Below are 55,829 nucleotides of genomic sequence, written 5' to 3'. Positions count from 1 at the left end.
CTCAACCGAGCTTGGCGGGAATTGCGCGGCTTCTGCCTTGGCGGCGTGGCTTTTTGGGATCCAATAGCCGCCAAATTCATGCCAGCGCACGCGGGTGATGTCCTTGGGATTGCATTCCAAAACGTCCAAGAACGCCTGATCGCAACGCACCAGAATGTTGTCCTCTGGCACGGTTTCGTTCACCAGCGGCACGCCGTCCAGCAGCACCTGGAACAGGCGGTCCATCTTGGCGTTGTCGCGGATGATGTCGACTTTGGGCGGCGCAAAAGACAGCGCGCGCGAATGATCATACCGCTCAAGCAGTTTGGCCAGGGTGCTGTCGATCAGCGTCAGGTCCAGCTCATCCGCCAGCGATCCGCCGATCTGGATGCTGATCCGGTCAGAGCGTTTTGTGGAATCCAGGGGCAGAACGCCGCCCTCAGATTGCTCAACCACGGGTTCTTCGACAGAAGCCTCTCGGGCGGCTTCCTCAGCGTCCAAGGCGGCCTGTTCTTCCTCGCGCTTCGTGGTCAATAGAAGTTTACGCATTGAGTAGGACACGACCAGCAAGACACCGGCGGCAATCACAAAGTTCAGAAGCGGAAAGCCGGGGATCAAGCCAATAAGCACAACGATGCCTGCAGCGGCGGCTGGCACCCGTGGGTCAGACACCAGGTCACGCCAGATGTCGGTGCCCAGATCCACGTTGTCTTTGCCGTCGATCCGCGTGGTTACGATACCGGCGCAAAGCGCCATCAACAGGGCAGGGACCTGAGCCACCAGACCGTCACCCAGCGTCAGCAGAGTGAAGGTGGCCACGGCATCTTCAAACGAGAAGCCAAGATAGAGCATGCCAACTGAGACACCGCCCACCAGGTTGATGAAGATGATGATCAGGCCTGCAATCGCATCGCCCTTCACAAACTTCATCGCACCGTCCATGGAGCCGAAGAACTGGCTTTCACGCTCCAGCTTTTCGCGGCGGTTGGCGGCTTCGGTTTTGTCGATGTTCTCGGCGCGCAAATCAGCGTCGATTGACATTTGCTTGCCCGGCATCGCGTCCAGGGCAAAACGCGCGCTGACCTCAGCGACGCGTTCAGCACCTTTGGTCACAACCAGGAACTGGAACACGGTGATGATCAAAAACACGATCAGACCAATGGCGATGTTGCCGCTGATCACAAAACTACCGAAGGTTTCGATGATTTGACCGGCATCCGCTTCGCTTAGGATTTGGCGGGTGGTCGCAATCGATAGGGCCAGCCGCAAAGCGGTGCCCAAAAGAATAACGGTGGGGAAGGTCGGAAAGTCAGCAGGGTGTTTGAGATACACCGCGACAATCAACAACAGCACAGCAAACGTCAGGTTCAAAGACAGCAAAACATCGAGCATCGTTGGCCCAAGTGGCACGATGATCAAAGCCAGGATCGCGAGGATCAACAGGATTAGGGCTATGTCTTTGCGCACAAGGCCTCACTCTAACGTTCGTTACAACTCTAAACGGGTACAAGGGGCCGGAGAATCCGGCCCCCCGTTTCTTGTTTTCCCGGGGCGATTAGCCGCGAGAAGAGTTCTCATTATCAGTTTTGAAAGGCTCAACCGCCTCTTTGAACTGAACTTTCTTTTCCATCATGGAAACGTAGAGGTCCTGAAAACGCTGCTCGAGAGCGGCTTGGTTGTTGTCGGAACCGCGAACGTCGCCTGCGGGATCGGTATTTGCTACAGTTGGCATAGTGTTAGTCTCCAAGTTTATTGTGTTATTTTTAAGGCTGAGCCCGGTGATTTTTGGGGCTCAGCCAGTTGGGGATGCTTACCAGGCTTCCTGGTTCGCAGTGGCCTTTTGAGCCATATCTGCACCAAGACGGTCCAGAATTCGGGTTGCATCTTCCTGCATGCGGTTCTCAGAATACTTTGTCTGAGGGCCTTCTGCATAAGCTGCCATCAAGCCGCGGATCTGGGACATTGCCATGTCCATTGGATCGGCGCCGCGGCGTGCGTAGACAACAGTCGGTGCGGGCTCATAGCCTTCCATCGCAGGATGGGAGTCCATTGCATTGAGACCCTGTGCCGTCAGTGCTTTGACCTCTGCGACGAACTCTTGCAGAGCGTTCATCACAGTTGATTTCAGGTTGCTGATCAATGTGTTGATCTGTGCCTGAATGTCAGCACCAGCTGTTTCAGCCTTTGGTGCAGGTGCTGCAACATAACCGCCACGGTTGATGATCACATCAACATCGACGTCCACATCGATATCAACATCGACGTCTACGTTTTTGTCACCGCCGCCCACATGGCCGCCGTCACCGTTGCCGCCACCGTTGGCAGGCTTGCCGGCTTCAAACTGGTTGAAGTTTGCAAAGTCAGTGTCGAACAGACCAGAGACTTCGTATTCCTTCACAGTTTCCTTATCACCTTTCTGGGTGATGTTGCCGTGCAGGTCCTCGATGGCACCGCCACCCTGAGTTCCTTTGCCTCTATCGCCGTTCCGTGCTTGGCCGTCACCGTCTACTGTGGTGCCCCACAGACCGTCAGGCAGAACCTTGTCGGATACAGCGTTTTCGGAGGTGATCTTGATGTTGTTGATCCACTCGCCTGATTTACTGTTCTTGGCAAAGTTATCGAAGGTGATGGTATATTCACCAGCCTGGACTGTGATGTGACCTTTGTCGTTCACGGTGACCGCGCCATCCAGATAGGACCCTTCTGCACCTTTGGCGATATGCTCACCATTGATGTCCATGGAGCCATCTTTGTTGATGGTGATCTGGTCGTGTCCGATGGTCAGGCCAACCTGCTCAACAACTGTTGTGCCAGGGTTGTTCCACGCTTTGAAAGAGGCGTTCATCTGCACGCCCTGATCAGACAGGATGTTGTAGACTTTGCCAGCTTCGCCCTGAACGTCGTACTTGCCGCCGTCAGCGCCTACAAAGTGGGGGTCGCCCCAGATGCGGCCATGCTCAACCTTGATTGGGTCCATGTGCTCTGGTGGGCAATCGTGGCCATCATCGCCATCTTTGCCGTCCTTACCATCAACGCCATCACGACCGTCTTTGCCGTCCTTACCATCAACGCCATCACGACCGTCTTTGCCGTCCTTACCGTCAACGCCATCACGACCGTCTTTGCCGTCCTTACCGTCAACGCCATCACGACCGTCTTTGCCGTCCTTACCGTCAACGCCGTCACGACCGTCTTTGCCGTCCTTACCATCGATGCCGTCACGACCGTCTTTGCCGTCCTTACCATCGATGCCGTCACGACCGTCTTTGCCGTCCTTACCGTCGATGCCATCGCGGCCGTCTTTGCCGTCCTTACCATCGATGCCATCGCGGCCGTTCTTGCCGTCTTTGCCGTCGATGCCGTCACGACCGTCTTTGCCGTCCTTGCCATCAACGCCGTTGCGGCCATCTTTGCCGTCACGGCCATTCATGCCATCGACACCGTCTTTGCCGTCAGCGCCATCTTTGCCGTCTTTACCATCGGTGCCGCGCAGGAAGTGTGCCAGCTCTTGCTCAGTGACTTTCCAGTCGCCGTTCTTGTCAGCGCTTGGGAACAGGGCAGTGCGCAGCTCAGTGTTGCTGACAACGCCGTCGCCGTTCTTGTCGGCTTCTGCGAATGTACCGTCTTTGCCATCCTTGCCGTCGACGCCATCACGGCCGTTGGTGCCGTCCTTGCCATCAACGCCGTCACGACCTGCAGCACCACGTTCACCGCGGTCGCCCTTGTCGCCTTTTTCACCCTGGATGCCCTGGTGCCCACGCTCACCGCGATCACCTTTTTCGCCTTTTTCACCCTGGATGCCCTGGTGCCCACGTTCGCCGCGATCACCTTTTTCGCCTTTTTCACCTTGGATGCCCTGGTGTCCACGCTCACCGCGTTCACCTTGCTCACCCTTCATGCCGCGTTCGCCGCGATCACCCTTTTCGCCTTTTTCACCCTGGAGGCCCTGGTGTCCGCGTTCACCGCGATCGCCCTTTTCGCCCTGGATGCCCTGATGACCGCGATCACCTTTGTCGCCTTTTTCGCCCTTTTCACCCTGAGGGCCCTGAGGACCAGGCTTTACCGGGAAGATGATGTGGCCGTAGTCCTTTTGGAACTGTTCAAAGCCTTTCGTCATCATCTCATGTGGGTTGGACCCACCTTTGTTCCATGCTTTGTCAAACGCACGGTGATCGTTACCGTTCTGATTGACTGGTGCACCACCACCAAACTTATCAATTCTAGTCACAGTTTTCCCCTTCAGAGTGTTTACTGGTTGCTGTCATTCTCAACAGCGGAGACTTCAGCGTTCTCCGCTTCCAATTTGCCGCCCCGCCGCACACGCACTTGAGGTTCGACAAATATTTCTTCCGGCTGCAGCGTGGCGATGATGCTTTCGCTGATGGCCAGGTATTTAACGGGTCCGGAAATAACCAAGGCATTGCCGTCGGCCACTTCGGAGATATCGAATTCAGGAACAACAAGTCCGGCTTCATCGAGCGCGCTCAATGCGGCGGTAGATGATACATCGCCCAGACGGATCAACCGAACAGTACGGTCCTGAATGGGCGATAGGTGAACCTGTCCATTGAATTGAAAGGCATCGAGGTTCATGGACTGAGACAGCTGAGAGACAATGTCATCCCGTGTTCCCGTCAAATACAAATTTTCCAATCGTTGCCGCGATGAACGGTGACCAGAAAATTCGACATCAATTTCAGAACCGATAGTGTCGAGCGCTTCAGCCATTGGCATATTGAATACAACGAATTCAAAATTACTCGCCAAGACCGGAGCCGGCGCGCACAAAACCACTGCGGACACGAGGTTCCGAATGGTCTTTCCTTTCGTCATCGTTTGCATACCAAACATACTAGTTACTGAACTCCTAACGCCGCGCTTGGCGTTCCTTCTTCTCGACAATTTTCTTAGCATTTGTCGTCAAGTTCCCCAAAGGATTTCCATTTTAAGCCATATATTTCAGTTAATTAACTTCACTCAGGAAACAGTCTCCGATGGCGTTTACAAACTGTCACTTGCGGGGAAATTCACGCGCCTCATTCTCGCCGAATCAACTTGCTGAAAAATTGAGGAAATAAATGCAAAAAGGGCCCCAATTTTGGGGCCCCAGAAAACGATATTTAGGATAGTTTATTTTCTAAAAAGAATAGCGCGGGCGTTCTTAATTTGACCTGCACGAATAAAGGCCACACCAACTGCTTTCCAATCGGAAAGGGTGACGTTTCCACTGCGAGATTTACGCAAACGCAGCAGCAATTCGGCGGCTTTGCCAGGACGGCCCAACAGCGCCAGCGCGCGGGCCTTCAGGCGCAACGCTTCGGCGTCATTTGGGTTCAGCCAAACCACAATACGCAGCAGTTTCTCTGCTGTCGCTGCGCGGCCATAGCTGAGATAGAATGCAGACATCTGGCGCAGTGTATCAACTTCGGTCAGTGATACGTTCTGCGGAATGGCGTCTGCGAAGTCTCTGTTGTGGACAGTTGCGGTCATCCAAGCTCTCCTGTCCGTAAAATGCGCAGGTGTTCATAATCGCGAGCCAACTCGCCCAACTCAGCGAAAGCATCGCTCAGATCGGGGTTGTTCAATGCGCCTGCGGCTTCCACATGCGTCAGAAAAATATGTGCCAAGTCACCTGCGATTTCGGAATCGCTCCGGCTGTAGAAGCTTTTGAGATCATGGGCAAAAAGCACGCTGGGCGAATCCGCCTCAGGCTCCGACATCTCGCCCAGTGGCAGACGTGGGGGCTGGCGATTGGCCACAACAGATGTGATGAAGTTCTCATGCCGCGCTTCGGGCTTTTCCTCAACGTCACGCTGGAACAGCTTTGACTTGCCAAGCTCATCGGCCTTTTGGCGCAAATCAGCAAGTGACGTGCCGCGGCCTGGGGTTGCAATTCCGACCATTAGGAAAGCTCTCCCGTAACAAGATCCACACGAATGCTTTCGCCGTCGCGCTCAAGTGTGATTTCGTTTTGCGTCACGTCCGTGAGGGTCCAGCCATCAATGACGTTCTGGCCCAGGCGTACTTCCGCACCGTTTTCCAAATAGACACCTGCAGGTTCGGACAGGCGCACCATTGAAACGGTCGGCACCATATCCAGCTTTGGGCTGCGCTTTAATTTCCAAAGCGTCGTTGGCATATCCGCTTGTGCATCAATCCAGGTCTGCATGGCGCGCACGGAGGTGACATCTTCGTCAGAAATACGCCCGGTCAAACGCAAAAGACCACTTGATAACTCATCAATGCGGATGTGATCCGCCAATTCGAATTCAACCAGACGTTCCTGAACCTGAACCGTCCAATCCGTTTCTACCTTTTCAATAACTGCCGTCGGCTGCGCCGTAGGGTTATTTAGCGTCACGTAGTGGTTGTCGGAAAAATTCGATGGCCCGCTCATAACAAAGGCAGCAAAAAGTGCCACGAAGAATCCAGCAAATGACGTGACCAATACCGGGTCATGACGGAAAAAACGGCCAGCGCTGCTGTACGTGGCGGCCTTCACCTTGCTGGTTTTGCCTGCAACTTTTTCGTCAGCGCGGCGCAGCACGATGCGGGTCTCACCTACATTGACGGTCAAGGGCAATGTCTGGTCCGTCAGCGTCTCACCGGCGGCCAATGTGGCGTCTGCCACGGTAAGCGCGCCGTCTGCCGCGTGAACGTCGGCCAGCGTGCCAAAGGCGGAGCGGAAGAAGTTGATCTTAACGTTCTTTGGGGTCGCCGCGTCATCAAGCAGCACCACATCATTGGCACCGTCAGCGCCAAAGCTCAGCTCGCTCACGCGGAGCTTTCTTGAAAGCCCGGCCTGAAAGCCTGACGTGATATCTACCTGAATATCCGTATCTTTCGCCGCGTCAGTCACGACGCGACGGGCTTTGCCCACCATCCCAGCGACAATGCGCTGGTGAGAAGAAACACCTGCAAAGGCCATTCAATACTATCCGATCAGCTGCCGCGCAGAACTTGGCTGACATCGCGCTGTACGTTCTGCGCGATCTTCCAAGCGATCTGGTAATGGGTCAGCTCAAAATACAAAGACTGAATGCGGGTTTCGAGGGTCTGACCCTCGGCTGCAGACGCGGCTTCCGTGTCTGGCTGCGCACCGCCATTCATGTCGATTTTTGCTTGTCCAACGCTGCCACCGTATTCAGCGGAAAAACCTTCGCCAGCGGTTTCAGAGGTGGACTGTGGGGATGGGCGGTTCGCGATCTGAGAAATGCCGCGGTCCAAGACATCCAAAAACTCATTTTGGTTCACCTCACCTGCGCCATTGGCGTGGGCAGGCTTCATCGGTTCCAAAGCGGTTGGAGACCCAATTGCGGAAACAGCATCTGTCATCGTTACTTCACTCTTCAATACATCTGCACCGTGTGGTGCGGGATTAGTCCTCGTTGACGTCTTCGAGAACGTCGTCGATCAATTCGGACTCGAACCAAAATTGAGCGAATTCTTCGACCAGCATTTCTTCTTGTTCTGCCGTCATGCCCTGGTTGGCTACTGCGCCGTTGGCATTTCCGCCTTCGTTAATTGGATCCATCTCTCAACCCCTTGTTTGACACCTTTTCCCCCGCCTGTTTGGGTAATTGGTAATGCCCTTGGCGGCAAGAAATGTTCGAAAATGTGGCGTTATTGTCGGATGCGGCGAAACAATGCTGGGGTTCTGAATTCCGCTGTTTCGGATTAACCATTTAATATTCGTTAAGACCTCCGGCGATTCGATCAAACGTGCCGAAAATGTGCCGGCGCTGATTTGGACAGTCTCCGTGATTTGTTTGTAAATTCGGTGACGCAAATCGGGGCATTTCAAGGCATGTCAGGGGGGCAGGGGCTCGGTATCGATCCGTGCTTTTTCGGGGGGGGCCGGAAAGCTTGCCCGGCGGGGCAGCGCCACATCCGGGCGGCAGCATCGGCCAAAGAAAAAGGCTGCGTGATTGCTCACACAGCCTTTGAAATCTTTGGCTCCGGCGGTAGGGATCGAACCTACGACCAATTGATTAACAGAATTTGGGTACATCAATGAGATCAGCTGCTTACGCGACCAGTTGAGCGCCAATCAACTGCTACCGCCACAGAACCCACTGTAAGAACATAAGAAATAATGACCGGGCAAGCGAAGCCGGTTTGGTGACCAAGAAGTGACCAAACTTGCTGAGTTATCCACAGGGTGAGCTGGACAGAGTTCTGATCTCTGGAATGATGTTTGCATATGAAAAGAGAAATCAAATTTCGAGCTTGGGATAGTTACAAGAAGGAGATGCGACCGCCATCGAAACTTCGACAGCAATACGTTCACTTTCCGAAGTGTTTCAAACCACTCCAGTTCACAGGCCTCACCGATAAAAATGGTGTCGAGATCTACGAAGGCGACATTCTGTTACTCACTGACAACCGCCATACCAACTACATTGACAGCCAGGGACGTGTTCTTAACCTGACTGACACCGGAACGGGTGAGGTGAGTTTCCGATACGGTTGTTTCTATGTCGGTGGGTCTGTCCAAAACAGCGTGTACGAATTAGTGACAATTTCTGACCGTCAAGCTGAAGTCATAGATAACATCTACGAGAACCCCGAAATGATGAAACTGGATACTTGAACAAACCTCGAACATAGCCTATTTGGTGAGTGGAAGACGTATGTCAAGTCAAAGCCCTGCCCAGTGCAGGGCTTTTGTCGTTCTGCGGGCCTTCACTCATTACATCTCATACAGGATATCTGATGTCAGAAGACGAACGTCTTCTGGTCGAGTTTCTGCTGAAGGCGATCCTCATCGTTCTTCAGTGGTGGCTCAACCGGAAAGACTAACTCTACCCATGCGCTGATCCCACACGGCGCGTGACGTATTGGCAACGAATTTGAGTGGGTGGGAGAGGTGTGTTCAACGCTCAGCGAGGGTGACCAAAAAGTGACCAGCCACATACTTCGGCATCGGCCTAGAAACAAAAAAGCCCTCTAAGGCGTCCACCTTAAAGGGCTTTTTATGGCTCCGGCGGTAGGGATCGAACCTACGACCAATTGATTAACAGTCAACTGCTCTACCGCTGAGCTACGCCGGAACGGTTTGGGCGATATAGCAGTGAGATTTTGGCAGGTCCAGAGGGTTTTGCTGTGAAAATTCAGAAATTTTCAGCCACCCTCCGTTACGCGTTCAAAGATGGCATCTGATCGCAAGTCCCCTTGCGGAGCTACCTGTGATTTTCCCATTAAATCAACGAGATGGGCCAGCACGTTGCGCGCCGCTGCCCCCAGCAGGGCGGGCGGTGTGTCTGCATAGATCTGGCGCGCAAGCGCTTGGGCCGTTGCTGGCTTTATCGCCAAAGCCTCCAGAATGGCGGCTTCGCGGGCGCGTCGATGCGCCACCAGCCAGGCCAGCCGCGCGCCGGGATCATCGACCGGTGCGCCGTGTCCGGGGTAGAACACCCGCCACGCGCGCGCCTCCAGCTTGGCGCATGAGGTCATGAAGTCCGTCAGATCACCGTCCGGCGGAGAGACAAGCGAGGATGCCCACCCCATCACGTGATCGGCCGTGAAACAGGCGCTGCCCCAGGCAAAAGACAGGTGATTGCCGATATGCCCCGGCGTATGCAGCGCCTCCAGCGTCCAGCCATCGCCGTCGATCGTTTCCCCATCGGCGAGCGACCGGTCGGGGATAAAATCCTTATCAATGCCTTCGCCACCGCCCATCAGGCCGGATTGCGCCAGTTGTTGCATAACCACAGATCGCCCGGCCTCGGCACTTCCAAAGGCCAACACCGGCGCGCCTGTCTTCTCTGAGAGGGGGCGCGCCAAGGGCGAATGATCCAGATGCGTGTGGGTTACCAGGATATGACTGATGTGCTGACCCGGTTCGACATTGTCCAATATTGCCGCGAGATGCGCCTCGCTTGCGGGGCCGGGATCAATCACCGCCAGCCCCTTGGTGCCCAAGACATAGGTGTTGGTGCCGCGATAGGTCATGGGCGACGGGTTCGGGGCCACGATCCGGCGCAGACCCGGCTCAAGCACTTCGGCCACCCCAATCGCGGGGTCAAAGTCATCTGGTGGCAACATTCATTGACCCTTTCATAGGCGCAGGCAGCGCTCTATGACTTAGCGCATCATGTTTGTCTGGCTCAAACGATATCTGCCACGGGGCATCTATGGCCGTGCCGCGCTGATCCTGCTGCTGCCTGTGGTGATTATCCAGTTGGTGGTCATGGTGGTCTTTGCCCAGCGACATTTTCAGGGCGTGACCTATCAGATGACCGACACGATCCTGCGAGAGATTGAGCTGATCATGCCGGTGGTGGAAGACGCGTCAGATCAGGGTGCCGTCACCGAAGACGTGGCCACAAGGTTTGCGCCGCTGAACATTCAGGTTGTCCCCGTGCCAGGGGACGCGGTGCCGCAAACCAGCCTGATGGTGTGGTATGACTATTCAGGCCGGGTGATTGTTGAACGGTTGACCGAGAGATTGCCGGGATTTCTGGCAGTTGATTTAGAAACCAACAGGTTGGTGCGCATCTTTGTGCAGACCGGTTTGGGACCGTTGGAGTTTCAGGTGGACCGCCGCCGCATGTCGGCCAGCAATCCCCATCAACTCTTTGTCTATACGATCTTTTTCGGCGTGGTGATGACCTTCATTGCGTCTATCTATCTGCGCAACCAGCTCAGACCCATCAAACGCCTGGCGCGCGCGGCTGAGGCCTTTGGCCGAGGGCGGCATTTGCCCTATTCACCTGCAGGGGCGGTGGAGGTGCGCAGCGCTGGCAACGCCTTTGTCGACATGCGTGCGCGTATTGAGCGCCAGATTGAACAGCGCACCCTGATGTTGTCGGGTGTCAGCCACGATCTGCGGACCCCGCTCACCCGGATGCGGTTGCGCCTGTCGATGCTGGATGGCGAAGACATCGACCCGTTGCTGGATGACGTCGCCGACATGCAAGGGATGCTGGATGAGTTCCTCGATTTCTCAAAAGGTGCGACAGAAGGCACGCCAGAGGCTGTGGACCCGCATGAATTTGTGGCCCAAACCGTGGCCGATGCGCAGAACGCTGGCCGCGATGTGACCTTGCTGCCGGATGAGGGGCAGGGGACAGGTGTGGTGATGCTGCGGCGGACGGCGATGCGGCGGGCGGTGGATAACCTGCTGTCGAATGCCGTACGCTATGGCGCGCGCGCCGAGGTGTCCGTGATGCTGAGTGACAAGACCTTGCGCATCCGCGTTGAAGACGATGGCCCCGGCATTCCCGAAGACCGCCGCGAGGAAGCTGCACGCCCCTTTACCCGTCTGGATCCTGCCCGCAACCAGGACAAGGGCGGCGGCGTGGGGCTGGGGCTGGCCATCGCCACGGACATTGCCCGCGCACATGGGGGCGTGCTGCGACTAGGCGAATCCCAGCGGTTGGGTGGGTTGCGTGCGGACATCGTCATCGCGCGCTAAGGCCCGCAGCGCCTCTGTTTCTCAGACTGAGGTTGCGCTGTGACAGCTCAAAGCACCCGAGGACACGCATAACTGACCCAGCGGCACAATTGCCAGACCGCGCCCGGTTTGCCAAACCTAGGTCCAGCAACGAAGGAGCCTGCCGTGTCCCCCTATGAAATGATCAAAGATCACCTTGATAAAGCGATCCCCTTTGCCAACCATGTTGGCGTCAGACTGCTTGAAATCGGGGACGGCTCTGCCAGCGCGGAGCTGGATCAACGCGGTGAGGTGGGAAACCACATCGGGTCCATGCACGCAGGGGCCATGTTCACCCTGGGCGAGGCTGCCTCAGGCGCGGCTCTGGCCGGTGCTTTTGGCCCTGCCATCCTGCAAATGCGCCCCGTGGCGGCCACAGCAGGCATCACCTACAAGAAGGTCGCCAAGGGGCTGCTGACAGCGCATGCCAAGGCGTCACTGCCCGCCGCTGAATTGATGCAGGCCATCGAAGACACCGGGAAAGTGGCCTTTGACATCCATGTCGATATCCAGGACGCAGAAGGCGACACCGTGGTGGAGATGGTGGTGAACTGGTATGTCAGCAAACAGCGGTGAAATGGTAGGCCCGGCAGGACTTGAACCCGCAACCAAAGCGTTATGAGCGCTCTGCTCTAACCAATTGAGCTACAGGCCCGCCATGCCGCTTGGGTATGCCCGCAGCGGCGGTTCGTCAAGCCTTGGGCGTGCGGTCTTTTTCTTTGCTCGAAATTGCTTTGCCGGTCCCGCGCCGCTGCGCCGCGCATGTTTGCGGCCCATTCAGATGTTCCCGTCAGGGTAGCAGTGCCTGCCCCGATTTGAGGGCGCCCTGTGAGTTTCCTGTGGATAACTCCCGTTTCAGCGGCTCAATCCCATACATTATGTTGACGTCAGCCCTTCGTTCTTAACAATATAGACCAGCGCAGGCGAAAAGCTGCTGAATTGGCTGCGCAGATAACAAGACTTAGTTGGGGGACTTGAGTATGAACTTTCTGAAAAACAACATCTCGTGGATGGCACCGACCGCTGCCTTACTGCTTGTGGCAACAGGCTTTGTCGGTGGGGGAGACGGTCTGCCGTTCTTTCAGAAACAGACGGCGGAAGCCCCACAACAAGAGCCGGTGGTCGCGCCGGCGGTTCAGGCGCAACCCAAGGTTGACAGGTTGACAGCCTCTGTTGAGGCCGCTTTGGACCCGCAGGCGACCACCGCTTTGCCCCAGACCGATACCGAGATTGTCGCCGCCCTTCAGGCCGCGCGCACGCAGCAGGCCGAGGATGAAGTCACACGCAGCGCCCCCGTTGATCTGTTGCAGGTGGCCCCGGTGCCCCAGCCGGCTGCGGTTGAGCGCACGCCAACCCCGCAGGTTGATACCGAAAGCGCTGCGGCGTTCTTTAACTCCGCGCAAAGCAACCTCGCGGTTGCAGACGCCTGTGGTGAGGATCTGCGGGCGCTGGCCGGTCAGGCACGCATCTATTTCCCCGCCGGTGCCGCTGCTGGAGAAGAGGCAGGCTTTAACGCAGCCCGCTTGATCGGCATCGTGGCGCGCGACTGCCCGGGCTATTCGGTTCAGGTCGAAGGGCATTCTGACCCTTCCGGTGATCCGCGCACCAATCAGGTGCTGAGCGAAAAGCGTGCCCAGGCTGTGATCAGCCGCTTGGCCGCCTCCGGGATCGATACCACGAACTTCTTTGCCGTAGGCTTTGGCGATACGCGTCCTTCGCGGGTACAGGGGCCAAACGGTGCCGCCTATTACGACCGCCGGGTTGAATTCTCCATCGTGGAAAGCGCGCAGCGGGTCAGCTTCTCTGCCCAGCCCAGCCCGTGGCAGCCGAACGTGTCGGCCTGTGCGGCAGAGCTGGATCAAAAGGCCCAGCAGATGCGCCAGTTCTATGCACCAGGCTCCATCACCGTGCCGACAAACGATCTGGAAGCCGTGTTCCAACTCGCGGCAGAAGTGACGCGCTGTGATGGCGCGCGGCTGCGGCTTGTGGGCCAGCACTCAGATGAGCCTGGCACACGCGAAGACATCAGAACCGGTCGTCTGCGGGCGCTTGCGATGATGAGCTCTCTTGTCGCGGCAGGGCTGCCAAGCGATCAGATCCTGATCGGCGCGCCGTCCTATTCGGTCAACGTGCCGGGCCAGCCGGGTTTGCCCAACAGCCGGATTGATTTTCAGGTCATCTCTGATTGATCTCTTACGCTGCTGCGTTTCACCGCTCGGCCTCATGCCGGCTCGGACGGTGATACGCAACAAACCCTAGGGTCAGGACTCATTCATTTCGCGCCACTGGTTTGACAGATTTTTCTTGTGACAAGGCACATCTGCGCAGGAACTCTTGTTGAATTTCAAGCAGATGTAACGCAGCTCATGGGGAAAATCCGTCAAATCCGAAGGACGACAAAACCGCTTCCTTTCAGCGGCATGAGCCATTTGCAATGAACCCGTTCTGCGCGGACATGTCTCAAACCACTGAAACTTCGCGGTTTTGACGCCAGCGGCACGAAATGAATGGGTCCTGACCCTAGACCGGATATCAAAACAAAGAGGTGCCTCTCGCGCCTCTTTTTTGCAATGCAGCACGCGGTTGCCTGACCTCGGGCAATGGGGTATCGCACCGCAAAGCGACACAGCGGGGATCACACATGACCAAGAACGGGCTAACCTATGCCGATGCGGGTGTGGACATTGACGCAGGCAACGCCCTGGTGGAGCGGATCAAACCCGCCGCCAAGCGTACCATGCGGCCTGGCACAATGTCGGGGCTGGGCGGGTTTGGCGCGCTCTTTGATCTGAAAGGGGCCGGGTTTGAAGATCCGGTGCTTGTGGCGGCAACTGACGGCGTGGGCACCAAACTGCGCATCGCGATTGATACGGGCAATGTGGATGGCATTGGCATTGATCTGGTTGCGATGTGCGTGAATGATCTGGTGTGTCAGGGTGCTGAGCCGCTGTTTTTCCTGGATTATTTCGCCACCGGCAAGTTGGAGCTGGATCAGGCCGCACGGATCATCGAAGGCATTGCAGAAGGCTGCGTGCAGTCAGGCTGCGCGCTGATCGGCGGCGAGACGGCAGAGATGCCTGGCATGTACGGGGCAGGGGATTTCGATCTTGCGGGCTTTGCCGTTGGTGCGATGGAGCGGGGCGCGGAATTGCCCCGCGACGTGCAGGCGGGCGATGTGCTTTTGGGGCTGCCCAGCAATGGGGTGCATTCCAACGGGTATTCTTTGGTGCGCAAAGTTGTGGAACTGAGCGGCTTGGGGTGGGCGGATACCTGTCCCTGGGCTGAGGGTACTTTGGGGGAGGCGTTGCTGACCCCAACAAAGCTCTATGTCAAAGGCGCTGTTGCGGCCCTGCGGGCCGACGCTGTCAGCGCATTGGCCCATATCACCGGCGGTGGCCTGACTGAGAACCTGCCGCGCGTCTTGCCCGAGGGGTTGGGCGCTGAGATTGATTTGGATGCATGGGATTTGCCGCCCGTCTTCGGCTGGCTGTCTGCGCAGGCGGGGCTGGAACCTGCTGAGCTCTTGAAAACCTTCAACGCCGGCATCGGCATGATCGCTGTGGTGGCGCAAGACAAGGTTGACGCCGCCGCCGCGGCCTTTGCCACGGACGGACATGAGGCGGTGCGCATCGGCCAGATCGTTGACGGGGCTGAGGTGACCTATCGGGGTCGCATCCTTTGACAAAGAAGGTCGCGATTTTTCTGTCAGGCGGCGGGTCAAACATGCGCGCGCTGGTCGAGGATATGGGGGCCGATCACCCGGCGCGTCCGGCTGTGATCTTTTCAAACGATGCAGCGGCCGGTGGCATCGCCTGGGCCAAGGCGCAAGGCATCCCTACAGAAACGGTGGATCACCGGCCTTTCAAAGGCGACCGCGCCGCGTTTGAGACGGCAGTGTCACAGGCCCTGGCCAAACACAGCCCCGATATGATCTGTCTTGCCGGTTTCATGCGGATCCTGACGGCGGGGTTTATTGACGCCTGGTCTGGCCGGATGATCAACATCCACCCTTCGCTATTGCCTAAATACAAGGGGCTTCACACCCACGCCCGCGCGCTTGAAGCTGGCGATACTGAGCATGGCTGCACCGTGCATGAAGTCACGGCCGCGCTGGATGATGGCCCGCTTCTGGGGCAGGCGCGCCTTGCGGTGGAGCCGAGCGAAAGCGCGGAGGCTTTGGCCGCGCGGGTGCTGAAGCTCGAACACCAGCTCTATCCAGCGGTGCTGCGGCGGTTTGCTGCGGGGGACCGGACGCCGGTAATGATCACGGGCTGACTGGCCAAGCCCGCCAGCTTGCTATAGCTGTGAAGAAACCCCAGGCGTTTTCGCCCTTCCACAAAGCAAGCTGATGAAAACAATCACCACAACCGACGCGCTGGCAGCGTTCTGCACTGAGGCCGCGGCCCATCCTTTTGTCACCGTAGACACCGAATTTCTGCGGGAACGCACCTATTATTCCAAGCTGTGTCTTGTGCAGTTGGCCATGCCCGGCAGTGGCGATGACAACGCGGTTCTTGTTGATCCATTGGCCTCAGGCATATCGCTTGAGCCGCTTTATGAGCTTTTCCGCAACACAGATGTGGTCAAGGTCTTTCATGCGGCACGTCAGGATCTGGAAATCTTCTTTGTCGAGGCTGGCGTGTTTCCAGAACCGCTTTTTGACACGCAGGTCGCCGCCATGGTCTGCGGCTTTGGCGAACAGGTGGGCTATGAAACTCTGGTGCGCAAGATCTGCCATACCGGCGTCGATAAAACCTCAAGGTTCACTGATTGGTCCCGCCGTCCTTTGACGGATGCGCAAAAGAAATACGCGCTGGCGGATGTGACCCACCTGCGCCAGATTTATATGCATTTGGCAGATACGCTGGAAGAAAACGGGCGCGAGCGTTGGGTGGCCGAAGAGCTGACCACGCTGACCTCACCGGCGACCTATATCACATTGCCGCGCGATGCGTGGAAGCGGGTCAAAACCCGGACGAATTCGCCCAAGTTTCTTGGCATGGTGCGCGAACTGGCCGCTTTCAGAGAAGAGTTCGCCCAAACCCGGAACGTGCCGCGCAACCGGGTGTTCAAGGATGATGCGTTGGTGGAATTGGCCAGCCTGAAACCCAAGAACAGCGAAGAGCTGGGGCGCGCGCGTTTGCTGTTGCGCGAAGCGCGGCGCGGTGACATTGCCGAAGGCATCCTGAAAGCCATCGCTGCGGGCATCGCCTGCAGCCCCGACGACCTGCCCAAGCCGGACCGCAGCCGTGACAAACTCCAGGTGAACCCAGCGCTGGCAGATTTGCTGCGGGTCTTGTTGAAGGCAAAGACCGAGCAGGCAGGCGTGGCCGCCAAGCTGATCGCACCTGCCGCAGATCTGGATGAGATTGCCGCCGGGCAACGCGATGTGCCTGCGCTCAAAGGGTGGCGGCGCGAGGTCTTTGGCAATGACGCGCTGCGGCTTTGTGAGGGTGAGATTGCCCTCACCGCGCGAGGCTCTGACGTTGTGGTTGTTGAGGTCTAGGCTGGCACGTCTCTGGCCAGGTAGGTCCAGAGCGCATCCTATAACCCGTTGATATGGATCGTTTCAGGCAGGGTGATACGCTGTTGTTTTGCGCGTTCCTGCGCAAGCCACCATTTCTATTGTCATGATGGACGGGTCATAGTTTTCGGCGGAGCAGGGCCACCGACCATCCGCAAAGCGTGCCATCCTTAGGCCTGATAACGCGATCTGCCGTCTAAGGCATCACGGTCTGCCAATCGGGACATGCGTGTCAAAATCAGCACCCGCCGTGTGACGCGCTCAAACGAAACTCTGCGTTTACCGCCGCACGCTGCGCACATTACGCGCGCCTTCAACACGAATGGTGCGCACGCCGCGCAGATCACCGTCTGTCAGCTGAAAGCCAGCGGTGACTTCCCGCGTGGGCACCGCCCCAATGCGCGTGGCGCGATCTGGCAGCACACCTTCCAGACGGAAGGTCAGCACGCCCTCCACGGGCTCTAGATCTTCGTTCTCGGGGGTGAGCTGGACTGCATAGATGCCTTGGCGTTCCGCCAGACCCGTGGCGCGCACGATTGCACCGCCGGGCACGCGTTCGACCCGCAAATCGCTAACCTGATCAAAAGGGCGGCCCTGATAGGCGGCCGCGCGTTCGCGATCACGGGCAAAAAGCCCGCCGCGTTTGGGGATCAAAGGGTTCGTGTTTTCAACCACTTCCACAGGTTCAGACCGGCTTTGACCAAACCAGTTGAGGGGGTTTACGCGGCTGTCGCGCACAGTGGCACAGGCGCTCAGCACAAGGGTTGCGACCAAGAGTGTAGAAATCGACTTGCGCATGGGGCCTGCCTTGCAAATTCTGCTCAGGATTTGACTACCTCATTGGTGCAGGCTTGGGAAGGGGCTGGACCTTTGGGATGTGCCCGCCTACCTGAGGGCAACAGATCAGGAAAGGACGCGCCCATGGCCAGTGCGGCATTCGAAGAGCTTGTTGAGGATTTTGAGTTTCTCGACGACTGGGAAGATCGCTATCGCCATGTGATTGACCAGGGCAAGGCGATGGAGCCGCTCGAAGAGGCGCTGCGTGTTGGGGCCACCAAGGTGGACGGCTGTGCGTCACAGGTTTGGTTGCATGCGCAATTCGAGGGCGGGCGGCTGCATTTTGACGGCGCCAGTGATGCGATGATCGTATCGGGGCTGATCGCGGTCTTGCGCGCCCTTTATAATGGTCTGACCCCAGCGGAGGTCATCGCGGTAGACGCGCGCGCCGAGATGGGGCGTTTGGGGTTGAACGATCATCTGTCGGCACAACGCTCCAACGGGCTGCGGGCCATGATAGAACGCATCCGTGAGACGGCGGTGGCTGAGGCGGGGTGAGCCTTGGGGAGTGCTTGGGTGGCCATCATACGCGGTGTGTTTGGTCGTTCTGGGGTGCAGGAGTTGTAGTGGGAAAGATGAAGCTGGGGGCGGCGTTTGACCCGGTGCGGGGGCGCGTGTGGCTAGGGTTGTTTGGAGTTCGCCTTGGCCGGTGTGGCGGTATGTGCGTGGTGCTTAGAGGCGGAGTCGCGTTTGGGTGGCCATCGCGGGCGGTGCATCTGATGGTTTTGGGGTGCAGAAGTTGTAGGGGAAAGATGAAGCTGGGGGCAGCGCCTTGCCCCTGGGCCGGGTTAGAGGGTGGCCAGTGTTGTTGAGAGATCGCCGTAGCCGGTGTAGCGGCGTTCAAATGCCAGGCCGAGCCGTTGGGCGCAGTCTTGTGCTTTGGCGGTAAGGGCGGGATCATCGGTCTGGGCCTGATAGACCAGCTTTTCGTAATTGCCAAAGTACATGTCGCGCAGGTCGGGGTGGCGGTCTAGACCCATGGGTTTCCACACAAAGGCGTCGAATTGGCGGACAAGAAAGTCGGTGAGGTAGAAGGCGGTGAATTCTTCTTCTGCTTTTTCGGCGAAGGCGGCGTTGCCTTCAAAGAAGCTGTAGCAATGCGGACCTGCGACCATTTCAACGCCCATCTCAGCGCAGGCGGCTTGCAGTTGGCCGCCGGTGCCACAATCGGCGTAGACCACAAAGATGCTGTGATAGGCATCACGGTATTTGGCAACGGCATCGCGCACCGCTTGGGTGATCTTTTCGGGGTAGAGGTGGAAGCTTGCGGGCAGGCAGGTCAGATCCAGATGTGTCCAGCCGTTGGCAGCTTTGAGTTCCAGGATCTCGCGCGCCAAGGCACCGCAGGCAATGAGCAGGACCTGGCCGGAGGTGCCATCAGGCGCCATGCCATCGGCTGTCAGAGTGTGATCGGACGGGATCATCGCCGAAACCACCAAAGAGCAACGCCTGCGATCATAAAGGCGGGCAGGGCGGCGACCAGCAGGCCTGGGCTGCCATAGCTTAGCAACCAGACGGTGACGGCGGCGGCAAAGATCACGGTGGCGAGGATCAGGATCAGACGGCTAAGTGGCATGTGAACTCCTTTCCTGAGGAGATAATCATGTCTTGCGCACAAAAAAGGCCCCGCTGAAAGCTGGGGCCTTTCACGATCTGCATGCAAGGGATCAGGCCGTTTTGGGCTGATTGTGCTTGCGTGCCATCCATTCCTTGGCCGTTTCAACCGCAACGGCGGCATCGCGGCAGTAGGCGTCAGCGCCGATGGCTTTTCCGAACTCTTCGTTCAGGGGCGCACCGCCGACCAGCACGATGTAATCATCGCGGATGCCTTGTTCGACCATCGTGTCGATCACGACCTTCATGTATGGCATGGTGGTGGTCAGCAGGGCGGACATGCCCAGGATATCAGGGCCTTCTTTTTCCATCGCGTCGATGTAGTTCTCAACCGGGTTGTTGATGCCCAGATCGACCACTTCGAACCCAGCGCCTTCCATCATCATGCCGACGAGGTTTTTGCCGATGTCGTGAATGTCGCCTTTGACGGTGCCGATCACCATTTTGCCGACCCGTGGCGCGCCGGTTTCAGCCAGCAGCGGTTTCAAAATGGCCATGCCACCTTTCATCGCGTTGGCCGCCAGCAGCACCTCTGGCACAAACAAAATGCCATCGCGGAAGTCAGCGCCGACAATGGTCATGCCGCCGACCAATGCCTTGGTCAGAATGTCATAGGGTTCCCACTTGCGTTCCAGCAGGATTTCAACACCTTCTTCGATCTCTTCTTTGAGACCGTCGTAGAGGTCGTCAAACATCTGTTGGACAAGCTCTTCGTCATCAAGTTCGGACAGGATGATATCGTCTTCGTCGGACATTGCTCTTACCTTCTGCTGGGTGCGGGCACCTTAACTCTGTCCCTTTTGTCACGGAAAACCGCAGTCTGACAGACAAATTGCGACACGGGTTGCATTCAGAACGACGCATTTTTTTCATTATTATCATGAACTTTTTCTGCATCTGCACAAAGGGATAGGGGGTTTTGGTTGTATTCGTTCTCTATTTGTTCTATTTGGGTGTATGGATGATGCGCGCAAACAGTTTCAACTCAAAGGCCGTGCGGCACTAAGCAATCATGTGGGCCGGTATGAGGCGCTGCGCCGGGAGGCTGCGGATGACGGCTGGCCGCAGGATGAGGTGTTGCCGGTGTTGCGGACCCAAACGCGTATTGAGGTGCCGCGTAAGATGATCACCTACAACAGCTCGCCTGATCTGCCGTTTGATCGGTCGATCAACCCTTACCGGGGGTGTGAGCACGGCTGCGTTTATTGCTTTGCGCGGCCAAGCCATGCCTATCTGGGGCTGTCGCCGGGGCTTGATTTTGAAACGCAGCTGATTGCGCGCCCGGATGCACCTGAGGTGTTGCGCGCTGAGCTGGCGGCCAAGCGCTACCGTGTGGCACCCATTGCCATTGGGACCAATACCGATCCTTATCAACCCATTGAGAAAGAGCATCAGATCATGCGGGCCTGCCTGGAGGTGTTGGCGGAGGTCGGGCATCCCGTGGCCATTGTGACCAAGGGCAGCCTGATTGAACGCGACATTGATATCCTGGGGCCGATGGCGCGGCGGGGGCTGGTGCGCGTGGGCATTTCTGTCACAACGCTAGACGGAAAGCTCAGCCGCTTGATGGAGCCGCGCGCGCCTGCGCCCAAGCGGCGTTTGCAGATGATCCGTCGGTTGGCAGAGGCGGGGATCCCGGTGCGGGTGATGGCCTCTCCTATGATCCCGGCGCTCAGCGATCCTGAGTTGGAGGCGATCCTGGCCGCAGGCCGTGACGCAGGGGCGCGCCATGCCAGCTGGATCATGCTGCGCCTGCCGCAAGAGGTATCGCCGTTGGTACAAGAGTGGTTGGGTGCGCATTTCCCGGACCGTGCCGGGCGGATCATGAGCCGCCTGCGTGAGATGCATGGCGGGAAGGAATACGATGCAACCTGGCACAAACGCATGCGCGGCGAGGGGCCCTATGCCCAGATCATCGCACAGCGTTTTGAGGTGGCGATCAAACGACTGGGCTTATCGACCCAAGCGCCGCCGATGCGCTGCGATCTTTTTCGCCCGCCGGTGTTGCCGGGCCAGCAATTGAGCCTGCTTTGACATGTCAGGCGCGGCGACGCCCGCGCCGTTCGCGGCGTTTGGGAGCCGCGTCTGCGCCCGTGCCATCGCTTTCAGAGGAAAAGTCACCCAAGGCCGCAACAATCTCAGCCAGTTCAGGTGCGCTGCCCTTTGGAGTGCTGTCCAGGCGGTCGCGCATCACTTGTAAATGCGCAGGCATGGTGCCGCAGCACCCGCCGATGATGCTGGCCCCGCAATTGCGCGCCATCACGGCGTAATCGCCCATCAACTCAGGCGTGCCATCATAGTGGATATGGCCATCCACGTATTTTGGGATGCCTGCGTTGCCTTTGGCGATGATCGGGCGCGGGCTGGCTTTGTTGGCAAAGCCAAGCACGGTGCGCAACAGATCAGACGCGCCCGTGCCGCAATTGGCACCATATGCCAGGGGCGCATTGTCCAGCCCGTCGACCAGATCGACCATCCCTTCTGAGGTCAGGCCCATCATCGTCCGCCCGGCGGTGTCAAAACTCATGGTGCCACACCAGGGCAGGCCCGCCAAAGCCAAAGCCTTCGGCGGCAGCGGTATATTCCTCAGGGGCGCTGATCGTCTCCAGCCAGCCGATATCAGCGCCACCCGCCTTCAGCCCGTCAGCGGTTTCGTGAAACATCTCGACAGCAAGGCTGTGGCTGAGCGCACCAACAGGCTCCATGATCTCACCTGTTGGGCCCACGGAGCCGGCCACAATCACGGTGCGCCCAGCGGTATCGGCAACCTCACGCCCCAGCTCAGCCGCGACGCGGCTCAGCTCATGGGCGCGTTTGGCCGCATCATGCAGTTTCAGACGCGAGGCATTGGCCCCAAAGCTGTTGGTGAGAAAAAGGTCGCTGCCAGCCTCAACCGCGCCGCGATAGAGGGCGGTGATTTTTTGTGGCTCAGCAGTGTTCCAAAGTTCAGGCGCGTCGCCCGACATCAGCCCCATGTTGAAAAGGTTGGTGCCTGTGGCTCCATCGGCCAGCAAAGCGCCTTTCTCGGCGAGCATTTCAGTAAGGATGTGGGACATAAGGGTGCCTGTATTGATCTACAGGCACCCGTGTCATGCGGCGCTATTCAAAGCAAATTCATAATTTTCATTTTGATTATGAGTGCGCCTTGGGGTTTAGGTGGCCTCATCGGCCAGTTGCGCCTTGGCTTGCGACATCAGACCCGCCATTTGCGCGCGGATCGTTGCCTCATCCGCCTTGTCACCCAGATCGCCTGCGACCTTGCGGTAGACGTCTTCGTCTCCGGCTTCTTCAAAGTCTGCCTTGACCACTTCTTTGGCATAGGCCGCGGCGTCCTCACCCGACTTGCCCAGCAATTCAGCCGCCCAAAGGCCCAGCAATTTGTTGCGGCGGGCTTCGGCCTTGAATTGCATTTCGGCGTCATGGGCGAACTTGTTCTCAAAGGCGTTTTCGCGGTCTTTCATCGTGCTCATGGGGATCCTCCGGGTTGGCACTTCCTGTGAGGTGTAGATGTGTGCTGACTGGGGGGCAGACAAGATGCGGCTGCTGCTTGCAGGGCGCATTTGCATGGCTTAAGAGAGCCACAACAGGGCTGGGGCGCTCCCCGGCCTGCGTTCCGGTGAAAGGACGCCCATGGCTCGGCGCAAGAAGATCTACGAAGGCAAAGCGAAAATCCTCTACGAAGGTCCTGAGCCCGGCACGATTGTGCAGTACTTCAAAGATGATGCGACCGCCTTTAACGCCCAGAAAAAGGACGTGATCGAAGGCAAGGGCGTGCTAAACAACCGCCTGAGCGAATTTTTCATGACCGGGCTTGGGCAGATCGGCGTGCCCACGCATTTCATCAAACGCATCAACATGCGTGAGCAATTGGTGCGGCAGTGCGAAATCGTCCCGCTGGAAGTGATCGTGCGCAATTATGCGGCCGGGACCATGTCCAAGCGGCTTGGCATTGAGGAAGGCACGCAATTGCCCCGTCCCATCGTGGAATACTGCTACAAGGACGATGCTTTGGGCGATCCGCTGGTCACCGAAGAGCATATCGCGGCCTTTGGGTGGGCCGGACAGCAAGACATGGAAGACATCCTGAGCCTGGCGTTGCGGGTGAATGACTTTCTATCAGGCGTCATGATGGCCGTGGGCATCCGCCTTGTGGATTTCAAGATTGAGATTGGCCGCGTTTATGACGGCGATTTTCAGCGTCTTGTGGTGGCCGATGAGATCAGCCCGGACAGCTGCCGTTTGTGGGACATTGAGACCGGTCAGAAGCTGGATAAGGACGTGTTCCGGCGCGATCTGGGGTCCTTGACCGATGCCTACACCGAAGTGGCGCGCCGGTTGGGGGTGATGCCCAAGACCTCTACGCCGATCACCAAACCAACGTTGATCAACTGAGGCGGGCCTTGGAAGTGAGTTATAGTGGAAAGATGAAGCGAGGGGATGCGCGATGAAGGCACGGGTGCATGTGATGCTGAAGAATGGCGTGTTGGACCCTCAGGGTGAGGCCGTGCGCCATGCGCTTGGCGCGCTGGGGTTTGACGGCGTCAGCGGTGTGCGGCAGGGCAAGGTGATTGAGCTGGATCTGGCCGCAGGCACGACAGAGGCCGATGTGAACGACATGTGCGAAAAGCTTTTGGCCAATACGGTCATTGAAAGCTATTCGGTGGAGCTTTTGGGATGAAGGCCGCTGTTGTCGTCTTTCCCGGCTCCAACTGTGACCGCGACCTTGCTGTTGCCTTTGAACAGGCGGGGGCTGCTGTTGACATGGTGTGGCACAAGGATGATGCGCTGCCTGAGGGGGTGGATATCGTCGGTGTGCCGGGCGGGTTTTCCTATGGGGATTATCTGCGCTGCGGGGCGATTGCGGCGCAAAGCCCGATTGTGCAATCGGTGAAGGATCATGCCGCGCGTGGTGGTTATGTGTTGGGCATCTGCAATGGCTTTCAGGTGCTGACGGAAACCGGGCTGCTGCCCGGTGCGCTTTTGCGCAATGCGGGATTGAAGTACATTTGCAAGACCGTCGGCTTGAAGGTCGAAACCTCGCAAAGTGCCTTTACCGAAGGGTATAACGCAGGCGATGTGATCAACGTCCCGATCGCCCATCACGACGGCAACTATTTTGCTGACCCCGAGACCATCGCGCGTTTGCAGGGTGATGACCGGGTTGCGTTTTCCTACACTGACAATCCCAATGGCTCTCTGAGCGACATTGCGGGTGTGTTGTCTGAGAACCGGCGCGTCCTTGGCATGATGCCGCACCCCGAGCGGGCGGCGGATGTTGGCCATGGCGGCACGGATGGGACGGCGCTCTTCCGCGCATTGGCAGGGGCGCTGAGCATCGCGTGACTTGAGTGCGGCTTGGGCTCTGCGTAGAGTTGTGGGGTGAGTACAGCTGCTGAACCCAGATCAACCTTGAACATCTCCTGGCGGGTGCGTCTGGCGATTGCGGTGTTGTTGATCCTGGCGGTGACGGTGATTTCGGTTACCAACAAGCTGCTGACCGACCGATTTACCGAAACCACACGCAACCGCGCCGAACAGCGGATGTTGCTTTACACGGGCAATCTGCAGGCTGAATTGCGTCAAGCGGCGATTGTGCCACAGCTTTTGGCCCGCGACCCTGCCCTTATTCAGGCGCTTGATAGTGCTGAATATACGCTGTCGACGCAGCGCTTGATCTCATTTGTCGAAGAAATCGGGGCGGCGTCTTTGCTGCTTTATGACATCGACGGGCGCATAGTGGCCGCCACTGACCGCAACCGGTTGGGATCCTCGCATCGCTCAGAGGCGCATTTCGTGGATGCCATTCGCGCCACGGCCACGATCTTTACCACCAGCAGGCTGGAAAGCGGCGGGTATCAGTTTGTTTATTCGCGGCGTATCCAGAACGGGGCTGACACGCTTGGTGTGATCGCGGTGGAAGTCGATTTGCAGCAATTTGAGCGTGCCTGGGCGGGGATCTCAGATGCGGTGATCGTGATGGACAGCGCCGGGGAGATTATTCTGGCAACGGCGCCGCGGTGGCGCGGATTGACCGAAGAGGCGGCACTGGCCAGCCAGACACCGCAAACGGCCATTGAGCGGGCCATTCAGGCCACCGCCGATTGGACGGCACTGCCCCCCGATGCCTATCTCCAGGGCGAGGCGGTCATGCGGCTTGAGGACCGCATTCCGTTCCGGGGCTGGCGGATGGTCAGCTATACGACCTATGCCTCTGTGCGTGAGAAAGTGAACGCGGTTCTGGCGCTTGAGGTGATGGGATTTGCGATTCTTCTGGCGATGACCTTCTACTTTTTGAGCCGTCGCACAGCGGGGCGGTTGGCAATTTTCCAGCGAGAATCGGCCAAACTTCGCGCATTGAACGCAGCCCTCCAGCGGGAAATCGCTGAGCGTAAGCGCGTGCAAGAGACGCTTGCGGTGGCCGAACAGACGCTGGAGCAATCGTCAAAACTGGCCGCATTGGGCGAGATGTCGGCGGCGGTCAGTCATGAGCTGAACCAGCCTTTGGCGGCGATGAAGACCTATCTGGCGGGCGCGCGGCTTTTGCTGCGCCGCAACCGGCCCGAGGAGGCGCTTTCTTCCTTTGGGCGCATCGACGATCTGATTGAGCGGATGGGGGCTATCACACGCCAGCTCAAGTCCTATGCGCGAAAGGGCCAAGAAGCGCTTTCACCTGTAGATATTGGGGCGGCACTGGCCTCAGCCATGTCGATGATGGAGCCACAACTGAAGCAGCGGAAGGTGCAGATCAGCCGGATTTTGCCAGATGATCCAGTGGTGGTGATGGGCGACCGGATGCGGATCGAACAAGTGATCGTCAACCTCTTGCGCAATGCGCTTGATGCGACCAAATCCGTCCGGGACCCGCACGTCGAGGTGATGCTGTCGGCAGGCGAAACGGCAACGCTGACGGTGCGGGACAACGGCCCCGGTGTTGAGGACCTCGATGCGCTTTTTGAGCCCTTTTATACCACCAAGCAGGCCGGGGACGGTGTGGGCTTGGGGCTTGCTATCTCGTCGGGCATCGTGAACGACCTTGGAGGACGGCTGACCGCCCGCAACGGACAACACGGTGGCGCGGTCTTTGAAATGCAACTGCCCATTCTGGGCGAGAACAGCGCGATTGAAGCGGCGGAGTAGAGACGATGGCACAGGCGATGAAGATTGCGATTGTGGATGATGAACAGGACATGCGTCAGTCCATCAGCCAGTGGTTGGCCCTGTCGGGCTATGACACGGAGACCTTTGGATCGGCTGAGGATGCGCTGAAAAAGCTGGGGCCGGATTATCCGGGCATCGTCATTTCGGACATCAAGATGCCGGGCATGGACGGGATGCAGTTCCTCAAAAAGCTGATGGGCAACGATTCCGCGCTGCCGGTGATCATGATCACCGGGCATGGCGATGTGCCTATGGCGGTGGAAGCCATGCGGGTCGGGGCCTTTGATTTTCTGGAAAAGCCCTTCAACCCCGACCGGATGAGCGAGCTGGCCAAAAAAGCCACCAACGCGCGGCGTCTGGTGATGGATAACCGCGCGCTGCGGCGTGAATTGTCTGATGGCGGTCAGCTGATGAAAAAGCTGATTGGCCAGTCGCCGGTGATGGAGCGGCTGCGTGAAGACATCCTCGATCTGGGGCAGGCCGATGGCCATGTGCTGATTGATGGGGAAACCGGGACGGGCAAGACCTTGGTGGCGCATGCGCTGCATGCGGTCGGGTCCCGCGCGGGCAAGAAGTTTGTGCTGGTGTCCTGCGGGGCGCTGGAGGAAGAGATGTTGGCCAAACGGCTCTTTGGGCCGATGTTGCCTGAGGACGCGCAATTGCCCGCGATCGAAGAGGCGCGCGGCGGCACGTTGCTGCTGGAAGATATTGAGGCCTTGTCAGAGACGTTGCAGGCGCGCTTGCTCAGCGTGATCAACGAACAAGGCACCCCAGCTGAGACGCGGATCATCGCGATCTCTAATCTGCAAGAGGCCGGGCGCACGTCAGAGGATGCTTTGCGCTCTGATCTGTTCTACCGGTTGGCGGCCCTGCGCATCACTGTGCCGCCGCTGCGCCAGCGGGGCGAGGATATTCTGACGCTCTTTACCCGGCTCAGCGATCAATTTGCCGAGGAATACGGCTGTGACGCGCCGCAGGTCAGTGCGCAGGAGGCTGCGCAGTTGTTGCAAGCACCTTGGCCCGGCAATGTGCGCCAACTGATCAACGTGGCGGAACGCGCGGTGCTGCAATCGCGGCGCGGGTCTGGGACGATTGCGTCTTTGTTAATGTCGGATCACGAAGAGATGCAGCCGGTGATGACGACCGAGGGCAAGCCGCTGAAGGAATATGTGGAAGCTTTCGAGCGGATGTTGATCGACAACACCATGCGGCGCCACAAGGGATCTATTGCAAGTGTGATGGAAGAGCTGTGCCTGCCGCGCCGGACGTTGAATGAGAAGATGGCCAAATACGGATTGCAGCGGTCTGACTATTTGTGATGTCAGGCGCTTATCGGGCGGGGCCCTCTGCGCGGGATCTGCAGCATCTGTTGTGCGGGGTGGCTCGGGGCAGTGGGCTGCGGGCTCACCAAAACCAAATGGTTTCAGTTCCCCCTTGCATGGTCCCTGTCTGACAAAAGGCCATCCGTTTCTCAAGGAAAATCAACGTCTCCCCTAAAGGGGCCCCGCGTGGATTTGCCTTGGCAATCGGCTGTCCTTCTGTCCGCCTGTGCCCAAGCAAGGGCGGCTCCGAAACCAAAGGCTGAGGTTAGCCGGTCTGGCGTTTGACGATTTCTGTGGCGCGGCCATTGGCGTCGGTCACGCAGGTCCACATGCCGCCGCCGGGCACATCGATGATGAAGCGGTTCAGCTCAACCACGGGCAGGGCGGTGTTGACGGCCACGCCGCTGGCCCCGGTTTCCTTGGCGACGGCGGAGACGCAGCTTTTGGAGCCGCGCAGGTCCGCCAGGGCTTCTGGATCATCGGCCACGGCCAATTCATCACATGCGGCCAGGCCAAGCAGGGTCAGGGCAAGAGCGGGGCGCAGGGTGCGGTGCATGAGACATCCTTTATTTCTGATTTCTGCGCTCAGATGAGCCTTAGGCACGATATTTTGTCAAGCTGCCGCAGGCTTGGGCCGGTTTTACGCAAGGCAGGTCGCTTTGACCTTGTAATTTAATCAGCAAAGCCCTTAGGTAGGGGGATGGGAAAGTGCGAAGGGGGTCCCCCTTTCAACTCCCACGAGAGAGATTCACTGTTTTTCGCCGGCGAAATGGCGGCGCTAACAGATTGATTAGGCCGGAGATGGCCAAAGAACCGCTGGCCGCCAGATGGGGCGAACCCCTTCGTGGCGACACAGTTAAAAATGGATGGGCGGGGCAAGGCCCCGATCCCGTCGGAGAAGAACCGCGATGACGCGCGCAGTTGCGAAGAGCAGGAACGGAACGGCCCTTTCGGGCCCCGTCTTTGCGCCGTCCCCAATCGCCCTGACAAGACACACCGCAAGGCCGCTCGCCCCCCAGGGAGGCGCGTGGCCCATGTGCTGTGCAACGTGAAAACATGCCTAAGAAAATGCTTATCGATGCCACCCACGCGGAAGAGACCCGCGTTGTGGTGGTGGACGGAAACAAGGTTGAGGAATTTGACTTTGAATCCGAAAATCGCCGCCAACTGGCCGGCAACATATATCTCGCAAAAGTAACCCGGGTTGAGCCGTCTTTGCAGGCGGCCTTTGTAGACTATGGTGGTAATCGCCATGGTTTCCTGGCTTTTTCCGAGATCCACCCGGATTATTACCAGATCCCCGTTGCCGACCGGCAGGCGCTTTTGGAAGAAGAACGCGCCTATGCCGAAGCGCAGGCCGCGCGCGATGAGGATGAGGACAAGCCCAAGAAACGCCGCTCTCGCTCGCGCAGCCGCTCGAAGGCGAAAGCCGAAGAGGCTAATGCCCAGGACGCCAAGACCTCAGCCGAGATTGAGGGCATGGAAACCGTCGATCTAACCGATGAAGACGAAGTTGAGGTGGATGAGAGCGAAGCCTCCTCTCCGATGGAGCGGGTGCCTGAGGCCCCTGTGGATTCGCCAGATGCCGCTGAGTTGGACGCCGCAGAGGCAGACACTGCTGACGACAGCGATGCTGATACAGATGCAGACGACGAAGGTGAGGCCAAGGCCACCGATGCGACTGCAAAGGACGAAAGCATCGAATCCGTCGCCGATGAAGATGACAGTGAAGATATTCGCCCCGCGCGCAAGCCACGTCCGCGGCGCTACAAAATTCAGGAAGTGATAAAAGTCCGCCAGATTCTGCTGGTGCAGGTCGTCAAAGAAGAGCGCGGCAACAAGGGTGCTGCGCTGACCACCTACCTCAGCCTGGCGGGTCGGTATTGTGTTTTGATGCCCAACACCGCGCGTGGTGGCGGGATCAGTCGCAAGATCACCAATGCGGCCGACCGCAAGAAGCTGAAAGAAATCGCGGGCGAGATTTCCGTGCCGCAAGGGGCGGGCCTGATCGTGCGCACAGCGGGGGCCAAGCGCACCCGTGCGGAGATCAAACGCGATTATGAGTATCTCCAACGTTTGTGGGAACAGATCCGCGAATTGACGTTGAAGTCGATTGCGCCTGCCAAGATCTATGAGGAAGGCGATCTGATCAAACGGTCGATCCGCGATTTGTACAACCGCGAGATTGATGAGGTTTTTGTGGAAGGTGAGCGGGGCTATCGCATCGCCAAGGACTTCATGAAGATGATCATGCCGTCCCATGCCAAAAACGTGAAACGCTATGAAGACGGCCTGCCGCTTTTTGCGCGGTATCAGGTGGAAGGCTATCTTGCTGGCATGTTCAACCCAACGGTGCAACTGCCGTCGGGTGGCTATATCGTCATCGGCGTGACCGAGGCTTTGGTGGCCATCGACGTGAACTCGGGCCGGGCGACCAAAGAAGGCTCAATTGAGCAGACCGCGACCAAGACTAACTTGGAAGCTGCCGATGAGGTGGCGCGCCAGTTGCGCCTGCGCGATCTGGCCGGTCTGATCGTGATTGACTTCATCGACATGGATGAGCGCAAAAACAACACCGCCGTTGAAAAGCGCATGAAAGACAAGCTTAAGACGGACCGCGCGCGCATCCAGGTGGGCCGTATCTCGGGCTTTGGTCTGATGGAAATGTCGCGCCAACGTCTGCGGCCAGGTATGATTGAGGCGACAACGCAGCCTTGTCCGGCGTGCCATGGCACGGGTCTGATCCGCTCAGATGACAGTCTGGCGCTATCTATTATTCGCCAGATGGAAGAAGAAGGCACGCGCCGCCGCACCCGTGAGGTGCTGGTCAAAGCGCCGGTCAGCATTGCCAATTTCCTGATGAACGCCAAGCGCGAGCATGTGGCGCAGATTGAGGCGCGGTATGGCATGGCCGTTAGGATCGAAGGCGATCCAATGTTGGTCAGCCCTGATTTCTCAATGGAGAAGTTCAAAACAGCGACCCGCAATGTGCCCCAAGCGGGTGAGGCGGTGGTATCTGTTGATACCTCGCTGATGGACCAGGTGGATGAGGATGAGGCCGAAGCGGCTGAGGCCTCTGAGGCCGCAGAGGTCGAAAACCAAGAGGGTACTGCCGATACCGAAGGCAAGCCCAAGCGGCGCAGACGGCGGCGGCGGAGCCGGGGCCGGGGCAAGTCTGGCGGCGGTGACGCTCATCAGGCGGATGGCGCAAACGGGGATGAGGGGGCTGAGGCTCCGTCAGAGGCCAAGGATGCGGGTGAGGCATCAGAGACCTCGGATGACGCGGCGGCTGAGGCTCCAGCGGCTGAGACATCAGATGCGGCAGAGCAAGAGGCTCCGAAGAAAAAAACCACCCGCAGCCGGTCGCGCTCCACCAAGGCGAAGGCCGAGGCGGCGGATGCCCCGCAAGCTGACGACGCTGTTGCCAGCGAAGAGGTGCCAGCGGCAGAGGAGAAACCCAAGCCCAAGCGCAGCCGGTCGTCCTCTAAAAAGAAAGCGGAAGAAGCTGCGGCTGAGGCTGCTGCACCGAGGCAGAGACATCTGACGCGCCGGAAGCTGAGGCAGAGGAAAAGCCCAAGCCCAAGCGCACCCGCAAACCTGCGGCGAAAAAGGCGGCGGCACCAGAAGCTGATGCAGCAGCAGAAGCTGTGCCCGGTGATGAGGCGGCTGAGGCCCTGAAGCCCAAGAAGACCCGCAGCCGGGCCAAGCCCAAAAGGAAGAGGCCGCTGACGCCCCTGCGCCAGAGCCGACACCTGCACCAGAGCCGACGCCCGCGCCAGAACCGACGCCGGAACCGGCCCCAGCTGCCCCCGTGGCAGAGGCCAAGCCAGAGGAGCCAGCCAAACCCAAGCGTAAAGGTTGGTGGTCTTTGGGCCGATAAACCAAAAAACGCCACCGTTCTTCGGTGGCGTTTTCATTTGCGGCAGAGCTTGGCGTCATCGGTGCGCGCGGCATTCGTTTTGCAGACACACGTAAACCTGGGTCACACCGCCGCGCCTGAAATCCAGCGTTTTAACCGGGTGTGCGATGCGCGGCCATGCAGTTTGGGTGTATTCCGCCTTAGGGCGCGGTTTTCTCCACCAGATAGATTTGCACGCCGCCCTGGTCTTCGGTTGAAACCAACCGGTGCCTGCTTTCGGCGCAGAAATGCGGCACATCCACGATTGCGGCAGGGTCATCCGCCATCAGCCGCATCTGATCACCCACGGCCAGCCCCGCCAGCCTTTTGCGCAGTTTCAGCACGGGCAGGGGGCAAAGCAGCCCGGTCGCATCAAGGTCATGTATCGCCATGGCGCGGCGATAGCGAAGAAACGCGCGCAAGGAAAGACCGTAACGTGCAACACAAGCATGTGACCAATCACCGCGTGACGCTCGGGCTGATCGGGGTTAGGTGTAGCGCATGTTCGGCTTTGACCTCATAGACGCCAGCCTTCTGCCTGCGATGATGATCGCCTTGGTGGCAGGCACGCTCAGCTTTCTGAGCCCTTGCGTCTTGCCCATCGTGCCGCCCTATCTGGCCTACATGAGCGGCGTGTCGTTAAATGACATGTCGTCCGAGCGGGAAGCGCGGCGCAAGGCGGTGATTTCGGCGCTGTTCTTTGTATTGGGGCTTAGCACGGTTTTCCTGATCCTGGGCTTTACGGCATCGGCCTTTGGCGCGTTTTTCCTGCAAAATCAGGTGCTTTTCGCGCAGATCTCAGGTGTTGTGATCATTATCTTCGGGCTGCACTTTCTGGGTGTCTTTCGCATCCCGCTTCTGGACCAAGAGGCGCGGTTGGATGCGGGTGACAAGGGCGGCAGCAGTCTGGGGGCCTATGTGCTGGGCCTGGCCTTTGCGTTCGGCTGGACGCCCTGCATTGGGCCGCAGCTGGGGGCGATCCTGACCTTGGCAGCCTCTGAGGCGTCGGTGTCCAAGGGCACGCTATTGCTGGGGGTTTACGCAGCTGGGCTGGGCATTCCGTTCCTGTTGGCTGCGATGTTCATCACCAATGCCACCCGTGTGATGAACCGGCTCAAGCGGCATATGAAAATGATTGAACGGGTGATGGGCGGCCTGCTGGTTCTTGTGGGCTTTGCCATGGTCACAGGGGCTTTCACCAGTTTCGCCTTTTGGCTGCTTGAGACATTTCCCGCGCTGGCCACGCTGGGCTAGCCGGCGCGTAACCTCTTATCAACCTTTCAAAAACCACTATGCTGCACGCAAGAGGGCAGTATGGATCATCAAGCAAAACAACAGGTGCGATCCCGCCAGGTTTTCTACATTCCTGGCTACGATCCGATTCATCCCCGCCGCTACCGCGAGCTGTACCGAAAAGAAGGGGCCGCACAGGCGGCGATTTCTGGCTATGACCTCACGCTTAGCCCCAAACCCACCACCGACACCTATGGCTGGCGGGTGGCCGCGCGCATTGGCGGGCAGCAGGTTCAGACGGAGGTGGATGTGCTGGTCTGGTCCGACATCGTGCGGGACAGCATGGACAGCTCCATTGCGGCCACGTACCTGCAACTGCTGCGCACGGCGTGGATTTATGTCTCAACCGGTGCACTCTGGCGGTTGATGCGCCTGCGCAAAGGCCCTGTGATCGCAGCGCTGTACCCAATTGGCATGTTGATCGCTCAGCTTATCCTGTCGGTGCTGGTTGGGCTGGCCTTGGGGACTTTTGCGGGCTGGGCCGTCCGCACTGTCATGGGGATGGTGATCACGGCAGAAACAGCAACCCTCGCGGGACAAGCGGCAACGGCATCTGTTGCACTTTTGATGGCGGTTGCCACGCTGCGCTGGTGGAAACGCAAAGATGGTAAGCTCTTTGCCCATTATTTGATGCTGGATTACGCGCATTCAGCCTCCCTTAGGGGGCGTATCCGCAAGAACTGGAAGACCGCTTGGCCGCATTTCGCACCACCATCCTTGCAGCCCTGCGTTCAGACGTGGATGAGGTGTTGATCGTGGGCCATTCGTCAGGCGCACATCTGGCGATATCCATCCTGGCAGATCTGATCCGCGACAAGGCCGTCCCCAGCGATGGCCCCGCGTTGTCATTTTTGAGCCTGGGGCAGGTGGTGCCAATGGTCTCTTTCCTGCCTGAGGCGCAGCGGCTGCGCGCCGATCTGCAAACGCTTTCGACGCAAGATACCTTGCCCTGGGTCGATGTCACCGCGCCTGGGGACGGATGCGCCTTTGCGCTCTGTGATCCGGTGGCGGTGTCGGGCGTGGCAACGGACGGAAAAACATGGCCGCTGGTGTTTTCTGCAGCCTTTACCCAAACGCTCAGCCCCGCGCGTTGGAAAGCGCTGCGCTGGCGGTTCTTTCGGCTGCATTTCCAGTACCTTTGCGCCTTTGACCGGCCAAAGGACTATGATTATTTCCAGATCACTGCTGGGCCGCAGACATTGCGTGCGCGCTATGCGGGGCGGCCGCCGTCAAAGTCGCGCATTGACCATGCGGTCAGCAAATACACGTCGGTTGCCGCATGACCTTGCCGCCGAAACCGCCCAGCCGTGCCGATAAGGTATCGCTTTGGCGGTATTTGCGGCTGTTTCGGCAAGACATCCTGTCCGCACAGCCAGCGCGGCTTTACCGGGCCTGGATGGCGGAGTTTAAGACGCCGTTTTTTCGCAGCTACATGATCAACCAGCCCGAGCTTGTGCGCACGGTTCTGCAGGAACGGCCCGCCGATTTCCCCAAATCCGACCGGATCGGTGAGGGGCTGCGCCCCCTTCTGGGGCGTTCGGTGTTTCTGACCAACGGTGCTACCTGGGAACGCCAGCGGCGCATCATCGACCCGGCCTTTGAAGGCGGGCGGTTGCGGGAAAGCTTTCCCGCCATGTGGGCCGCCTCAGAAGCCTTTGCAGTAAGGCTGGACGGGCAGGCGGGACAGGCGCTTGAGATTGAGGCCGCAACCAGCCACGCCGCAGCCGATGTGATTTTTCGCACCTTGTTTTCGTTGCACATTGATCATCACCTGGCCCGAGCTGTCTTTGCCGCTTTTGGCACCTACCAACGTTCACAACCGCTGTTAAACCTGGCCGCATTCGTGCCGTTGCCGCGGTGGATGCCCCGGTTTTTCCGCGGTGGGACCCGGCAAAGCGCGCAAGAGATCCGCCGTCTGATCACCGATCTAACCCAGCGCCGGATGGCAGAGGTGGCCGCCGGAACCGCGCCGGATGATCTGGCCACCAAGATCATCACCACCATTGACCCACAGACCGGGGAACGCTTTGAGGCCGAAGAAATGGTGGATCAGGTCGCCATCTTCTTTTTGGCAGGCCATGAAACCAGTGCGTCTGCCCTGGCGTGGACGCTCTATCTGTTGGCCACGCATCCTGAGTGGCAAGACCGCGTGGCAGCTGAGGCACAGGCCCTGCAGGGGCCGGATTTTGCGGTGATGTCCCAGTTAAAGATCAGCCGGGATGTGTTTCGCGAAGCGCTGCGGCTTTATCCGCCGGTGCCAATGATGGTGCGTGAGACCCAAGGGCGTGAGCGCTTTCGCGACAGGGCCGTGCCCAAGGGTGCGCAGGTGGTCATCAGCCCCTGGCATCTGCACCGTCAGGAACGGCTTTGGGAAAACCCTGATGGGTTTGATCCGAGCCGCTGGCAGACGGAGAACGGCCAATCCTGCGCCCGGCAGGCCTTTATCCCGTTCTCTGCCGGGCCGCGCGTCTGTCCGGGGGCAGGGTTTGCGATGATTGAGGGGCCGCTGTTGTTGTCGCGGCTTTTGCGCGACTACCGCGTGTTGCCGGACCCCGCGCAGGTGCCACGCCCGGTCGCGCATCTGACAGTGCGGTCACAAAATGGCATCTGGCTGCGGCTGGAACGGCGCTAGGTTCTACCATCTTGGGCCGCTATCCCGTAAAACCTCAGGGAACGGAATCAGACAGCAGGACGGACCCATGAACGCAGCACAAAAAGCGCAGATGCACAGCGGCAAAGGCTTTATCGCGGCGTTAGACCAATCGGGCGGCTCCACGCCAAAGGCATTGGCGCTCTATGGCGTTGAGCCTGCAGATTACTCCGGCGATGAAGAGATGTTTGCGGCGATGCATGCCATGCGCACGCGGATCATCAAGGCGGATGCCTTCACGGCTGACAAAGTGATCGGCGCGATCCTTTTTGAGCGGACCATGGACAGCGCCATTGATGGCAAGCCGGTGGCACAGGTGCTTTGGGAAGACCGTGGCGTCGTGCCTTTTTTGAAGATCGACAAGGGGTTGGAGGACGAAGCGCAAGACGTCCAGCTGCTGAAGCCGATGCCGGGGCTTGAGGCGCTTTTGGCCCGGGCCGCTGAGGCGGGCATTTTCGGGACCAAGGAACGTTCCGTGATCCATGCCGCCAATGAAGCCGGGATTGACGCCGTTGTGGCACAGCAAATTGAGGTGGCAAAGGCGGTCTGCGCCGCTGGCTTGGTGCCGATCATTGAGCCAGAGGTGAACATCCACTCAGACACCAAATCTGAGGCGGAGGAGATGTTGGCGGCAGCACTCATGCGCCATATCTCAGCACTTGAGGATGCCGAAGTGGTAATGCTGAAGCTGACGATCCCGGAAAAGCCCGGGCTCTATGATCCGCTGGCGGATCATCCGAATGTGTTGCGGGTGGTGGCTTTGTCCGGGGGCTATTCCACTGACGAGGCCTGCGCACGGCTGAGTAAGAACAGCAAGATGATCGCAAGTTTCAGCCGGGCGCTGACCGAAGGGTTGAATGTTGCGATGTCAGATGCGGACTTTGAAGCGGCGCTTGGATCGAATATTTCAAAGATCTACGAGGCGTCTGTGGCTTAGAGCGCTTTTGGCGGGCGGTTGCCGAACTCTTTAAAGAGTTCGGTTCATTTCCTTCAAAGGAAATGGCGAAAATCGCGTTATGGGCTAATGGACCGAAGCCTTTAAAGGCTTCGATCTGTTTCCTTCAAAGGAAACAGGCACAGGCACCTGAGTTGCAAATTCACCGAAGTCTTTAAAGACTTCGCCCCGTTTCCTTCAAAGGAAACGCCATCACATTAAGGCCCACGTGCCGCAACAGCAGCAGCCTTCGCCCGCGTCATCACACGCACCGGTTCCTGATTGCAGAAAATCACCAACTGCCCGGCATTCGCGACGGCATTGAACCCCCGCCGGTCCAGTTCCGCCAGAAACACCCCCAAACCGACATACCGCTCAATATCGCGGATCTTTCGACGCACCACACCGCCCTCACAGGCGGCTTTGGCACTAAAAACATGCATCATCCAATGTTCAGAAGAAAGCTCAACAGGCAAAGTCATGACCTTAGACTAGGCAGTCACGGTAAACGGTTCCTTAACGACTTCAGCACATAGAGCCGGATGGCCGACGCCAGCCCGACATCCAGCCCACGTTCCGCATCAATTTCGGCCACCAAGGCGTTGATTGGCATGTCTTTCTCAGCCGCGATTGCGCGAAACTCGGCCCAGAACTCATCCTCCAGCGACACCGATGTGCGGTGCCCTCTCAGCGTGACGGAGTGTTTTACGGGGCGCCGGCTCATGGCTCGCGCTTATGTCCGTCCAGATCCCGCGCGGCTTTCTCTTCTTCGGCGCGCGCAGCGTCTTTGTCGGCCTTGCTGCGTCCAAAGGCCACCGCATTGCGGTCTGCGCGCGCCTTCTTCTCGGCGCGCGCGCGGTCCTTGCGGACCTTGTTGAGGTTGATGGGCGTGCTCACTTAGGCCCGATCATCTGCTCAGGGCGCACAACCTTGTCAAAGGTCTCTGCGTCCACAAAGCCAAGCGCTATCGCCTCTTCCTTGAGGGTCGTGCCGTTCTTATGCGCGGTCTTGGCAACTTTGGTGGCATTGTCATAGCCGATGGTTGGGGCAAGCGCTGTGACCAGCATCAGGCTTTCTTTCATCAGCTTGTCGATCCGCGCCTCATTGGCCTGAGTGCCCACCACCATATTGTCGGTGAAAGACGACGCTGCATCGCCCAAAAGCTGCATGGATTGAATGACGTTATAGCTCATCATCGGGTTGTAGACGTTCAGCTCAAAATGCCCCTGGCTGCCGGCAAAGCCCACAGCCGCATCGTTGCCCATCACATGGGCGCAGACCATTGTCAGTGCCTCAGCTTGGGTGGGATTCACCTTGCCCGGCATGATCGAAGAGCCGGGCTCATTCTCAGGCAAGATCAGCTCGCCCAGGCCAGAGCGGGGGCCGGAGCCCAAAAGCCGCATGTCATTGGCGATCTTGAACATGGAGGCAGCCACGGTCTTGAGCGCGCCGGAGAACATGACCATCGCGTCGTGCGCGGCCAAAGCCTCAAACTTGTTGGGGGCGGTGACAAAGGGCAGGCCGGTGATGTTGGCGATCTCTGTGGCCACCTTTTCGGCAAAGCCCTTGCGGGTGTTGAGCCCAGTGCCCACCGCCGTGCCGCCCTGAGCCAGCTCGTAGATGTCTGGCAAACAGGCCTCAACCCGCTCAATCGCTTTGGCCATCTGATGGGCATAGCCGCCAAATTCCTGGCCCAGCGTCAGCGGTGTGGCATCTTGGGTGTGGGTCCGCCCGATTTTGATGATGTCTTTGAACTCATCTGATTTTGCCGCCAATGCGGCCTGCAGCTTGCGCAAGCCCGGCAACAGCGTATCGCGGGCCACCATGCCAATGCCCACATGCATCGCCGTGGGGAAGGTATCGTTCGAAGACTGCCCCATGTTGCAGTGATCATTTGGGTGCACAGGCGTCTTGGATCCCATCTGACCGCCCAAAATCTCAATCGCGCGGTTAGAGATCACCTCGTTAGAGTTCATGTTGGATTGCGTGCCAGAGCCGGTCTGCCAGACCACCAGCGGGAAGTTGTCATCGAACTTGCCGTCGATCACCTCTTGAGCGGCTTGCTGAATAGCCGGGGCCAGGCCTGCGTCCAGGTCGCCAAATTCCAGGTTCACCGTGGCGCAGGCTTTCTTGATCACACCCAAAGCGCGCACAATGGCGACAGGCTGCTTTTCCCAGCCGATGGGGAAGTTCATGATAGAGCGCTGGGTCTGCGCGCCCCAATATTTATCGGCAGGGACCTCCAATGGGCCAAAGCTATCGGTTTCGGTGCGGGTGTCGGCCATGTCAGGCTCCTTGCGTCTTGGCTGTTGGCACGGGTTTAGCGCCGCGTCCCAAGCGGTGCAATTGATCGGTGGCGCTAACGGGCGTGTTATTTCCGAAATGAATCGAGTGACACGATGTCGGCATCCTTTGCCGGTGTCTCAGCAACCTCGACATCGGGCGTGGCGGCCTCAGGCACTTTTGCCACGGCCGTGCTCTCTGACGTTTCTGCGTCGCCGTCTTGCTGTTCAAACCGCAGGCCAAACTCAACGGATGGGTCAACAAAGGTGCGGATGGCGTCGTAGGGGATATAGAGCGGCTCAGGCGCGTCGCCAAAATTCAGCGTGACGGAAAAACCTTCGTCGCTGACTTCTAGATTGTCATACCAATGCTGCATCACAACCGTCATTTCACCGGGATAGCGATCAGACAGCCAGTCCGCCAATTCAGCGTCCGGGTGGGCCGTGTCGAAGGTGATAAAGAAGTGGTGGTTTCCGGGCAGGCCACGGTCAGCAACACCCAGCAATACCTTGCGAATAAGCCCTCGCATGGCATCGTGCATCAGGTTGCCATAGTCAATTTCTCGGCTCATGGGCCCTCTCGCCGCCTTCTGTTCGCGCCTCAGCATACCCTTTTTGTAATAGAACGAAAGTGCCTTCGTGTCACAGCATGGCCATTGCCAGCGCAAGAACAGCCAGGACGCCCATTGTTTGCACAAAGCCCCACTGCCGCCACAGCATCAACAGGCCCGCAATCACCGTAAGGATCGCGGCCTGCGGCACAAAGCTGCCGGGCGCGGGCAGGGGGACCGCCAGCCAGTGATCCGCGCGCACTGAGGCAAACCAGACGTGCAAGGCAAACCAAACCGACAGATTGGCGATCACGCCGACCACAGCTGCCGTAATCCCTGCCAGCGCGCCAACCAGCCGGGGTTGGGCAGAGATCTTTTCCAGATAGGGACCAGCAAGGAAGATCCACAAAAAGCATGGGCAGAAGGTGACCCACAGCGCCATGGCCCCGGCGGCCAAAGCGCCGCTTAGTCCCGATTGAGCATGACCGGCCAACAAGGCCACGAATTCCGTCACCAGGATCAAAGGCCCCGGCGTCGTTTCTGCCAGTCCAAGCGCGTCGATCATCTGCTGGGTGCTGATCCAGCCGTAATTCTGCACAACGGTTTGGGTCATATAGGCAAGGACCGCATAGGCCCCGCCAAAGGTCACAATGGCGAGCTTTGAAAAGAACAATCCGAGTTGCATCAGAAATGCCTGATCCAAAGCCCAGACCAAGGCCAGAGGGGCCACCCAAAGCGCTGACCACAGCACGACCGTCTTGAGGGGTTGGGCAGGGCGCGGGCTGGAATTCTCTTGGGGGTGGTTTTGCGCCGCAAACCCCAGCATCCCCCACAGCCCTGCCGCCAGAACGATCAGCGGAAAGAGGCAGGCCCAGCACAAAGAGCGCTAGAAAAGACAACGCGGCCAGTGTCCAGCCCTGCAACCCGATAAGCGCTTTGCCCGCCACTTTGCGCAACGCCTGAAAGACCACGACGATCACCGTTGCTTTGATGCCCAGGAACGCGGCCTGCACCAAGGGCACCTGCCCAAAGGAGGCATACCCCAGCGCCAGCGCCGCAATCACGCAGGCCCCCGGCATGACAAAAAGCAGCCCCGCCAAAAGCCCGCCCGCCACACCGCGCAGCCGCCAGCCGGCATAGGTGGCCAGTTGCATCGCCTCAGGCCCAGGCAGCAACATGCAGAGCGATAGCGCCTTGAGATAGGCGTTCTCTGTTAGCCAAGGGCGTGTTTCGACCAACTCGCGGTGCATCAAGGCGATTTGGGCCGCGGGTCCTCCGAAGGATAGCAGGCCAATACGGCCAAAGACGCGGATCATCTCTGACCAATCAGGTGCGGTCACGTGTCAGGCCCTTGGTCTGCGGCAGGCTCCAGGCTGCTGTGGGTCTCACCCTGGCCGTCTCTGGCCCAGCGGAAGAGAGCGTCATAGACCGTGAGGCCCAGATCAAGCTGCGCCAGATCGTCTTTGCAATGACGCGAAAGCCCGATTGAGATGGCCAGCAGGCCCGGAGCCTCAGGCACTGTGTCCGGCACGCCGGTGTCCGCGGCACGGATCACCTGGGCCATGCGGTCAAGGGCAGGGGTGTGCAGGCCAAAGACATCCAACATCTTATCAAAGGTGCACTGCGTGCCTTCGTGCGTCCAAAAGGTGCCCGCCACGTCAAAGGGGGTAGCCCCATACCGTTCTGCCACGCCCATCACCTCAGTCGGAGCCACAAAAAGGAACCTTGCGGCAGGATCGACAAACCGCCGGATGAGCCAGGGGCAGGCAATCCGGTCAATCTTGGGGCGGTGGCGGGTCACCCAAAGGGAGCTGGTGCCGACAGGGGCAGGGATCGTGGCCGCCGGGATGCGCACGGCAGCCTCATGCGCGCGCCAGCCGTGATTGCCGCCTTGCAGAAACTCTGCCTGCAGGCCAGCGCCGCGCAAAAGCGCCGCCATGCCCTGGCTCAGCTTCTTGCCCTTTTGGCAAATGACCACCACCCGCTGGTTCTGCAGCTTGCCCAACAGACCTTCGGGATCATCGAAAGGATGGCGCCGAGGCGCCGGGGATCAAATAGGGATCAGCGTCAAAGTCTTCATCCAGCGACACATCCACAAGCACGGGACAGGCGGGCGTTCCGATCAAACGCAACAATTGGGCGACGGTGATTTCATTTGGGGCTGCCATGGCATGCATCCTTCTGCTGGAAAGATGCGAACTTCTGGCCTTGACCTCACGGGGCGTTCGCGGCACTCCCCTTATTTGAAAAATGACCAGTGTCGCGGGGGTTTGTCAAGCCAGCCTGAGAGTTACGCCACCAACTGCTGTGGGGGCTCGGGCGTTTCTTCTGCCTCAGCAGGGGTGGCGTCTTCGGCCACACGTGGAGAGTCGGGGTGATGGGGACGGGGCAGGCGCAGGGTAAAGGTGCATCCCTGGCCTGGCACACTGGTTGCAGTCAGTTCACCCCCGTGGGCGCGGGCAATATCGCTTGAGATTGCCAGACCCAGACCCGTGCCGCCGTATTTCCGCCCTGAGGAGGAATCCACCTGGTGGAACGCCTCAAACACGCGGGTCAGGTGTTCTTTGGGAATGCCGATCCCGGTATCGGTGACGGCAAAGGACACGTAGTCATCGGTTTGATCGACGGCGACGGTGATCTTGCCCTCATCGGTGAACTTGGTGGCATTGCCAATCAGGTTGATCAGGATTTGCTGGATGCGCTGGCTGTCAGCGATCAGCACATGCTGGGGGCAGTCCAATTCGATCGCCAGGCCTTTTTCCTCGGCCATTGGCGTCATCTGATCCACGATGGGCTGGGCAATCGCGTCGGCGGTGATCTCTTGCATGTCCATCGACAAGGTGCCGGAATCGATCTTGGCGAAATCCAGGATCTCACTGATCAGGGTAAAGAGGTGATTGCCTGAGCGTTCCAGCGATTCCATCATCTTGGCGATTTGCGCGGCCATGGCATCGGCCTGTGCGACGGTCTGCTGGGGGTCACTGTCTTGGTCTTCAATGCCTGCGCGCAGGTTCTTGAACACAGGCATGTTCTTGATGTTCTTGGCCAATTGCGCATGGCCCAGAATGACCGTCAGCGGCGTGCGCAGCTCGTGGCTCAGCACGCCCATAAACTCGGTCTTGGCCTCATTCGCGGCCTCCGCTGCGATCTGCGCTTTCTTCAAATCGGTGATGTCGATGCGAAGACCCACCACGCTGCCATCGTCCATGGGGCGGTCATAGGCCCGGATCAGGCGGCCATCTGCCAGGATCTGTTCATTATCCCCCACCTCGCCGTCAAGGCGCTTGGCCCATTCTTCGTACCATTCTTCCTCATTGCCCACCGCATCAGGGATCAGCCCGTTCTCCAGGTTGGCTTTCACGATGTCTTCGTAGCGCGTGCCAACCCGCACCATGCCAGAGCCGCCCGCCAACTGTTTGTAGCGTTCGTTAAAGGCGATCAGCCGGCGGTCCGCGTCAAACATCACAAAGCCATGATCAAGCGCTTCAATACCGTTTGACAGGATTTTCTCCGCCTTTCTGCGCCGCGCCAGCAGGCCCATTACGTACCAAAGCCCCCCAAGGATCAGCGTTATGGCCAGCAGACCCTGCAGCATCCGCGCGGCATAATCAGGTTGGCGCGCGGGCCAGCCTCCATCCGGGGTGGCGGCCATTTGCCACTGGCCGAAAGGAAATTGAACGTCCAAAAAGATCGGGTTTTTCCCCAGCACCGCCGCGTCACCCAAGATGGTGGCGGCTGTGCCGGTTGCGGGCGTCGGCATCTCACGGATGAAGATGTCAAACCGGGTGTTCAGATCTTCATACCCGAGGTTTTCAAGAAGCTTGTCATAGTTCAGCGCCGCGGACACGCTGCCCCAAAGCTTGCGTTTGCCATCGCTGCCGCGTTCTTCAACGGGGTTGTGCATGACCAGTGCTGCGTTGCCGTCGGGCAAGGTGACAGGGGCGGTCAGGTGACCTTCACCCGCCTCAAGTGCGGCCACCAGACGCTCAGACGTGGCAGAGGCGATTTGGTCTGTGCCCACCATTCCTTCGTTGCCAAAGCGCGGGAAGACGCGGTCAACCACGTGATCAGGTGCCAAATGGATGGAACGAAACTCAGGGTTGGCCAAAACAAAGTCCAAGGCCTTGATGTTGAACTCGGCCAGATTGATCTCAGAGTTCTGGCCCAAAACCACGGAAAGTTCATTGAACTCCAGAATGCTGTCAATCAAAGCCGTCTCAATGGTTTCGCGCACATCCACCAGCTCAACCGTCGCATCCAGCTTAAGATCGCGCACATAGCTTTGGTAAGACAGCTCTTCGAACTTTGCAAAAAGCGCCAGCATGATGGCCCCCACCGCGGCAAGAAAGCCAAGGCGCCACACCATAGGGGGCACTTTGTGAAGGGTCTTAAAGGTTTGTGGTGCTGGAACGGGTACATGTTGCATGCCGTGCGCGACCTTTTACTGCTTCTGTTTCAGCAAGGATTGCAGGCAAATTTGGGCAAATTGAGGCAGAGATCTGGCAAATTCTACCAAAAGGCGAAATTTCGCCAATGCCGCAGGTATAATTTGTTTGGGAGGATAAATGCAGGTTTCTGTTGCCAGGTACCTGCGAACCCCGCCTAGGGCTGCAAAGCGCTAGGACTTAGATTTCAGTATCTCCGGTCGCTTACGCGGCCATTGCTACTGGAGCACGATTGTCATTTGCAATTGTACAGTTTTCGCCGGTAACGGTGGCAGACAGCCGAGACAAAGCTAACCCCTTTAGACGTTCGTCGATCCTATTTCGGCCCCATGATCCCCAAATGAAGGATGTTGGTGGAGCCGCCGGGTACCGCCCCCGGGTCCGATCCGCTTATTACGAGCGCGTTTATGTCCATAGTCCGAAGACAAGGGTTAGATAGCCACTGGCGTGACGAGTTTCAAGTTAGATTGAAGGACCTATGGCCCGCCGGGCAGCATAGCCTTAGCCGGGGGGTGCCAGACCTTGGGCTGGCGCATAGCGCCGCTGAGGTGCGGCAGTTTATCTCTCAGCCGAAAGACCAAGTCATCAATGTCTCGTTCACAGAACCCAAAGCGCTAGACCAGGGGAAGGTCTGGCGCTGCCCGGCGGGCCGAAGGCGCTTGATTCCGGGCTGGCCTCTCAAACTACCCCTTCGCCGCTGCGCGCGCCGCCAGCGCACTCGCCGCTAAGGCCCGCGTCTCTGCTTCCAATGCTGTCAGTCCCGCCTCAATCGCCGGACCGTCGCCAGCTTCCACCGCGTCGGCAATATCCGTATGCATCCCCACAATCCGCGCCCTGTCGCGCGCCGTAAAGGTGATCATGTTCATCAAGGGCTGCATCGCCTCAACGGCCCCCGCCAATTGATAGGACATCACCGGATTGCCCGCGCCATCCACCAACGCGCGGTGGAACGCCACGTCTGAGGCGCAGAATGCCTCATCCGTCAGCCCGGGCTGCGCCTGGCGGTGGATCTCGGCGCGCATGGTGGCCAGATGATCTGCGGTGCGGCGCACCGCTGACAGCGCCGCACAGGCCCGCTCCAACGCATAGCGCGCCTCGCAGGCGGTCTCAAAACTCACCGCGTTCATGCTGAGCAGCAGGGTAGAGGTGGTGATCTGCTGCGAATAGGCCTCTTCAAAGCTGATGCGGTTCACGAAGGCACCGCCTGTCGCCCCGCGCTGCGTGCGGATCAGCGATTGCGCTGCCAGACGCTTCAAAGCCTCCCGCACCGTGGGGCGTGAGACATCAAACTGTTCGGCCAGTTCCGCCTCAGAGGGCAGACGCTGATCCACGATCAGCTCACCCTGCACAATCGCATCGCGAATGGCTGAGGCGATTTGTACGGAAAGATCGGCAGAGCTGTCGGGGTCAATTTTCATATGTCTTACATTTAATGTTTGCGAGGGTTCTAATTGTCTGACATTAACTTTGCAACAACGGATGAGTCGGGGAGGGCTCTCATGCAGGGTGCTGTGCGCACATCGCTTTGGCTGGCATTCTTTGGCCTGGTCCTGGTGTCCTGGGTCATGATGTACAGCATGGCCATGGACATGGATCTTGATCTGCTGGGCCGCCCCGGTGAGATGGGCGCGCGCATGGCCGCGATGGACCCCCGGATGCCGATGTATATGCCGATGGCCAACTTCGGCCCGCTCTTTTGGATGTGGGCGGCGATGATGGCCGCGATGATGTTGCCCACAATGGTCCCCACTTTGCGCTCTTATGAAGACCTGATGGTCAGTGCGACGGGCACGCGGGCCGGCTGGGTCGGGGTGATTTTGGGCTATTTCATCGTCTGGGTCGCCTTTGCCGCCATCATTGCGGGCGTGCAGCTGGCGCTGTTATTCGGTGGCGTTGTGGACATGCTGGGCATTGCCAAATCACGCTGGTTCGCCGCCGCGCTTTTGCTGGTTGTGGGCCTCTTCCAGTTCACCCGCACCAAAGAGATTTGCCACGGCGTCTGCCACTCCCCCATGACCTATTTCCTAGGCCATTGGAAAACCGGCTTTGCGGGCGGGTTGCGCATGGGCCTTGGCCTGGGGGCGTTTTGTGTGGGATGCTGCTGGGGCTTTATGGCGCTTGGCTTTGCGGGCGGGGTGATGAACCTGGCTTGGATGGGGCTGGCGACGCTGTTTATGGTGGTGGAAAAGCTGCCACAAGTTGGACACTACGTGACAAGACCTATGGGTTTTGCCCTGATCATCGGCGCAGGCGTCGTGGCGGGCTGGCCCCTGATTGCAGGAGGATAATATGCCACCCAAGAAAAGACCTGACGCAGACCGTCTGCCCATTTCGCAGCGGATCGACAGCCGGATGCCCAACCCGGGCCGCCGGGATCAAAGCCCAACCGAATGGGCGATCAAAGGTGAGCTGTTCCTCAACTGCTCCTGCACCGTTTTTTGCCCCTGCGTGGTCAGCCTTGGTGCGCATCCGCCCACCGAAGGGCATTGCCACGCCTGGATGGCCATCGCGATTGATGAGGGCCATTATGAGGGTGAAGACCTGGGCGGGTTGAACGTGGGCCTCTTGGTCGACATCCCCGGCCGCATGGGAGAGGGCAACTGGAAGGTTGCCGCCTATGTTGACGAGCGCGCCTCTGGCAAAGCCTATAACGGCATCTTGCAGATCTTCTCAGGTGCGGCGGGCGGCACAACCGGCCTTTTCACCATGTTGGTGAGTGAGATCATCGGCGCCGAACGTGCGCCGGTTGAGATCATCCGCGATGGCACCAAACGCTCCATCCAAATCGGGCGCAAGATCCAGGGTGAGATTGAGATGATCGCGGGCAAATCGCCTGAGCATCCGGTGATGGTGTCCAACTCCAAATACTGGATGGGGCCTGACATCATCGCGGCCCAAGGCCTGAAAAGCCGGGTGCGGGATTATGGTCGTGTCTGGGATTTTGGCGGTAAATCAGCTGAGATTTGTCCCATTGATTGGCAAGGTCCACGTGCATGATCACGCCAGCATATGTGCGTGAGATGTCACGCTACAATGCGTGGCAAAACAAACAGATCGCTGGTTTTATTGAAGTAATGGATCAAGAGGCTTTGACCCTTGATCGGGGTGCCTTCTGCGGCTCAATCCTGGGCACGCTCAATCACTTGCTTTGGTGTGATGCGATCTGGATGCACCGCTGGTCGGCGCTGGCAGAGCCACCCGTGGCCATTGATACGGTCGAGGATACCTTTGCCGTCACCAACACCGGTGCTGAGTGGTGGGCCGCGCGCGCACCCTTGGACGCCAACATTAAATCCTGGGCGGATGCCATGGATGCACAGACGCTGGCGGGGGACCTCACCTGGTTCTCTGGTGTTCAGCAACAAAACCTCACGGAGCCGCTTGCCGGTTGCGTGCTACACTTCTTCAACCACCAGACCCACCACCGGGGCCAGGTTCATGCGCTGCTGACAGCCGCAGGATCCAAAGCGCCGGTCAGTGATCTGGTCTTCATGCCGGAGGATGCCTGATGGTGCTATTATCCCCCTCTCGCAGGTTGCGTCGCACACCCTTCTCCGAAGGGGTCGAGGCTGCGGGTGTCAAAGCTTACACAATCTATAACCACATGCTGCTGCCCACCGTGTTTCGCAGCGTCGAGGAAGACTATCGCCATCTAAAAGAGGCGGTGCAGGTCTGGGACGTCGCTGTGGAACGCCAGGTAGAGCTGCGCGGCCCGGATGCGGCCAAGCTGATGCAGATGCTGACGCCCCGTGATCTGCGGGCGATGCTGCCGGGGCGGTGTTTCTACGTGCCCATCGTCGATGAGACGGGCGGGATGCTGAACGATCCGGTCGCGGTCAAGCTGGCAGAGGACCGGTGGTGGATCTCCATTGCGGACAGTGATCTGCTGTTCTGGGTCAAGGGCATCGCCAATGGCTACCGGCTGGATGTGCTGGTGGATGAGCCGGATGTGAGCCCCCTGGCGGTCCAAGGACCGAAGGCGGATGAGTTGATGGCAAGGGTCTTTGGCGATGGGGTGCGCGACATCCGTTTTTTCCGTTTTGGCCTGCATGAATTCCAAGGCCAGCAGATGGTCATCGCCCGGTCAGGCTATTCCAAACAGGGTGGCTTTGAGATCTATGTCGAAGGCAGCCACCTGGGCATGCCGCTTTGGAATGCTTTGATGGAGGCGGGCAAAGATCTGGACGTCCACGCCGGTTGTCCCAACGGGATTGAGCGGATTGAGGGCGGATTGCTGAGCTACGGCAATGACATGACCGACGACAACACCCCCCATGAATGCGGGCTGGAGCGGTTCTGTGACACGCGGACGGCGATTGGCTGCATGGGCCGTGATGCGCTGTTGCGGGTGTCAAAAGAAGGCCCGGTGCAACAGATCCGCGCGATTGAGATTTCGGGTGACAAGGTGCCGCTCTGCGATCGGCCCTGGCCATTGATGGCGGGCGACCGACAGGTGGGGCAGGTGACCTCTGCGGCCTGGTCGCCGGATTTCTCAACCAACGTGGCGATTGGCATGGTGCGCATGACCCACTGGGATGAGGGCACCGACCTTGACGTGATGCTGCCAAATGAGGGTCCGGTCCGCCCAGGTATGGGAGACCTTCTGGATCTAAGGTAAGGTTTGAAAAAACGTGGTCCCCGGGGGGACAGTCGTTAGCCTTAGCGATGTGACATAATTTCAGCTGGTTACCGGGTGATCCTCACCTGATACCAGCAAACAAATGATGAATGATTGACAGGGCCAGCGCCCGGAAAATGGAGATATTGCGATGTTCAACGCACTTGTTGTTAACAAAGATGATGAGGGCAAAACCTCTGCCTCGGTCGAAGAAATCAGCCTAGAGCAGCTGCCCGAAGGCAATGTGACGGTGGCCGTTGAATATTCCACCGTGAACTACAAAGACGGTCTGTGCATCGGTCCGGGTGGCGGGTTGGTGCGGAACTACCCGCATGTGCCCGGCATTGATTTTGCAGGCACCGTCGAAAGCTCTGACGATGACCGCTACAAGCCGGGCGACAAAGTTGTGCTGACCGGCTGGCGTGTGGGCGAAGTGCACTGGGGTGGTTATGCGCAAAAGGCACGGGTCAACGCCGATTGGCTGGTGCCTCTGCCCGCCGGGCTCGACACACGTCAGGCGATGGCGGTGGGCACCGCTGGGTTCACGGCGATGCTGTCTGTGATGGCGCTGCAGGATCATGGCATCAAGTCAGGTCCGGTGCTGGTCACAGGGGCTGCAGGCGGCGTTGGCTCCGTGGCCACGGCGATCTTGGCAAAGCTGGGCCATGAGGTCGCTGGCGTGACCGGGCGTCCTGAAACGGCCGACTACCTGAAAGAGCTGGGTGCCACACAGATCGTTGCACGTGATGAGATCAACGAGACCACCAAACGCCCGCTTGAGGCTGAAATTTGGGGCGGCTGTGTTGATGCGGTAGGCGGCGCGATGCTGGGCCGGTTGCTGGGCCAGATGCAATATGGCGCAAGCGTTGCTGCGGTGGGTCTGGCCGGCGGAGCGGCCTTGCCTGCGACGGTCATTCCGTTCCTGCTGCGCGGTGTGAACCTTTTGGGGATCGATTCCGTGATGCAGCCTTATGACAATCGCCTGCGGGCCTGGGAACGGATTGCAACGGACCTGCCGATGGACAAGCTGGAAGCGATGGTGCAGCCCGCGAGACTGTCTGATCTGCCGGGACTGGGTGCGGACATCCTGAAAGGTCAGGTCAAGGGCCGCGTTGTGGTAGACGTCAACGCGTAACCGATGCCGAAGGTCGACCTTTCGCGCCTGCCTGTCACCACGGTGCCGGGCCGCGCCTCGGCTGTGCTGGGCGCGCTTGGTGCGTTTGAGGGCCGGTCGGTAACGGCACCTTTTGACATGGCGCATCTTGGGGCTGGGGTGGAAACCTTGGCCCCCGGCGCGCAATCATCGCACCGTCATTGGCACACAAAGGTGGATGAGATTGTTGTCGTCCTTGAGGGGCAGCTTTCCCTGATAGAAGAGGACGGCCCGGTGCCGTTGCAGGCAGGCGATATCGCGGTCTTTCCCGCAGGGGAGCCATTGGGCCACTGCCTGCGCAATGACAGCGCTGGACCCGCGCGGTTTTTCGTTGTGTCGTCGCAAGATGCGGCGGATCGCTGTCATTACGCAGACGCCGACCTGATCGCTGAGGCTGATGGCACCCTGCGCCGCGCCGACGGCACGTTTCTTCACGCCAAGGAGGATACCTCATGATGGCCCGAGAATGCGGTGTGCCGCGCGATGGGTTGCTGGACCGCTACGTCGAACACCCCGGTGCCTACACCGATTGTTTTGAAGTCATGCACCCGCTGGAGGCTGACCTTGAGGCCTTTATCACCGCGTTTTATACCACCTGGCTCTTTCGGCTGGAGCGGCTGGTGCTCAGCGTTGGTCTGCGTCATGTGATCAGAGATGCTGAGGTGCATGCGCTTGCGCGTGGGCACAGCACCACCTTTGCGGCTTGGCGTGTCGAAGACCGGGGGGCGCTGAAATCCTGCTGACCGACATTTCCGGTGCCACGCGTTCATATCTGGCGGTATCACCCAAAGAGGGTGGCGTGACCCGGCTGATCTTTGGCTCGGCTGTGATGCCACGGGCGGATGGTACGTTGTCACCCATGGTGCAGCGCTTTATGCCTGTGCACCGGTTCTATTCCCGCGCCCTTTTGCGGTTGGCTGAGCATAAATTGCGTCGCGGCTGACCCTCGACCATCGGCGCGGGGCTGCGTAGAAGGGGACACCAAAGAGGGAGCACGTCTATGTCCGCCTATGATGATGAAAACATCTTTGCCAAAATCCTGCGGGGCGAAATCCCCTGTTTCAAGGTTTATGAAGATGAGGAAACCCTTTGTTTCATGGACATTTTCCTCGGACTGAGGGGCATTGTCTGGTGATCCCGAAAACCCCTTGCCGCAATATGCTGGATGCCACGGATGCGCAGTTGGCGGCCTGTATGAAGACCGTGAACAAGGTCGCGAATGCGGCAAAGGCGGCCTTTGACGCGGATGGCGTGACGCTTTTTCAGTTTAATGAGGCCGCAGGCGGGCAAGAGGTGTTCCATCTGCATTTCCACATTCATCCCCGCCAAGAAGGCGTGCCGATCCGCCCTGCGGGCCAGCCCGGTGATATGGACGTCATCAAAGCCAACGCTGAGAAGATCATCGCGCATCTGGGCTAAGGCGGGGCCAAGCGCCACCTCAGGTAGGATATCCCGCGACGGGTGGCCGCGCGGGTCGGAGGTTTTGCAGGCGCAGGCCGAACTTGGGTTGCGACACAGTGTCGATGGCCTAGACCTTGGCCTGCGCTTGGCTTAACTCTGCCACAGAAATGAGGAAGGCGCGCCATGGCAGGACAACGCAAGCTTTTTGAAGAAGTCGGCAGCACGGAAACGGCCAAGCCCGTGGCGCAAACCGGCGTCATTGATCGGGGCCGCAGCACGGCGCGGGGGGCTATTCGGGTCTGGCTGATGATCCTTTTTGCGCTGGTCTTTATCATGATCGCCGTGGGCGGCATGACGCGGCTGACGGATTCGGGTCTGTCGATCACCGAATGGCGGCCCATCACGGGCGCTATTCCACCGCTTAACGACGCGGACTGGGCCTCAGAGTTTGAGAAATATCAGCAGATTGATGAGTTCAAGCTGCAGAACTCTTGGATGAGCCTTTCTGATTTCAAAGTCATCTATTGGTGGGAATGGGGCCATCGCCAACTGGGCCGGGTGATCGGGTTGGTCTGGGCGGTTGGCTTTTTGTGGTTCCTGCTGCGCCGTCAGATCCCCACGGGCTGGACACCTCGGTTGCTGCTTTTGGGCGCGCTTGGCGGCGCGCAGGGGGCGATTGGCTGGTGGATGGTTGCCTCTGGCGTAACCTCGGGCGAGGGGATGCTGGACGTCAAAAGCTACCGGCTTGCCACCCACCTGGGACTGGCCTTTGTTATTTTGGGCTTCATCACCTGGTACGTGCTGATGCTGGGCCGGGCCGAGCGGGACCTGATGCAGGCGCGCCGTGCCAAAGAGGCCAAGCAATACGGTCTGGCAACGGGGCTCTTGCATTTCAGTTTTCTGCAGATCCTTTTGGGCGCGCTTGTCGCAGGCATTGATGCGGGGCGGTATTTCATCGACTGGCCGCTGATGCAGGGGCAGTTTTTCCCGCCTGACGCATTTGATCTGACACCGGGCTGGCGGAACTTCTTTGAAAACGCAGGGCTTGTGCAGTTCATGCACCGGGTCAGCGGCTATTTGCTGTTTGTCTTTGGCGTCGTTGTCTGGCTGCGCGGGCGGCGTTCGGCCCATCCCACCACACGCTTTGCGTTCAATGCGGTGATGGCGGTGCTTAGCCTGCAGGTGGTCTGGGGCATTTTCACGGTATTGTATGCCGCCCCTGTGCATTTGGCGCTGGTCCATCAGGCCTTGGCCGTGGTCTTGTGGGTGCTGATCCTGCGCGCCCGGTTCCTAAGCGCCTATCCCATTGCAACATCCCTAAGAGAGGCCTGAGATGACCGCATATGAAGAGTTGATGGCGCACCAGCGCGAAACCCAGGCGCTTGGCCAGGTGATGGGGCGTTTGGGCTGGGACCAAGAAACGATGATGCCGCGGGGGGCAGCGCCCCAACGCGCAGAAGAGATGGCCGCCCTTGAAGGCGTGCTGCATGCGCGGCGGGTCGACAGCAAGGTGGCCGATTGGCTGGCCGCCATTGATGGAGCGGCGCTGGATGATGTGGGCCGGGCCAACCTGCGCGAAATTCAACGCAGCTTTGACCGCGCCAGCAAGGTGCCTGCGGCACTGGCTGCGCGCATTGCGCGCGTGACGTCTGAGGCGCAGGGCATCTGGGCTGAGGCGCGCGGGGCGGATGATTTCGCAGCCTTTGCGCCAACACTCAAAGAGGTGCTGACCCTCAAACGCGAAGAGGGTGCGGCGCTGGCGGCGGGCGGCGATGTCTATGACGCCATGCTGCAAGATTACGAACCGGGTGCCACGGGGGCCGAACTGGACGCGATGTTTGGCGCCTTGCGTCCCGAGCTGACCGCGTTGCGCGCCGCCGTCAAGGCGGCTGAGGCACCTGCACCGCTTGCTGGCGCATTTGATGAAGCCCAGCAAATGATGCTGACCGAAAAACTGGCACTGGCCTTCGGTTATGACCTGGCCCATGGCCGGGTGGACAAGGCGGTGCATCCGTTCTCCTCCGGCTCTGGTCTGGATGTCCGCATCACCACACGGACCAGCGCCACTGATCCCTTCAACTGTTTCTATTCCACCATTCATGAGGTCGGCCACGCCGCCTATGAACAAGGCATCTCAGCCGATTATCTACTGACACCCTTGGGGCGGGGCGCGTCGATGGGCGTGCACGAAAGCCAAAGCCGGATTTATGAAAACCAGCTGGGGCGCAGCCGGGCGTTTACGGGCTGGCTGTATGCGCAGATGAAGGGTGTGTTCGGCGATTTTGGCGTGGCGGATGAAGATGCGTTCTACCGCGTTGTGAACCGCGTCTCAGACGGGTTCATCCGCACCGAGGCGGATGAGTTGCAATATAACCTGCACATCATGCTGCGCTTTGATCTTGAGCGCGCCTTGGTCAGTGGCGATTTGCAGGTGGATGATCTGGAAGCCGCCTGGAACGACCGGTTTGCCGCGGACTTTGGCTATCCGGTGGACAAACCCTCAAACGGGGTGTTGCAGGATGTGCATTGGTCCGTGGGCCTGTTTGGGTATTTCCCGACCTACAGCCTTGGCAATGTCTATGCCGGTTGCCTGCATGAGGCGCTGCGCCGCGATGTGACGGATCTGGACGCGGAATTGGCGCGTGGGGATACGGCGGCGGCAACAGGCTGGCTGCGGCAGAACCTGCAGCAGCACGGCAGCCTTTATGAGCCCAAAGATGTGATCGCCCGCGCCACGGGGGCCGCCCCCAGTGAGGCGCCTTTGCTGGCCTATCTGAAAACCAAGTTTTCCGATCTTTACGGGCTGTGAGCCTGCGCCGCTGAAAAATGCAAAACGCCCCGGATGATCTCCGGGGCGTTTTGCTTTGTGCCGCAGCTTGCCTGCGCCGTTACTCTTCGGTGGCTTCGCCATCCTCATCGCCCTGATCGGCGATCCATGCGACGCTGACAACCTCTTCGCCCTTGCCGGTGTTGAACACCCGCACCCCGCCAGCGCTGCGCGAGCGGAATGAGATGCCGTCCACCGGTACGCGGATGGATTGACCTTTGGAGGTCGCCAGCATGATCTGATCGTCCATCTCAACCGGGAAGCTGGCAACGATTTCACCGCCGCGCATGGCCTTGTCCATGGCCGCCACACCCATGCCGCCACGCCCGCGTACGGGATAATCGTGGCTGGAGCTGAGCTTGCCCGCGCCTTCGGCCGTGATTGTCAGGATCAGGTTTTCAGAGGCTGACATTTCCGCATAGCGTTCCTGCGGGAGGGCCATGTTGGCATTGCCTTCCTCATCATCCGCGCCCTCATCGCCGTCAGCGATGCCCGCCATGGCGCGGCGCATCTTGAGGTAGGCGGCGCGTTCATCGGCATCCGCGTCAAAGTGGCGGATGATCGACATGGATACCACGCGGTCATCGCCGGTTAGTTTGATGCCCCGCACCCCGGTGGAATCGCGGCCCTTGAACACGCGCACATCGGTGGTTGGGAACCGGATCGCGCGGCCAGAGTTGGTGACCAACATCACGTCATCCTGTTCAGAGCAGATGCGTGCATTCACCAGGCTGACGCTGCCATCCTCAGGCAGTTTCATCGCAATCTTGCCGTTGGATTTCACATTGGTGAAATCCGACAGGGCGTTGCGGCGCGTGTCGCCTGCGGAGGTGGCAAAGACCACCTGCAAGTCGGCCCATTCCTCTTCGTCCCGGTCCACGGGCATGATTGCCGCGATGGAGACGCCGGTGGGGATGGGCAGGATGTTGACGATGGCCTTGCCCTTGGAGGTACGGCCCCCCTGCGGCAGACGCCATGTCTTGAGCTTGTAGACCATGCCATCGGTGGTGAAGAACAACAGCTGCGTATGGGTGTTGGCCACGAACAGCGTGGTCACCACATCGTCCTCTTTCAACGTCCCGCCAGACACGCCCTTGCCGCCGCGCTTTTGGCTGCGGAAGTCGATAAGCGGGGTGCGCTTGATGTAGCCGCCCGAGGTGACCGTCACCACCATGTCTTCGCGCGCGATGAGGTCTTCGTCCTCCATATCGCCAGACCAATCGACAATTTCAGTGCGGCGCGGCACGGCGAAGAGCTCTTTCACCTCAGCCAGTTCGCCTGAGATGATCGACATGATCCGTTCGCGCGACCCGAGGATTTCGAGGTATTCTTTGATCTTCTCCGCAAGCTCTTCCAGCTCATCCGTGACCTCTTTGACCCCGATTTGGGTGAGGCGCTGCAGGCGCAGTTCCAGGATGGCGCGGGCTTGCGTTTCAGACAGGTTGTAGGTGCCGTCATCGTTGGCGGTGTGGGTCGGATCATCAATCAGCGCGATGTAGGGCAGGATGTCCTGGGCGGGCCAGCGGCGGGTCATCAGCTTGCTGCGCGCCTCTGCGGCATCGGCGGAGGAGCGGATGGTTTGTACCACCTCGTCAATGTTGGTGACGGCCACGGCCAAACCACACAGGATGTGGCTGCGGTCGCGGGCCTTGCGCAGCAGATGTGCGGTGCGGCGGGCGACAACCTCTTCGCGGAAGTCGATGAAAGCGGTAAGGAAGCCGCGCAGCGTCAGCGTTTCTGGCCGGCCGCCGTTCAGGGCAAGCATGTTGCAGCCAAAAGAGGTCTGCATCGGGGTGAAACGGAAGAGCTGGTTCATCACCACCTCTGCCGTCGCGTCGCGCTTCAGCTCGACCACCACGCGCACGCCGTTGCGGTCGGATTCGTCCTGGACGTGGGCGATGCCTTC

General features: G+C 59.0%; 53 protein-coding genes, 2 tRNA genes, 1 other RNA gene and 6 pseudogenes (2 of these 62 running past the window's edge). 30 read left to right on the top strand and 32 right to left on the bottom strand.

All coding sequences use genetic code 11. The annotated features are described in order from the left end of the window. The 9 genes from ACZ1HM_RS12165 to ACZ1HM_RS12125 form a co-directional block, all read right to left on the bottom strand. Nucleotides 1-1,446, bottom strand: the 5' portion of a protein-coding gene (locus ACZ1HM_RS12165) for an FHIPEP family type III secretion protein (RefSeq protein WP_472743003.1). 681 nt of this gene lie to the left of the window's left edge; only the first 1,446 of its 2,127 coding nucleotides appear in the window; it begins with the start codon at nt 1,444-1,446; the stop codon falls past the left edge of the window. 88 nt (nt 1,447-1,534) lie between these two features. Further along, the gene (locus ACZ1HM_RS12160; RefSeq protein WP_472743002.1) at nt 1,535-1,711 is read right to left on the bottom strand and encodes a hypothetical protein; all 177 of its coding nucleotides are present in this window, start codon (nt 1,709-1,711) and stop codon (nt 1,535-1,537) included. 78 nt (nt 1,712-1,789) lie between these two features. Beyond that, the gene (locus ACZ1HM_RS12155) at nt 1,790-4,207 is read right to left on the bottom strand and encodes a VWD domain-containing protein (RefSeq protein WP_472743001.1); all 2,418 of its coding nucleotides are present in this window, start codon (nt 4,205-4,207) and stop codon (nt 1,790-1,792) included. Nucleotides 4,208-4,227: 20 nt separating this feature from the next. Continuing rightward, nucleotides 4,228-4,830 (bottom strand): hypothetical protein, encoded by a 603-nt coding sequence (locus ACZ1HM_RS12150; RefSeq protein ID WP_472743000.1) that lies wholly within the window; start codon nt 4,828-4,830, stop codon nt 4,228-4,230. 279 nt (nt 4,831-5,109) lie between these two features. Continuing rightward, nucleotides 5,110-5,469, bottom strand: coding sequence for a tetratricopeptide repeat protein (locus ACZ1HM_RS12145; RefSeq protein WP_472742999.1), 360 nt, complete (start codon nt 5,467-5,469; stop codon nt 5,110-5,112). Further along, nucleotides 5,466-5,882, bottom strand: coding sequence for a hypothetical protein (locus ACZ1HM_RS12140; RefSeq protein ID WP_472742998.1), 417 nt, complete (start codon nt 5,880-5,882; stop codon nt 5,466-5,468). Before ACZ1HM_RS12140 ends, ACZ1HM_RS12145 begins: the two co-directional genes overlap by 4 nt. Continuing rightward, nucleotides 5,882-6,907: a hypothetical protein gene (locus tag ACZ1HM_RS12135; protein WP_472742997.1), complete on the bottom strand. Its 1,026-nt coding sequence runs from the start codon at nt 6,905-6,907 to the stop codon at nt 5,882-5,884. The genes ACZ1HM_RS12140 and ACZ1HM_RS12135 overlap by 1 nt, the downstream gene beginning before the upstream one ends. 14 nt (nt 6,908-6,921) lie before the next feature. After that, the gene (locus ACZ1HM_RS12130) at nt 6,922-7,314 is read right to left on the bottom strand and encodes a hypothetical protein (RefSeq protein ID WP_472742996.1); all 393 of its coding nucleotides are present in this window, start codon (nt 7,312-7,314) and stop codon (nt 6,922-6,924) included. Nucleotides 7,315-7,357: 43 nt separating this feature from the next. After that, nucleotides 7,358-7,513 (bottom strand): hypothetical protein, encoded by a 156-nt coding sequence (locus ACZ1HM_RS12125; RefSeq protein ID WP_472742995.1) that lies wholly within the window; start codon nt 7,511-7,513, stop codon nt 7,358-7,360. Nucleotides 7,514-8,182: 669 nt separating this feature from the next. Here ACZ1HM_RS12125 and ACZ1HM_RS12120 point away from each other — a divergent pair. Continuing rightward, the gene (locus tag ACZ1HM_RS12120; protein ID WP_472742994.1) at nt 8,183-8,572 is read left to right on the top strand and encodes a YopX family protein; all 390 of its coding nucleotides are present in this window, start codon (nt 8,183-8,185) and stop codon (nt 8,570-8,572) included. A gap of 385 nt (nt 8,573-8,957) precedes the next feature. On the opposite strand, the gene ACZ1HM_RS12115 is transcribed toward ACZ1HM_RS12120, so the two are convergent. Both ACZ1HM_RS12115 and ACZ1HM_RS12110 read right to left on the bottom strand, forming a co-directional pair. Further along, nucleotides 8,958-9,032 (bottom strand) — tRNA-Asn (locus ACZ1HM_RS12115). Nucleotides 9,033-9,102: 70 nt separating this feature from the next. Then, nucleotides 9,103-10,026: an MBL fold metallo-hydrolase gene (locus tag ACZ1HM_RS12110; protein ID WP_472742993.1), complete on the bottom strand. Its 924-nt coding sequence runs from the start codon at nt 10,024-10,026 to the stop codon at nt 9,103-9,105. 46 nt (nt 10,027-10,072) lie between these two features. Between ACZ1HM_RS12110 and ACZ1HM_RS12105 the strand changes: the two genes are divergently transcribed. After that, a complete protein-coding gene (locus ACZ1HM_RS12105; protein ID WP_472744613.1) occupies nt 10,073-11,398 on the top strand; it encodes an ATP-binding protein in 1,326 nt (441 codons plus the stop codon). A 144-nt stretch (nt 11,399-11,542) separates the two neighbouring features. Then, complete coding sequence (locus tag ACZ1HM_RS12100) at nt 11,543-11,992, top strand: DUF4442 domain-containing protein (RefSeq protein WP_472742992.1); 450 nt, start codon at nt 11,543-11,545, stop codon at nt 11,990-11,992. Nucleotides 11,993-11,994: 2 nt separating this feature from the next. On the opposite strand, the gene ACZ1HM_RS12095 is transcribed toward ACZ1HM_RS12100, so the two are convergent. Then, a tRNA-Ile gene (locus ACZ1HM_RS12095) sits at nt 11,995-12,071 on the bottom strand. Nucleotides 12,072-12,396: 325 nt separating this feature from the next. Here ACZ1HM_RS12095 and ACZ1HM_RS12090 point away from each other — a divergent pair. From ACZ1HM_RS12090 to rnd, 4 genes are all read left to right on the top strand, one after another. Further along, the gene (locus tag ACZ1HM_RS12090; protein ID WP_472742991.1) at nt 12,397-13,605 is read left to right on the top strand and encodes an OmpA family protein; all 1,209 of its coding nucleotides are present in this window, start codon (nt 12,397-12,399) and stop codon (nt 13,603-13,605) included. A 452-nt stretch (nt 13,606-14,057) separates the two neighbouring features. Next, the gene (gene purM, locus ACZ1HM_RS12085; protein WP_472742990.1) at nt 14,058-15,098 is read left to right on the top strand and encodes a phosphoribosylformylglycinamidine cyclo-ligase; all 1,041 of its coding nucleotides are present in this window, start codon (nt 14,058-14,060) and stop codon (nt 15,096-15,098) included. Then, nucleotides 15,095-15,691: a phosphoribosylglycinamide formyltransferase gene (gene purN / locus ACZ1HM_RS12080; protein ID WP_472742989.1), complete on the top strand. Its 597-nt coding sequence runs from the start codon at nt 15,095-15,097 to the stop codon at nt 15,689-15,691. Before purM ends, purN begins: the two co-directional genes overlap by 4 nt. Nucleotides 15,692-15,764: 73 nt before the next feature. Beyond that, nucleotides 15,765-16,922: a ribonuclease D gene (gene rnd / locus ACZ1HM_RS12075; RefSeq protein ID WP_472742988.1), complete on the top strand. Its 1,158-nt coding sequence runs from the start codon at nt 15,765-15,767 to the stop codon at nt 16,920-16,922. Between the two features lie 297 nt (nt 16,923-17,219). On the opposite strand, the gene ACZ1HM_RS12070 is transcribed toward rnd, so the two are convergent. Continuing rightward, on the bottom strand, nt 17,220-17,738 hold the full coding sequence (locus ACZ1HM_RS12070) for a hypothetical protein (protein WP_472742987.1): 519 nt from the start codon (nt 17,736-17,738) through the stop codon (nt 17,220-17,222). A 123-nt stretch (nt 17,739-17,861) separates the two neighbouring features. Between ACZ1HM_RS12070 and ACZ1HM_RS12065 the strand changes: the two genes are divergently transcribed. Then, a complete protein-coding gene (locus ACZ1HM_RS12065) occupies nt 17,862-18,275 on the top strand; it encodes a SufE family protein (RefSeq protein ID WP_472742986.1) in 414 nt (137 codons plus the stop codon). Between the two features lie 290 nt (nt 18,276-18,565). Here ACZ1HM_RS12065 and ACZ1HM_RS12060 read toward each other — a convergent pair whose 3' ends face one another. The 3 genes from ACZ1HM_RS12060 to ACZ1HM_RS12050 all read right to left on the bottom strand — a co-directional run bounded on the left by ACZ1HM_RS12060 (nt 18,566) and on the right by ACZ1HM_RS12050 (nt 20,146). Continuing rightward, on the bottom strand, nt 18,566-19,201 hold the full coding sequence (locus ACZ1HM_RS12060) for a DUF1638 domain-containing protein (RefSeq protein ID WP_472742985.1): 636 nt from the start codon (nt 19,199-19,201) through the stop codon (nt 18,566-18,568). Then, nucleotides 19,198-19,353, bottom strand: a complete 156-nt coding sequence (locus ACZ1HM_RS12055) for a hypothetical protein (RefSeq protein WP_472742984.1) — start codon at nt 19,351-19,353, stop codon at nt 19,198-19,200. The genes ACZ1HM_RS12060 and ACZ1HM_RS12055 overlap by 4 nt, the downstream gene beginning before the upstream one ends. A gap of 91 nt (nt 19,354-19,444) precedes the next feature. Further along, entirely contained in the window at nt 19,445-20,146 is a 702-nt protein-coding gene (locus ACZ1HM_RS12050) for a corrinoid protein (RefSeq protein WP_472742983.1), read from the bottom strand. Nucleotides 20,147-20,348: 202 nt separating this feature from the next. On the opposite strand from ACZ1HM_RS12050, the gene ACZ1HM_RS12045 reads away from it, so the two are divergent. Beyond that, the gene (locus tag ACZ1HM_RS12045) at nt 20,349-21,425 is read left to right on the top strand and encodes a PA0069 family radical SAM protein (protein ID WP_472742982.1); all 1,077 of its coding nucleotides are present in this window, start codon (nt 20,349-20,351) and stop codon (nt 21,423-21,425) included. A 4-nt stretch (nt 21,426-21,429) separates the two neighbouring features. Here the strand turns inward: ACZ1HM_RS12045 and bmt are convergent. Both bmt and ACZ1HM_RS12035 read right to left on the bottom strand, forming a co-directional pair. Continuing rightward, a pseudogene (bmt, locus tag ACZ1HM_RS12040) lies at nt 21,430-22,447 on the bottom strand (betaine--homocysteine S-methyltransferase). A gap of 96 nt (nt 22,448-22,543) precedes the next feature. Continuing rightward, on the bottom strand, nt 22,544-22,861 hold the full coding sequence (locus tag ACZ1HM_RS12035) for a DUF1476 domain-containing protein (protein WP_472742981.1): 318 nt from the start codon (nt 22,859-22,861) through the stop codon (nt 22,544-22,546). 160 nt (nt 22,862-23,021) lie between these two features. Here ACZ1HM_RS12035 and purC point away from each other — a divergent pair, with 160 nt between their 5' ends. Genes purC through ACZ1HM_RS12010 form a run of 5 tightly spaced genes read left to right on the top strand, consistent with a single transcriptional unit; the run spans nt 23,022 to nt 27,868 of the window. Then, nucleotides 23,022-23,783, top strand: coding sequence for a phosphoribosylaminoimidazolesuccinocarboxamide synthase (gene purC / locus ACZ1HM_RS12030; RefSeq protein WP_472742980.1), 762 nt, complete (start codon nt 23,022-23,024; stop codon nt 23,781-23,783). A 52-nt stretch (nt 23,784-23,835) separates the two neighbouring features. Further along, entirely contained in the window at nt 23,836-24,069 is a 234-nt protein-coding gene (gene purS, locus ACZ1HM_RS12025; RefSeq protein WP_472742979.1) for a phosphoribosylformylglycinamidine synthase subunit PurS, read from the top strand. Next, nucleotides 24,066-24,734 (top strand): phosphoribosylformylglycinamidine synthase subunit PurQ, encoded by a 669-nt coding sequence (gene purQ, locus ACZ1HM_RS12020; protein WP_472742978.1) that lies wholly within the window; start codon nt 24,066-24,068, stop codon nt 24,732-24,734. Before purS ends, purQ begins: the two co-directional genes overlap by 4 nt. A 36-nt stretch (nt 24,735-24,770) precedes the next feature. Continuing rightward, entirely contained in the window at nt 24,771-26,528 is a 1,758-nt protein-coding gene (locus tag ACZ1HM_RS12015; protein WP_472742977.1) for a sensor histidine kinase, read from the top strand. A gap of 5 nt (nt 26,529-26,533) precedes the next feature. Next, nucleotides 26,534-27,868, top strand: coding sequence for a sigma-54-dependent transcriptional regulator (locus ACZ1HM_RS12010; RefSeq protein WP_472742976.1), 1,335 nt, complete (start codon nt 26,534-26,536; stop codon nt 27,866-27,868). Nucleotides 27,869-28,136: 268 nt separating this feature from the next. Here ACZ1HM_RS12010 and ACZ1HM_RS12005 read toward each other — a convergent pair whose 3' ends face one another. Continuing rightward, complete coding sequence (locus tag ACZ1HM_RS12005; protein WP_472742975.1) at nt 28,137-28,427, bottom strand: hypothetical protein; 291 nt, start codon at nt 28,425-28,427, stop codon at nt 28,137-28,139. A 500-nt stretch (nt 28,428-28,927) separates the two neighbouring features. Here ACZ1HM_RS12005 and ACZ1HM_RS12000 point away from each other — a divergent pair. Then, a pseudogene (locus ACZ1HM_RS12000) lies at nt 28,928-31,751 on the top strand (Rne/Rng family ribonuclease). A gap of 179 nt (nt 31,752-31,930) precedes the next feature. On the opposite strand, the gene ACZ1HM_RS11995 reads toward ACZ1HM_RS12000, so the two are convergent. Beyond that, nucleotides 31,931-32,161 carry a sulfurtransferase TusA family protein gene (locus ACZ1HM_RS11995; RefSeq protein WP_472744612.1) on the bottom strand — a complete coding sequence of 77 codons (231 nt, stop codon included), beginning with the start codon at nt 32,159-32,161 and terminating at the stop codon, nt 31,931-31,933. Nucleotides 32,162-32,270: 109 nt separating this feature from the next. Between ACZ1HM_RS11995 and ACZ1HM_RS11990 the strand changes: the two genes are divergently transcribed. The 4 genes and pseudogenes from ACZ1HM_RS11990 (at nt 32,271) to ACZ1HM_RS11975 (ending at nt 36,649) form a co-directional block, all read left to right on the top strand. Next, nucleotides 32,271-33,023 carry a cytochrome c biogenesis CcdA family protein gene (locus tag ACZ1HM_RS11990; RefSeq protein WP_472742974.1) on the top strand — a complete coding sequence of 251 codons (753 nt, stop codon included), beginning with the start codon at nt 32,271-32,273 and terminating at the stop codon, nt 33,021-33,023. A gap of 60 nt (nt 33,024-33,083) precedes the next feature. Then, a pseudogene (locus ACZ1HM_RS11985) lies at nt 33,084-34,345 on the top strand (hypothetical protein). Next, nucleotides 34,342-35,694 (top strand): cytochrome P450, encoded by a 1,353-nt coding sequence (locus ACZ1HM_RS11980; protein ID WP_472742973.1) that lies wholly within the window; start codon nt 34,342-34,344, stop codon nt 35,692-35,694. The pseudogene ACZ1HM_RS11985 and the gene ACZ1HM_RS11980 overlap by 4 nt, the downstream one beginning before the upstream one ends. Before the next feature lie 67 nt (nt 35,695-35,761). Next, on the top strand, nt 35,762-36,649 hold the full coding sequence (locus ACZ1HM_RS11975) for a fructose bisphosphate aldolase (RefSeq protein WP_472742972.1): 888 nt from the start codon (nt 35,762-35,764) through the stop codon (nt 36,647-36,649). A gap of 215 nt (nt 36,650-36,864) precedes the next feature. Here the strand turns inward: ACZ1HM_RS11975 and ACZ1HM_RS11970 are convergent, their stop codons facing one another. From ACZ1HM_RS11970 to ACZ1HM_RS11920, 11 genes and pseudogenes are all read right to left on the bottom strand, one after another. Then, nucleotides 36,865-37,128, bottom strand: coding sequence for an N-(5'-phosphoribosyl)anthranilate isomerase (locus ACZ1HM_RS11970; protein WP_472742971.1), 264 nt, complete (start codon nt 37,126-37,128; stop codon nt 36,865-36,867). 17 nt (nt 37,129-37,145) lie between these two features. Next, entirely contained in the window at nt 37,146-37,370 is a 225-nt protein-coding gene (locus ACZ1HM_RS11965; RefSeq protein ID WP_472742970.1) for a ribbon-helix-helix domain-containing protein, read from the bottom strand. After that, a complete protein-coding gene (locus tag ACZ1HM_RS11960) occupies nt 37,367-37,543 on the bottom strand; it encodes a DUF4169 family protein (protein ID WP_472742969.1) in 177 nt (58 codons plus the stop codon). Before ACZ1HM_RS11960 ends, ACZ1HM_RS11965 begins: the two co-directional genes overlap by 4 nt. Further along, nucleotides 37,540-38,931, bottom strand: a complete 1,392-nt coding sequence (gene fumC / locus ACZ1HM_RS11955; RefSeq protein WP_472742968.1) for a class II fumarate hydratase — start codon at nt 38,929-38,931, stop codon at nt 37,540-37,542. Before fumC ends, ACZ1HM_RS11960 begins: the two co-directional genes overlap by 4 nt. Before the next feature lie 86 nt (nt 38,932-39,017). Further along, nucleotides 39,018-39,500: an SspB family protein gene (locus ACZ1HM_RS11950; RefSeq protein ID WP_472742967.1), complete on the bottom strand. Its 483-nt coding sequence runs from the start codon at nt 39,498-39,500 to the stop codon at nt 39,018-39,020. Nucleotides 39,501-39,570: 70 nt separating this feature from the next. Further along, nucleotides 39,571-40,795 (bottom strand): annotated as a pseudogene (chrA, locus tag ACZ1HM_RS11945) (chromate efflux transporter). 20 nt (nt 40,796-40,815) lie between these two features. After that, entirely contained in the window at nt 40,816-41,484 is a 669-nt protein-coding gene (locus ACZ1HM_RS11940; protein WP_472742966.1) for a chromate resistance protein ChrB domain-containing protein, read from the bottom strand. A gap of 13 nt (nt 41,485-41,497) precedes the next feature. After that, nucleotides 41,498-41,647 (bottom strand): rhodanese-like domain-containing protein, encoded by a 150-nt coding sequence (locus tag ACZ1HM_RS11935; protein ID WP_472742965.1) that lies wholly within the window; start codon nt 41,645-41,647, stop codon nt 41,498-41,500. Between the two features lie 122 nt (nt 41,648-41,769). Next, on the bottom strand, nt 41,770-43,845 hold the full coding sequence (locus ACZ1HM_RS11930) for an ATP-binding protein (RefSeq protein WP_472742964.1): 2,076 nt from the start codon (nt 43,843-43,845) through the stop codon (nt 41,770-41,772). Between the two features lie 198 nt (nt 43,846-44,043). After that, nucleotides 44,044-44,389, bottom strand: a transfer-messenger RNA (tmRNA) gene (gene ssrA, locus ACZ1HM_RS11925). 218 nt (nt 44,390-44,607) lie between these two features. Then, nucleotides 44,608-45,342 carry a FadR/GntR family transcriptional regulator gene (locus ACZ1HM_RS11920; protein WP_472742963.1) on the bottom strand — a complete coding sequence of 245 codons (735 nt, stop codon included), beginning with the start codon at nt 45,340-45,342 and terminating at the stop codon, nt 44,608-44,610. A gap of 81 nt (nt 45,343-45,423) precedes the next feature. Here ACZ1HM_RS11920 and ACZ1HM_RS11915 point away from each other — a divergent pair, with 81 nt between their 5' ends. The 11 genes and pseudogenes from ACZ1HM_RS11915 to ACZ1HM_RS11865 all read left to right on the top strand — a co-directional run bounded on the left by ACZ1HM_RS11915 (nt 45,424) and on the right by ACZ1HM_RS11865 (nt 53,905). Beyond that, complete coding sequence (locus ACZ1HM_RS11915; protein WP_472742962.1) at nt 45,424-46,212, top strand: DUF2182 domain-containing protein; 789 nt, start codon at nt 45,424-45,426, stop codon at nt 46,210-46,212. A gap of 1 nt (nt 46,213) precedes the next feature. Continuing rightward, entirely contained in the window at nt 46,214-46,921 is a 708-nt protein-coding gene (locus ACZ1HM_RS11910; RefSeq protein ID WP_472742961.1) for a DUF1326 domain-containing protein, read from the top strand. Continuing rightward, entirely contained in the window at nt 46,918-47,433 is a 516-nt protein-coding gene (locus ACZ1HM_RS11905; protein WP_472742960.1) for a DinB family protein, read from the top strand. The genes ACZ1HM_RS11910 and ACZ1HM_RS11905 overlap by 4 nt, the downstream gene beginning before the upstream one ends. Then, a pseudogene (locus ACZ1HM_RS11900) lies at nt 47,433-48,537 on the top strand (dimethylsulfoniopropionate demethylase). Before ACZ1HM_RS11905 ends, ACZ1HM_RS11900 begins: the two are co-directional and overlap by 1 nt. 156 nt (nt 48,538-48,693) lie before the next feature. Continuing rightward, entirely contained in the window at nt 48,694-49,677 is a 984-nt protein-coding gene (gene acuI / locus ACZ1HM_RS11895; protein WP_472742959.1) for an acryloyl-CoA reductase, read from the top strand. Nucleotides 49,678-49,680: 3 nt separating this feature from the next. Further along, on the top strand, nt 49,681-50,151 hold the full coding sequence (locus ACZ1HM_RS11890; RefSeq protein ID WP_472742958.1) for a cupin domain-containing protein: 471 nt from the start codon (nt 49,681-49,683) through the stop codon (nt 50,149-50,151). Beyond that, on the top strand, nt 50,148-50,438 hold the full coding sequence (locus ACZ1HM_RS11885; RefSeq protein WP_472742957.1) for a hypothetical protein: 291 nt from the start codon (nt 50,148-50,150) through the stop codon (nt 50,436-50,438). Before ACZ1HM_RS11890 ends, ACZ1HM_RS11885 begins: the two co-directional genes overlap by 4 nt. A gap of 56 nt (nt 50,439-50,494) precedes the next feature. Next, nucleotides 50,495-50,638 carry a hypothetical protein gene (locus tag ACZ1HM_RS11880; protein WP_472742956.1) on the top strand — a complete coding sequence of 48 codons (144 nt, stop codon included), beginning with the start codon at nt 50,495-50,497 and terminating at the stop codon, nt 50,636-50,638. A gap of 57 nt (nt 50,639-50,695) precedes the next feature. Beyond that, nucleotides 50,696-51,114, top strand: a pseudogene (locus ACZ1HM_RS11875) (HIT family protein). Between the two features lie 165 nt (nt 51,115-51,279). Beyond that, nucleotides 51,280-52,428, top strand: coding sequence for a heme A synthase (gene ctaA / locus ACZ1HM_RS11870; RefSeq protein WP_472742955.1), 1,149 nt, complete (start codon nt 51,280-51,282; stop codon nt 52,426-52,428). A 1-nt stretch (nt 52,429) separates the two neighbouring features. Then, the gene (locus ACZ1HM_RS11865) at nt 52,430-53,905 is read left to right on the top strand and encodes a carboxypeptidase M32 (protein ID WP_472742954.1); all 1,476 of its coding nucleotides are present in this window, start codon (nt 52,430-52,432) and stop codon (nt 53,903-53,905) included. 79 nt (nt 53,906-53,984) lie between these two features. Here the strand turns inward: ACZ1HM_RS11865 and gyrA are convergent, their stop codons facing one another. Then, nucleotides 53,985-55,829: the 3' portion of a DNA gyrase subunit A gene (gene gyrA / locus ACZ1HM_RS11860; protein ID WP_472744611.1), read on the bottom strand. It continues 861 nt past the right edge of the window; the window shows 1,845 of its 2,706 coding nt (coding positions 862-2,706); its start codon lies off the right edge, out of view; it ends in the stop codon at nt 53,985-53,987.

This window comes from Sulfitobacter sp. GN1-4, from assembly GCF_055693825.1.
This window is presented reverse-complemented; position numbering and strand designations above follow the sequence as displayed.

Coding starts and splice junctions, on each gene's coding strand:
- ACZ1HM_RS12145 (WP_472742999.1), bottom strand. CDS start 5,469: ATGACCGCAACTGTCCACAACAGAGACTTCGCAGACGCCATTCCGCAG.
- ACZ1HM_RS11935 (WP_472742965.1), bottom strand. CDS start 41,647: ATGGCAGCCCCAAATGAAATCACCGTCGCCCAATTGTTGCGTTTGATC.
- ACZ1HM_RS11950 (WP_472742967.1), bottom strand. CDS start 39,500: ATGAGCCGAGAAATTGACTATGGCAACCTGATGCACGATGCCATGCGA.
- ACZ1HM_RS12005 (WP_472742975.1), bottom strand. CDS start 28,427: ATGCACCGCACCCTGCGCCCCGCTCTTGCCCTGACCCTGCTTGGCCTG.
- ACZ1HM_RS11990 (WP_472742974.1), top strand. CDS start 32,271: ATGTTCGGCTTTGACCTCATAGACGCCAGCCTTCTGCCTGCGATGATG.
- ACZ1HM_RS12110 (WP_472742993.1), bottom strand. CDS start 10,026: ATGTTGCCACCAGATGACTTTGACCCCGCGATTGGGGTGGCCGAAGTG.
- ACZ1HM_RS11890 (WP_472742958.1), top strand. CDS start 49,681: ATGCCGAAGGTCGACCTTTCGCGCCTGCCTGTCACCACGGTGCCGGGC.
- ACZ1HM_RS11910 (WP_472742961.1), top strand. CDS start 46,214: ATGCCACCCAAGAAAAGACCTGACGCAGACCGTCTGCCCATTTCGCAG.
- ACZ1HM_RS12060 (WP_472742985.1), bottom strand. CDS start 19,201: ATGATCCCGTCCGATCACACTCTGACAGCCGATGGCATGGCGCCTGAT.
- rnd (WP_472742988.1), top strand. CDS start 15,765: ATGAAAACAATCACCACAACCGACGCGCTGGCAGCGTTCTGCACTGAG.
- ACZ1HM_RS11995 (WP_472744612.1), bottom strand. CDS start 32,161: ATGGCGATACATGACCTTGATGCGACCGGGCTGCTTTGCCCCCTGCCC.
- ACZ1HM_RS11865 (WP_472742954.1), top strand. CDS start 52,430: ATGACCGCATATGAAGAGTTGATGGCGCACCAGCGCGAAACCCAGGCG.
- ACZ1HM_RS11905 (WP_472742960.1), top strand. CDS start 46,918: ATGATCACGCCAGCATATGTGCGTGAGATGTCACGCTACAATGCGTGG.
- purC (WP_472742980.1), top strand. CDS start 23,022: ATGGCTCGGCGCAAGAAGATCTACGAAGGCAAAGCGAAAATCCTCTAC.
- ACZ1HM_RS12135 (WP_472742997.1), bottom strand. CDS start 6,907: ATGGCCTTTGCAGGTGTTTCTTCTCACCAGCGCATTGTCGCTGGGATG.
- ACZ1HM_RS11975 (WP_472742972.1), top strand. CDS start 35,762: ATGAACGCAGCACAAAAAGCGCAGATGCACAGCGGCAAAGGCTTTATC.
- ACZ1HM_RS11965 (WP_472742970.1), bottom strand. CDS start 37,370: ATGAGCCGGCGCCCCGTAAAACACTCCGTCACGCTGAGAGGGCACCGC.
- ACZ1HM_RS12130 (WP_472742996.1), bottom strand. CDS start 7,314: ATGACAGATGCTGTTTCCGCAATTGGGTCTCCAACCGCTTTGGAACCG.
- ACZ1HM_RS12055 (WP_472742984.1), bottom strand. CDS start 19,353: ATGCCACTTAGCCGTCTGATCCTGATCCTCGCCACCGTGATCTTTGCC.
- ctaA (WP_472742955.1), top strand. CDS start 51,280: ATGGCAGGACAACGCAAGCTTTTTGAAGAAGTCGGCAGCACGGAAACG.
- ACZ1HM_RS11970 (WP_472742971.1), bottom strand. CDS start 37,128: ATGACTTTGCCTGTTGAGCTTTCTTCTGAACATTGGATGATGCATGTT.
- ACZ1HM_RS12045 (WP_472742982.1), top strand. CDS start 20,349: ATGGATGATGCGCGCAAACAGTTTCAACTCAAAGGCCGTGCGGCACTA.
- ACZ1HM_RS12065 (WP_472742986.1), top strand. CDS start 17,862: ATGGCCAGTGCGGCATTCGAAGAGCTTGTTGAGGATTTTGAGTTTCTC.
- ACZ1HM_RS11930 (WP_472742964.1), bottom strand. CDS start 43,845: ATGGTGTGGCGCCTTGGCTTTCTTGCCGCGGTGGGGGCCATCATGCTG.
- ACZ1HM_RS12070 (WP_472742987.1), bottom strand. CDS start 17,738: ATGCGCAAGTCGATTTCTACACTCTTGGTCGCAACCCTTGTGCTGAGC.
- ACZ1HM_RS12050 (WP_472742983.1), bottom strand. CDS start 20,146: ATGTCCGACGAAGACGATATCATCCTGTCCGAACTTGATGACGAAGAG.
- ACZ1HM_RS12010 (WP_472742976.1), top strand. CDS start 26,534: ATGGCACAGGCGATGAAGATTGCGATTGTGGATGATGAACAGGACATG.
- acuI (WP_472742959.1), top strand. CDS start 48,694: ATGTTCAACGCACTTGTTGTTAACAAAGATGATGAGGGCAAAACCTCT.
- ACZ1HM_RS11920 (WP_472742963.1), bottom strand. CDS start 45,342: ATGAAAATTGACCCCGACAGCTCTGCCGATCTTTCCGTACAAATCGCC.
- ACZ1HM_RS12150 (WP_472743000.1), bottom strand. CDS start 4,830: ATGTTTGGTATGCAAACGATGACGAAAGGAAAGACCATTCGGAACCTC.
- ACZ1HM_RS12140 (WP_472742998.1), bottom strand. CDS start 5,882: ATGGTCGGAATTGCAACCCCAGGCCGCGGCACGTCACTTGCTGATTTG.
- ACZ1HM_RS12160 (WP_472743002.1), bottom strand. CDS start 1,711: ATGCCAACTGTAGCAAATACCGATCCCGCAGGCGACGTTCGCGGTTCC.
- ACZ1HM_RS12035 (WP_472742981.1), bottom strand. CDS start 22,861: ATGAGCACGATGAAAGACCGCGAAAACGCCTTTGAGAACAAGTTCGCC.
- ACZ1HM_RS11915 (WP_472742962.1), top strand. CDS start 45,424: ATGCAGGGTGCTGTGCGCACATCGCTTTGGCTGGCATTCTTTGGCCTG.
- purS (WP_472742979.1), top strand. CDS start 23,836: ATGAAGGCACGGGTGCATGTGATGCTGAAGAATGGCGTGTTGGACCCT.
- ACZ1HM_RS11980 (WP_472742973.1), top strand. CDS start 34,342: ATGACCTTGCCGCCGAAACCGCCCAGCCGTGCCGATAAGGTATCGCTT.
- ACZ1HM_RS12120 (WP_472742994.1), top strand. CDS start 8,183: ATGAAAAGAGAAATCAAATTTCGAGCTTGGGATAGTTACAAGAAGGAG.
- ACZ1HM_RS11885 (WP_472742957.1), top strand. CDS start 50,148: ATGATGGCCCGAGAATGCGGTGTGCCGCGCGATGGGTTGCTGGACCGC.
- purM (WP_472742990.1), top strand. CDS start 14,058: ATGACCAAGAACGGGCTAACCTATGCCGATGCGGGTGTGGACATTGAC.
- fumC (WP_472742968.1), bottom strand. CDS start 38,931: ATGGCCGACACCCGCACCGAAACCGATAGCTTTGGCCCATTGGAGGTC.
- ACZ1HM_RS12125 (WP_472742995.1), bottom strand. CDS start 7,513: ATGGATCCAATTAACGAAGGCGGAAATGCCAACGGCGCAGTAGCCAAC.
- ACZ1HM_RS12090 (WP_472742991.1), top strand. CDS start 12,397: ATGAACTTTCTGAAAAACAACATCTCGTGGATGGCACCGACCGCTGCC.
- purQ (WP_472742978.1), top strand. CDS start 24,066: ATGAAGGCCGCTGTTGTCGTCTTTCCCGGCTCCAACTGTGACCGCGAC.